Origin of the sequence: Rhizobium sp. BT-226, from assembly GCF_025847085.2 — a bacterium.
GTDB classification, from domain to species: Bacteria; Pseudomonadota; Alphaproteobacteria; order Rhizobiales; family Rhizobiaceae; genus Rhizobium; species Rhizobium sophorae.
In genome coordinates this window covers 168,695-224,814 of record NZ_JAOYTI010000002.1, presented here as the reverse complement: position 1 = coordinate 224,814, position 56,120 = coordinate 168,695, and the positions used below count along the sequence as shown (strand labels likewise).

The following is a 56,120-nucleotide window of genomic DNA, read 5'->3' as shown; positions in this document are numbered from 1 at the left end:
GTCGACCGTTTCCACCGTGCCGTCATCCTTGTAGATGGCGCCTTCAAGCAGGCCGTAGAGCTTGGCGCCGTCCTTCGACATGGCGAGGCCTTCGAAGCCGCCGGAGCGCTTCAGATTGAAGACCGGCATCTTGGCGGCCGGGTTGGCCGGGACCGAGACAAGCGGATTGTCGGGCGAAAGCACCGGCTTGCCGTCGAGCGTCGTCGGGATGACGTCGGTGAGGCGGCCTGATGTGTCGAACTTCAGGATGTAGGGACCGAATTCGTCGCCGAGCCAGAAGCCGTCGGCAACCGGCTGGATCGATTCGATGTCAAAGTCAGCGCCGGTGAGATAACGCGTGTCGGTGCCTTCGAGAACGATCGGGAACGGAGCGATCTTGTTCGGATCGGAGAGGAAGAGGTTCTTGACGACTTCAGCCTTGTTGCCGGCCCAGTCGAACTTCATCTGGTGCAGGAAGAGCATGGAGTCCGACGAGGTGGACTTCGAGCCGAAGCCGTTGTCGGAGAGCGTCCAGAAGGTGCCGTCGGCCATCGTCTTGACGCCGGAGAAGCCTTGGATCGGCTGGCCGTCGAAAGGAAGCTTCAGATCGGTGATGCGGGCGCCGTCCTTGCCGGGAACGGTGCCGAGCGCCTCGGTGCGCTTGCGGTCCGGCGTTGTAAACTTGCCGGAATGCTTGAGGAATTCGGGGGCATCGGCCGGCGCCGGAACCATGGTGTTGGCAGGTAGGATCGCCTGGCCGGCGAGCTTGGCCGGGAACTGCTGCTGGTCGGCCGAAGCGGAGCCCGCGACCAGGATGAAAAGCGATACGGAAGCAAAAAGGACGTTCTTCATAATATCTCCGTGGAACGGATTGCAAAGGCCTTCCGCTTAGCAGGGCTTTCGTGTCAGCGAATTGACGGTTGGGTGAAGCTTTGGTGACGTACTTACAGCGCCGCGCGTCTTTCTCAGACGCGCAAAGGACGCTGCAACATTTTGAATTTACGCATCAGCCGTGCAGAATGACCGCCGGCGTGTTCAGCACGGTGACCGCGCGCGAGGAAAGCGCCATGACGCCGAGTGCCTGGCCGCGTCCCTTCACCGCATGGGTGCCGAGATCCTCGCAGGATATGTCGTCGGGAAAATTCATGCGCCGGGCAAGCTCGGTGGAGATCAAAACCGATCGGTTCAGACTGCGGCAGAGCGTCTCCAGCCGGGCGGTGGTGTTCACCGTATCGCCGAAATAGCTGATCTTGTGATGGTCGACGCCGATTTCGGCGGTGATGATCTCGCCGCCGTGGAGGGCGGCGCGGAGCTTCGGCACCTGCCCGTAATTCTTTCGCCAGCCGGCGGCGTTGGCGTCGATATCGGCGAGGATATCGAAGATGCAGCGCACGCAACGCGCATCCTTGACGCCGCGGGCAAGTGGCCAGGTGATGATCGCAGCATCGCCGACATAGTCGTTGATCATGCCCTTGTGACGCCTGACGGGCTCGGCGAAGGTCGCAAACAGCGAGCTCAGCAGTTGTTGCGCCCTGAGGTCGCCGTGCTTTTCGGCAAAAGCCGTCGAATCGACGAGGTCGATGAACAGGAAGACGCGCTCTTCCCTGACCGGATTGCGATAGCGGCTGATGAGCATGCTGAGGAAAACTTCACGACCAAGCAGTTCCCGCACGCGCAAGACGAAGATCAGCATCGTGCAGACCGCAAGCGCATAGAGGAAGACCTCGAACGGCATGATGACGAGGTCGAGGAGCGACACCGGCTTCACCATGCCGAGCCACCAGAGCAGCAGGCCGGCGCAGGCAAAGCCGATGCTCATCAGGATTTCGTAGATCAGCAGCTCGGTGATGATGAAGGCGAATGTCGGCAGCTTCTGGATGCGCCTGTAGAGTGCTCGAAACAGCACCTTGCGCTCGAAGGCGAGGATCGGCATGCCGATGAAGAGCGCGAAGATCGCCCCGATGATCGGCGTCTGATTAGAGTAGAACATCAGATCATAGATGACGCCGCTGGCCGCAAGGACGATCGTGATCAGGATCCAATTCTGTGTCGGAGATATTTCCCGCATGCCGCCTCTGCGCCGTGATGTTTCTTCCCGCCATTGTTTCAGGCCGGAAAAAACCGTCAAGCGAATTCGAAATTACAGCGCCGCGCGCCTTTTCCAGACACGCGGCGCTGTAGCACTTTGAATGGCTGCATAATTTTGTTCTTAAACCGATGCCGATTTAAGGCGAGATGCAGTCGCCTCAGAGGCTGACGGTTTCGACCTTGCGGTCGACGAAACGCAGGGCGATCGCGCCTTGGATCAGCTGCAGTGCCGGCTCGCCGAAAAGATCGCGCCGCCAGCCGTGCAGGGCAGCGACTTCGGCCTTCTCGCCTTCGGCGGCGATCTTGTCGAGATCTTCGCTATTGGCGATCACCTTCGGCGCCACGCCGTGTTTTTCCGAAATGAGCTTCAGCAGCACCTTCAACAATTCGACGGCAGCAGCAGCCCCTTCGGGCGCCTGCGCCTGGCGTGGCACATGGGGCATATCGGCCTTCGGAAGAGCAAGCGCCGTGTTGACGGCCTCAATGACCGCGGCGCCGGAAGTCGAACGCTCCCAACCCTTCGGAATGGTGCGCAGACGGCCGAGCGCCTCGGTATCCTTAGGCTGCTGCTGGGCGATCTCGTAGATCGCATCATCCTTCAGCACCCGCGAACGCGGCACGTTGCGGGCCCGCGCCTCGCGTTCGCGCCAGGCGGCGACATATTTCAGGATCGCCAGCTCCTGCGGCTTGCGCAGGCGCATCTTCAGCCGCTGCCAGGCATCGTCCGGATGCATGTCGTAGGTTTCGCGCGACTCGAGAATGTCCATTTCCTCGGAGAGCCAGGAGGTGCGGCCTTCGCGTTCCAGTTCCGCCTTCAGCGACAGGTAGACGTCGCGCAGGTGGGTGACGTCGGCCAGCGCATAATCCAGCTGTTTGTCCGAGAGCGGCCGGCGGCTCCAGTCGGTGAAGCGCGAAGACTTGTCGATATGGACGTTCTTGATGCGGCTGACCAGCTGGTCATAGGAGACGCTGTCGCCGAAGCCGCAGACCATGGCGGCGACCTGCGTGTCGAAGATCGGATGCGGAATGAGATTGCCGCGATTGAAGATGATTTCGATGTCCTGGCGGGCCGCATGAAAGACCTTCAGCACCTTCGTATCGGCCATCAGCTCGAAGAAGGGGGCGAGATCGATGCCCTTGGCCAGCGGGTCGACGAGAACTTCCGTCGTTGGGCTTGCCATCTGGATCAGGCAGAGCTCCGGCCAGAAGGTCGTTTCGCGCAGGAATTCGGTGTCGATGGTGATGAAGTCGGACTTGGCCAGCTCTTTGCAGGCGGCCGCCAAATCGGCGGTGGTTTCGATCATATCATTTCATTCGCAAGGAAAAGGTCGGTTAAACCTTCCTTCTCCTTTCGGTTCGATATGTCAATACAACAGCATACGCTTCGAGCATTGCTGGCGAAGAATCACGTCCAAACTGAGGCAAGGCGCGAACGCCGGCGCGAAGCACAGCCGCAACCGCGGCGAAAGCGCACTGTCTCAGCTGACCCTGAGATAGCTCGTCATCCCCGTCTTCTGATGCTCGATGATATGGCAATGCAGCAGCCAGTCGCCTGGATTATCGGCGACGAAGGCAAGCTGCACCTTCTCGTCCGGCTGGATGAGATAGGTATCGGAGGTGAGCGGCATCACCTCCCGCGTCGAGGAGGAGATCACCGTGAAGCTCATCCCGTGCAGATGGATCGGATGCGCATGCGGCGTGGTATTTTCCAGATTGAAGACATAGCTCTTGCCGAGCTTCAATTCCGCAAGCGGCGCCGTCGGATCGGGCGTGTCGCCCGGCCACGGCACCTTGTTGATGGCCCAGAAACTGTAGCCCAGCGAGCCGCAGATGCTTTCGACGGCGGCATTCTCGGCGGTGGCGCTCAGTACCAGCGGGATCTGCTCGGCGGCGGAAAGATCGGCCTTAGGGACGGGGTTGTCGACAAGCGGTCCGAGATCGCCGATGGCGCGCTTCAACGATGATCCGACCGCGCGCAGGCTGGCGATCACCTTCGGCGCCGTGCCGCGAATATCCTCGAGCGTCGCGACGGCGCCTTCACCATCCGGCATGCGCACGGCAAGATCGAGCCGTTGACCCGGTCCGATCTGCAGCAGGTCGAGGGAAAAACGCTTCGGCACCGGATTGCCGTCGATTGCAATCACGGTCGCATCGGCGCCTTCCATCTTCAGCGAGAAGATCCGCGTCACGTCGGTGACCGCGATGCGCAGCCGCACCAGCCCGCCGGTCGGCGCGTCATATCGCGGCTCCTGGTGCCAGTTGGCGGTGCGCACCGTGCCGTAGGTGCCGGTCTTGGCAGCGTCGCGCGGCCGGAAGGGGGCAATGAATTGTCCGTTGCCGCCGAGCCGCCAGTCGCGCAGGTTCAGCACCACCTCGGCATCGAATTCCGGATCGGCCGGATCTTCGACGACGATGACGCCGGTCATGCCGTGCCCCATCTGCGTCAGCGTGTTGCAATGTGGATGATACCAGAAGGTGCCGGCATCCGGCGGTGTGAAGGCATAGTCGAAGCTGTCGCCGGTATAGACGTAGGGCTGCGTCATGAACGGCACGCCGTCCATGCGATTGTCGATGCGAAGCCCGTGCCAGTGGATCGTCGTCGGCTCGTCGAGCCCATTTTTCAGCCGCACCGCATAGGGTCGCCCTTTCCTCATCCGCAGGACCGGCGGCATGCCGTCATGGCCCCAGCTCATGATGTCCTTGGTCGGCCCCGCCTCGGTCAGCATCGCCTCGGTCTTCACCGCCGTCAGCAGCTGCGGCTCGGGAGCCGCCTCGGCAAACCCGAATTTACCGGCAATGCCGATGCCGACGCCATAGGCACCCGCCACAGCGGATGCCTTGAGAAGGTTGCGGCGGCTAAGGAGAGGCATGCGGGCGCTCCATGGGTGAGAATGCCGATCCTTTTAAAGTTGACCGGCATCTTCAGCAATATGGGAAGAGCGGCCAAACTGCCGCAGCATGCGGGTCGCAGCCTCGCCATAAACGCGTGTCAAACGCTCGGCCGCGTGCGCCAAGCCTTGACAAATCGGAACGTCCGTGCGCTTTTCCGCCCGATTTTCTTGTCGGCGCTTGAGGGTCTTGGAACCCTTGCTGCCGTCTTAAGCCACATGCCAGGATTTGAGATCATGCATCGCTACCGCAGCCACACATGCGCCGCCCTCCGCAAGTCGGATGTCGGCTCGACCGTCCGTATCTCCGGCTGGGTTCACCGCGTTCGCGACCATGGCGGCGTTCTCTTCATCGACCTTCGCGACCATTACGGCATCACCCAGGTCGTTGCCGATCCCGACAGCCCGGCCTTCAAGATGGCGGAAACCGTGCGTGGAGAATGGGTCATCCGTATCGATGGCCTCGTCAAGGCCCGCACCGAAGACACCGTCAACAAGAGCATGGCGACCGGCGAGATAGAGCTCTATGCGCAGGAGATCGAAATCCTCTCCGCCGCCAAGGAATTGCCGCTGCCGGTCTTCGGCGAGCCGGATTATCCCGAAGACGTCCGCCTGAAGTATCGCTTCCTCGATCTTCGCCGCGAAACGCTGCACAAGAACATCGTCAAGCGCACCCAGGTCATCTCCGCCATGCGCCGCGAAATGGGCAATGTCGGCTTCACCGAATATACGACGCCGATCCTGACGGCTTCTTCGCCGGAGGGCGCGCGGGACTTCCTGGTGCCGAGCCGCATCCATCCCGGCACTTTCTATGCGCTGCCGCAGGCGCCGCAGCAGTACAAGCAACTGCTGATGGTGGCCGGCTTCGACCGTTATTTCCAGATCGCGCCCTGCTTCCGCGACGAAGACCCGCGTGCCGATCGCCTGCCGGGTGAATTCTACCAGCTCGACCTCGAAATGAGCTTCGTCACCCAGGAGGACGTCTGGGACACGATGGGTCCGCTGATGACCGGCATTTTCGAAGAGTTCGCCGAAGGCAAGCCGGTCACCAAGGAATGGCCGCGCATCCCCTATGACGAGGCGATCCGTAAATATGGTTCGGACAAGCCGGACCTGCGCAACCCCATCGTCATGGAAGCGGTCACCGAACATTTCGCCGGCTCCGGCTTCAAGGTTTTCGCAGGCATGATCGCCTCCAACCCGAAGGTCGAGATCTGGGCTATTCCGGCCAAGACCGGCGGTTCCAGAGCGTTCTGCGATCGCATGAATGCCTGGGCGCAGTCGACCGGTCAGCCTGGCCTTGGCTACATCTTCTGGCGCAAGGAAGGTGACAAGCTCGAGGGTGCCGGCCCGCTTGCAAAGAACATCGGCGAGGAGCGTACCGACGCGATCCGTACCCAACTCGGCCTCGATGACGGTGACGCCTGCTTCTTCGTTGCCGGCGATCCGGCGAAGTTCTACAAGTTTGCCGGTGAAGCCCGCACCAAGGCCGGCGAAGAGCTGAACCTTGTCGATCGCGACCGTTTCGAACTCTGCTGGATCGTCGACTTCCCGTTCTTCGAATGGAGCGAGGAAGAAAAGAAGGTCGATTTCGCGCACAACCCATTCTCGATGCCGCAGGGCGGCCTCGATGCGCTGCAGAACCAGGATCCGTTGTCGATCAAGGCGTTCCAGTACGACGCCGTCTGCAACGGTTTCGAAATCGCGTCGGGCTCGATCCGTAACCAGTCGCCGGAAACCATGGTCGCCGCATTCGAAAAGGTCGGCCTCAGCCAGCAGGATGTCGAAGACCGTTTCGGCGGCCTCTACCGCGCCTTCCAGTACGGCGCGCCCCCGCATGGTGGTGCTGCCTTTGGTATCGACCGTATCGTCATGCTGCTCGTCGGCGCCAAGAACCTGCGCGAAATCTCGCTGTTCCCGATGAATCAGCAGGCCCAGGACTTGCTGATGGGCGCGCCGAGCCCGGCAACGCCGACGCAGCTGCGCGAGCTCTCGATCCGGCCGATCCCGCCGGTCAAGAAAGACTGAAATCATCTGATCCAAAATGCAAAAGCCCGGCAAATCGCCGGGCTTTTCTGTTGGTTCGCTCGCTCACAAAGCCGCGTAGATCGCCTCGCGAAGATCGACTGTGAACTTGCCCCACATGCCTTCCAGCGTCGTGTTGGTCAGCGCAACGACGGTCAGCCCGTTGACCGGGTCGATGAACCAGCTATGGCCGTAGACGCCGCCCCATTTCAACGTGCCCTTGGGGAAGGGGACGCCTGCCTCGGCCGGATTGGTGATAACAGACCAGCCGAAGCCAAAGCCGGAGCCGGGTTCGTGCTGCTGGCGGTGGCCGTCAGCCTGGTCCGTCATCATCATCCCTACGGTTTCGGTCGAGAGCAGCGGTGCGCCACCCCTACGGATGGTTTCGAGTATGGCGAGCACGTCACCCGCCGTTCCCGCCATGCCGGCGCCGCCCGAATGATAGGAGGCGGGGTCGAAGATGCGGTTCGGCGCGAAGCGGATGGGACCCATCAGCGACATCACCAGCGCAGTCTCGCCCATCAGCGCCGGTTCCGGTGAAGCATCCATATAGGCCGCGGCAAGCCGGCTGCGATCGCGAACCGAAAACGCCGTATCGGCAAGGCCAAGCGGTTTTGTCACCAGATCAGTGACGGCCTCGCCCAGCGGCACGCCGGTTTCCGCCTCGATGACGCCGCCCAGAACATCCATGGCGACGGAATATTGCCAGTCGCTACCCGGCGCGAAGCGCAGCGGTGCGCTGGCGATCCGCCGCAGGTTCTCGGCCAGCGGCAGTCCCGGTTCGTCGAGGCCGTCGGAAACGCCGGCGCGGGTATAAGAGCCGTCCTCTTCGAAGAAGCTGTAGCTGAGGCCGGATGTATGGGTCAGCAGGTGGCGAATGCGAATGGTTGCTTCGCTGCCATCAGGCAGCCTCGGTCGGAAGTCCGGCAGCCACCTCGTCACCGGGTCGTCGAGCCCGATTCTTCCCTGCTCGACGAGCCGCATCGCGGCGATGGTGACGATCGGCTTGGTGATGGAGGCAAGTCTGAAAATAGTGTCCTCGCGCATCGGCAGACCGCTTTCGCGGTCGGCAAGGCCGGCGGTGCGGCGATGGACGATCTCTCCGTCGCGGGCGACGAGCACCACCGTTCCTACAAGCCGTTTGTCGTCGAGCGCGCTTGTGATGGCCGCATCGACCGCTGCTGCCAGCGATGAATTCCTGTCGGCGTCTGCCATTTCGAGGGGAAGACTCATCAGATTAAACCTTCTATAATCACAATGACCGTTCCTGAATACAGAAAGCCGCTTCGAATTTCTAGAGTGATCATTGTGAAAAATAGCCGAGACGTGGAAAATCCTACCGTACGCCGCCGCGGCCGACCGCCGGCTTTCGACCGCGAGACCGTGCTGTCGGCGGCGCGCGAGACCTTCTGGGCGCATGGATATGAGGGCGCCTCGATCGCCGATCTCACCGCCGCCATGGGCATCACGCCGCAAAGCCTCTATGCCGCCTTCAACTCGAAGGCCGATCTCTATCGCGCCGCGCTGGAACAATACCGAACGCTGGGCTCCGACACGTTTTCCGCGCTCGGTGAGCCGATCGACACCGTCTCCGCCTTCGAGCGCATATTACGGGGTTCGGCGGCGATTTTCTCGGCTCCAGAGCATCCGAAAGGCTGCATGATCTCGACGGCCGTGCTGAACTGCGCCAGCGAGAACGATGTGATCGCCGACCATGTTGCGGCGCTGCGTCGTCGGTCTCTGGATGCCTTCTCGGCAAGGATCGAGCGCGGCATCCGCGAGGGCGACATGAAGGCCGGGACGAATGCTCGCGCGCTGGCGCGGTTTCTTGGCGCCATCATCCAGGGCATGTCGGTGCAGGCGAGGGACGGTGCATCGCTAGAGGAATTGCTCGATCTCGCAGCCCTCGCCATCGCCGAGGTCGGCCGCCACCGCGCCTGAAAACGAAAAGGCCCGACAGCGTGGGCGGCCGGGCCTTTCATCTGGAGATCGAAGCGATCAGTCGTTGGCGGTAACCTTGACGCCAAGCACTTGCGGCAGGGTGTTCGGAGCACCCATGGCGGCGCCCACGATCGTCGGGAACGGTACCGGCTTTTCAGGAGCGGCCTTGACGGTGAGACTCTTCGGATCGTCGAGGAAGGTATTGACGGCAGCCGAAACGGCGTTCTGCAGTTCCGGGATATTGAGCTGCGCCAGCATGATCGGCGTCATCGCCTTTAGCGAATCCGCCATCTGCTTGCCGGAAATGTTCTGCTGTGCGCCGGCATAATCGAGCGCGCGCTTGGTGATCGAGGCATCTTCGAAACGCACCTGCGCGGCCTCGAAGGACAGCTGCTGCATCAGGCCGAGCATGGCAAGACCGAGCGCCTGCTGCGATTCTTCCTTGTTCGGGTTGGCTTCGGATTGCTTCATCGCATCCTGCAGCGACTTCACGAAGGCCATCGTGTAGCCCGAGATCTTGAAGCCGAGGTTCAGTTTGCCGATGTTGGTGAAGTCGAAGGCGAATTCCGAAATGTCGATCGTGCCGGGGGCGAGTTCCCAGGCGCCCTTCATGGTGATGTCGCCCTGGACGTGCTGCAGGGCCAGCTTCTCGATCGCGTCCTTGCTCTGCGGATCCTCGGCCTTGCTGAGGTCGGCCTTCATGCTTTTGAAGGCGCCGTCGAAATCGAAGCCGGATTCGTCTTCGCGCAGCGTCAGGTTGACGTTGCTTTCGAGCACCGAGAACAATTCCGCCCCATCCTTGACCACCTTCAGTGGGCCGGTATGAGCAGTCTCGTAGAGCATCATGGTATCGAGGGTATCGCCGCCCGGCGTTGCCGGGATCGAGATGCCGCCGAGCGTCAGCTCCTGCGCCGTGACCGTGACGCCGTCTTTCGTGGTGTTGATATCGGGGAAGGCGGCCTCTTCGATGTAATAGCCGCCATCCTCGTCTTCTTCGACGCCGGAAAGGGTGACTTCGCCGACAGCCAGGCTTTCGCCGCCTGCCGATTTGACGCTGACATTCTCCAGCGTCGCGGTCGTGCCGTCGATATCGACGCTGTCAGCCGAAATCGTTCCGCCCTGTGCGGCATAGGCGGCATTCAGCTTCTTCAGCAGATCGGCGCCGTCGAGAGCGAAAGCCGAGCCGGCAAGCGAGAAAAAGGCTGCGCCCGATAGCATCAGCCGCGTTGTCCGGTAAAAGTTCATGGGGTGATTCCTCTGGTGGCGTGGTGGCGGTTGGAAATCTGCAGTGACGCTACTACGGATTGGGCCTGCTTTATATTTGCCGACCTCTAAATTTTTGTTGAGAGGAACGGCAAACGAAGTCCAAATTGGGGCGGAGCGTTTGTCTCATCCTTTGATGTCGGTCCCAAGACTTCATCCACAGCTGCAATGGCCCCGATTCCTTGCCCGCCGGCCTCTTCTGAGCTAGTCAGAACCTATGGGACAAGAGATTTTGCCGCCTTCAGGCGGAGACGACGATCACATCCAGCCGGTCGACCTCAAGGCGGCGCTCGAGCAGCGTTACCTTGCCTATGCGCTTTCGACCATCATGCACCGCGCTTTGCCTGATGTGCGCGACGGGCTGAAGCCTGTCCATCGCCGCATCGTCTATGCGATGAACGAGATGGGGCTGAGGCCGAATACAGCCTTCAGAAAATGCGCCAAGATCGTCGGCGAGGTGATGGGTAACTACCATCCGCACGGCGACCAGTCGATCTACGACGCGCTTGCCCGTCTCGCCCAGGATTTCTCGCAGCGCTACACGCTGGTCAACGGCCAGGGCAATTTCGGCAATATCGACGGCGATAGCCCCGCCGCCATGCGTTACACCGAATCGAAGATGACGGCGGTCTCGGAACTGCTGCTCGAAGGCATCGATCAGGATGCCGTCGATTTCCGTGATACTTACGACGAATCGAATACCGAGCCGGTCGTCCTTCCCGGCGCCTTCCCGAACCTGCTCGCCAACGGCTCTTCCGGCATCGCCGTCGGCATGGCGACCTCGATCCCGTCGCACAATGCCCACGAGCTTTGCGATGCCGCCCTGCATCTGATCAAGCATCCCGATGCGACCGTCGAAAAGCTGGTCGAATTCATCCCCGGCCCGGATTTCCCCACCGGCGGCATCATCATCGACAACCGCGACAGCATCATCGAGAGCTACCGCACCGGCCGCGGCGGTTTCCGCGTGCGGGCGAAATGGCAGACGGAAGATCTTGGCCGCGGCGGTTACCAGATCGTCATCACCGAAATTCCCTTCCAGGTGCAGAAATCGCGGCTGATCGAGAAGATCGCCGAGCTGCTGATCGCCCGCAAGCTGCCGCTGCTGGAAGATATTCGCGACGAATCGGCCGAAGACATCCGTGTCGTGCTGGTGCCGAAGACCCGCAGCGTCGATCCGACGATCCTGATGGAGTCGATGTTCAAGCTGACGGAACTCGAAAGCCGCTTCCCGCTCAACATGAACGTGCTCTCCATGGGCCGCATCCCGCGGGTCATGGCGCTGAACGAGGTGTTGAAGGAGTGGCTGGACCACCGCCGCGAAGTTCTGCAGCGCCGTTCGCGCTTCCGTCTGGCCGCGATCGACAGACGCCTTGAAATCCTCGGCGGCCTGCTGGTCGCCTACCTCAACATCGATGAGGTGATCCGCATCATCCGCGAGGAGGACGAGCCGAAGCCGGTGATGATGGCGCGCTGGGATCTCACCGACAATCAGGTCGAGGCGATCCTCAATATGCGGTTGCGCGCCTTGCGCAAGCTGGAAGAGTTCGAGATCCGCAAGGAATTCGACGAACTCACCAAGGAGAAGGGCGAGATCGAGGCGTTGCTTTCCTCCGACGACAAGCAGTGGCAGACGGTCGCCTGGGAAATCGGCGAAGTGAAGAAGAAATTCGCCAAGGCGACCGAGGTCGGCCGGCGCCGCACCCAGTTCGCCGATGCGCCCGAGACCGACGAGGAAGCAATCCAGCAGGCGATGATCGAGAAGGAGCCGATCACCGTCGTCATTTCCGAGAAGGGCTGGATCCGCGCGTTGAAGGGCCATATCGCCGACACGGCGACGCTGACCTTCAAGGAAGGCGACGGCTTGAAGATCGCCTTCCCGGCGCAGACCACGGACAAGATCCTGATCGTCACCACCGGCGGAAAAGCCTTCACGCTCGGCGGCGACAAGCTGCCGGGCGGCCGCGGTCACGGCGAGCCGCTGCGTATCATCGTCGACATGGATAACGACCAGGCGGTGCTGACCGCTTTCGTCCATGATCCCTCGCGCAAGCAGCTCATTGTCTCGACCGCCGGTAACGGCTTTGTCGTTCCCGAAGCCGAGCTGGTCGCCAATACGCGCAAGGGCAAGCAGATCATGAATGTCGGGCTGCCCGAGGAAACGCAGCTGCTCGTGCCCGTCAGCGGCGACCATGTCGCCGTCGTCGGCGAAAACCGCAAGCTTCTGGTCTTCCCGCTGGTGCAGGTGCCGGAAATGTCGCGCGGCAAGGGCGTGCGTCTGCAGCGTTATAAGGATGGCGGCATTTCCGATGTCCGCTGCTTCGCGATATCAGACGGCCTCGTCTGGGAAGACAGCGCCGGCCGCACCTTCACGAAGAACAAGGACGAGCTCGCCGAATGGCTGGCCGACCGCGCCACCGCCGGCCGGACCGTGCCGAAGGGCTTCCCGCGCAGCGGCAAATTCGCCGGCTGAGGCTTAAAAATTCCGCGGTCGGCTCTTGGCGGGCGCGGGAACTTCTCTATCTCATTCCTGTTACCAAAAATAAGAGAAGGCCGGCTCCGGAGGCGGACGGAATGGCCGCAGGCCGTGCACGGGAGGAGTGTGCGCGCCACTACCGGAGGAAAATCGATGCCCGCCAGCACCATAAAATTGCATGTCAGCCACACCTACAAAGTACCGCCTGCTGTTGTCTACGACGCTTGGCTCAACCCTGAAATCGCGCGCCGCTTTCTGTTTGCGACGGATGACGGTCATGTCATCCGCGCCGATATCGATCCGCGTGTCGGCGGCCGTTTCTTCGTCGTCGACCGCCGCCCGACCGGCGACGCCTTTCACCAAGGCGTCTTCCTGGAATTGAAGCGCCCGCAGCGCATGGTCTTCAGCTTCTCCGTCGAGGAGCATGACCACAATTGCGACCGCGTCGAGATCAACATCGAGCCTCTCGGCGGCGGCAGCCGTCTGACGCTGACCCATGAAATGTGCGCCGAATGGGCCGAACACGAGGAAAAGACCCGGCAAGGCTGGGCGCATGTGGTCGAAGGTCTTGGCAGGGAACTAGAGCAGGAGCAGTTCAAGGCGACGGGCTGAGGGGTATGCTGAAATCCCGCAGGAAGCGGGTCGCGCCTCCTTCGTCGATCTCGCCGGCGGCTACGGCAAGAACGAAAGCGTAGAGATTGGCATCGGTCGTTTCGATCTCGTAGCCGTTTTCCAGAAGGAACACACCGGCGGTTACGATCGCGATGCGCTTGTTGCCGTCAACGAATGCGTGGTTGCGGGCAAGGCCGAAAAGATAGGCGGCGGCGAGTTCGATGACGTCGTCGCAGCCGTAATTTGCCTTGTGCATCGGCCGGCCGAGAGCGGATTCCAGCGCGCCTTCGTCACGCAGTCCTGCGAGACCGCCGAAGCGCTCGATCTGCATTTTCTGCAGGCCCTCCACCAATGGTCTCGTCAGGAATTTGAAAGCCATTATTCGGCCAGCTTTTTCAAGGCGACCTTATACTTGTCCATGAAATATCGTGCCGCCTCGAGCTGACGAGACAAATCCTCATCGGCCGGCTTCAAAGTGATGCCGCCGTTTTCCAACTGCAATTCCAATGAATCGCCGGTCTTCAATCCAAGTCGGTCGAGGGTTTCCTTAGGGATGATAATACCCTCGGAATTGCCGATCTTGCGGATAGTGACGTTCATCGCTTCATCCTCTGTGTGATAACGGAGTTATAACATGAGGCCGAGCAGGCGACAACTTCCTATCCTGCCATTTGCCTGATGCTTTTCCTTCGCGCCATCCAGACGGAATGCGCTGCGATCGCCGCCACCAGGATGCCGCCGCCGACGAGCGTCATGGTCGCCGGCGTTTCCGCAAAGATCAGCCAGACCCAGATCGGTGCAAGCACGGTTTCGAGCAGGTAGAACATGCCCACCTCCGGCGCGGAAAGGTAACGCGGCCCGGTTGCCAGGCACCAGAAGGCAAGCGGCATCATGACCGCGCCGTTGAAGAGGATCCAGGTCGGATGCTCGATCGAAAAACCGCCTGCCGGCATGACCGAGATCAGGCCGACCGCCGCCGGTAACACCGTCGAAAGCAGCGAGACGAAGCCCATCTCCCGGCGGGATGCGCGGCTGATGGTGATGGCGGCGGCAATGATGAAGGCGGTAAGCAGCGCCATGGTATCGCCGAAGAGATGGCCGCCCGAAAGCCCGTCCCGCACGATCAGGCCGACGCCGAAGATCATCGCCGCCATGGCGATCAGCGTTGCCAGCGCCGGCCGCTCCTTGAGGAAAATCCAGGAAAGAAGGGCGGCAAACATCGGATTGAAGGCGACGATGAAAACGACATTGGCCGTCGAGGTGTTGAAAACGGCGAGAAGGAAGATCACCGTCGTCAGGCCGTAAAGCAGACCGGTGACCAGGCCCGGCCAGCCCGGCACCAGCACTGGCCATCGCCCCTTGGCGATCCGGAGCGCCGTGGCGACCAGAAGCGTCACGCCAAGGGTCGCGATGCTTCTCGCGGCCAGGATCGACCACAGCTCGCCGTCAGCGAGCCTCATCAGCGGGATATCCACCGAAAGCGCCAGCCCGCCGATCGCCGTCAGCAGCAGGCCCTTCCGATGGTTGGAAAGAGCGGTCGGAAACATTCAGTCGTGGGTGCTCTCGGGCATGGATGAGGGATCGAAGCGTTCCCAGCCGCGCGGGGTCAGATGCTCCTGCGGCTGGAAGCGCGTCTTGTAGTCCATTTTCCGCGACCCTTGAACCCAGTAGCCGAGGTAGACATGCGGCAGTCCCAGCGCTTTGGTGCGCCGGACATGGTCGAGAATCATGAAGGTGCCGAGCGAACGCCGCTCAAGCGCCGGATTGAAATAGGAATAGACCATCGACAGCCCGTCGCTCATCGTGTCGGTGAGGGCGGCGGCGAGCAGCTCGCCCTTTGGCCGCTGCTCCAGTCCCGAGCCTTCCTCGCGCCGGCGATATTCGATGATTCTCGTATTCACATGCGTGTCTTCCACCATGATTGCATAGTCGAGCACGGTCATGTCGGACATGCCGCCCTGCTGGTGGCGAAAATCGAGATAGCGTCGGAAGAGCGAATATTGCTCGCTGGAAGGCTGGGCTGCGAATTCGGTGGCGATGACGTCGGAATTGGCGCCAAGCACGCGCTTCATCGATTTCGTCGGCTCGAATTCCTGGGCGAGAATTCGCACGGAAACGCAGGCGCGACAGGATTCGCAGGCCGGGCGATAAGCGATGTTCTGCGAGCGGCGGAAACCGCCCTGCGTCAGGATGTCGTTCATCTCGGCGGCGCGCGGGCCGACCAGATGGGTGAACACCTTTCGCTCCATCTCATGCGGCAGGTACGGACACGCAGCCGGAGCCGTCAGATAAAACTGCGGGGATGGCGTCGTCTGCGTATTCATTTGTCGCGGAAATTTCCTTGTCGAGACCGTGCCGTTTCCTGACAGCATGACCTAAGAATAAAAAACGTCAACAGCGGGGCGCTTTTCGCCCTTCATATCAGTCTTCTAATTTTAGATATGGAGCGCTGGCGCCCACCGGCAAAGTGAAGGCGGAGACTTTATTTGGTCTCCGCCCCGAGGTCGCAGATAGGGTGTCAGCCAGAGTCTCAGGCCGTGCGCACCGTCGCCGTGCCGACCAGCAGGTCGTGAACGAGACGGCTGCGTTCGATAAACAGGCCGGCAAGCAGAATGAGCGGCGTCAGCACCGAGTTGAGGATCCAGAACAGCGCCAGATGCACGATCGCCGTCATGAAATCCATCGGCCGTCCATCGACGCGCACGATCGCGATCCCCATGGCGCGCATGCCGAGCGAGGCTTGGCTCGGCCCGCCCACCGTCAGGCCGAAGTAAATGCCGGCGACGATGACGAAGAGGGCAGGGTAGAGCAGGAAGCCGAGCCCGAGCGTGAGGATCGACAGGAAGAACAACACGACCGCGGCTGGAATCCAGAGCAGCGCCACGATGACGTAATCGAGGATGAAGGCGAAGACCCGGCGGCTCAACACGCCGCTATAGGCGCGCCAGTCCTCCGGTGCGGCATAAAGCGGATTGGGGTTGTAGCTCATCTCAATCTCCTGCGGAAAAACGATGCCGCTGATATGGTATCGGCAGGGCAAAATGCAATAATCTGCCCCGAAATCGCCAATCCGCCCCCCAATTACCGTTTCGCGAGAATTTTCGCCACTTCGATCGCGAAATAGGTGAGGACACCGTCGCATCCCGCCCGCTTGAACGACAGCAGCGTTTCGAGCATCGCCCGTTCGCCGTCGATCCAACCATTCATCGCCGCCGCCTTGATCTGCGTATATTCGCCGGAAACCTGGTAGGCGAAGGTCGGCAGGCCAAAAGCCTCCTTCATCCGCCAGCAGATATCGAGATAGGGCAGGCCAGGCTTGACCATCAGCATGTCGGCGCCTTCCTCGACGTCGAGGGCCGCGTCGCGGATCGCCTCGGTGCCGTTGGCGGGGTCGATATAATAGGTCTTCTTGTCGCCTTTCAGCAGCCCGCCCGTCGAGATCGCCTCGCGATAGGGACCGTAGAAGGCGGAGGCGAATTTCGTCGCATAGCTCATGATGCCGACGCTCTGATGGCCGGCCGCATCGAGCGCCATGCGGATCGCGCCGATGCGTCCGTCCATCATCTCCGACGGCGCGATGATGTCGGCGCCGGCATCCGCCTGCATCACGGCGGCGCGCGCCACCTGGTCGACCGTCTCGTCATTGACGATCTCGCCGTCTCTGAGGATGCCGTCATGGCCGTGGCTGGTGAAGGGATCGAGCGCGACATCGGTAATGATGCCGATATCAGGCACCGCCTTCTTGATCGCCACTGTTGCCTGATTGATCAGGTTGTTGGCTTCGAGGCTGTTCGAGCCGGTCTCGTCACGCAGCTCCATCTCGATATTCGGAAAGGTGGCAAGGGCCGGAATGCCGAGGCTGGCCGCTTCGCGCGCGGCTTCGACGGCCCTGTCGATGCTCATCCGGTTGACACCCGGCATGGCCGGGATCGGATCGACGATACCGGAACCCGGCACGATGAAGATCGGCCAGATCAGGTCGTCGACCGTCAGCCGGTTTTCCTGCACCAGCCGGCGTGTCCAATCCGCCTTGCGGTTGCGCCGCATGCGGCGATGGCCGGTGATGTCGTCGACGAGATGCGTCCTGTCCTGCATGATATCTATCCCCAGCCCATTCCATTTGTCGGAGCGCTCATTATCATGGCGCCTGGAAAATCCAAACCGGACGATTGGCCGCGGCGGAAGAACCTCTGGCGCATGACGCCGATAATCGGAATCGATTTTTCGGGGGTATGCGCAAACTCAAAGTGATAAAGCGTTCTCCAGCGCGTCTTGTCAGACACGCGGCGTTCTTTATGAAGATGCAACCCCAAACCGATGTCTGCGCTATGGAAACCGAATCCTCGACGATACCGAAACGCACACTGGCGGATATCCTTTTCATTCTCTTCCTGAGACTGGTTGCCGTATCCTGCTTCTGGTTCGGCCTGCAATATTGGGCGATGCTCGTCGGCTATTCGCTGGTCGGCGCCGGCCGCTTCGATCTTTTGAGCTTGCCGTGGAAGGTGGCGAGCACCAGCCTCGCCGTGCTCTTCCCCGTCGCCTCCCTCGGCCTCTGGCTCACCGTCTCCTGGGGACCGGTCATCTGGGTGCTGGCCGCCGGCGGGCAAATCCTCATGTATGGCCTGCTGCCGGATATTTTCGGCCCCAACCAGCTGATCATCCTGCTGCATGTCATCGTCGCCGTGGTCTACTTGATTTTCCGCCTGCTGCTCTGGCTGGAAAAGCGCCGGCATCGCCGCCAGGTAAGTGTTGATTTACCCTGAGACAACGTGGAGTTACCGGTAAGGCTCCGTTAAGCCTGCGGTTTAAGTCGAATTTTATATGTATTCGATAGGGTCTCACTCAAGGCGGGAAGAAAACACACCGCCAAACAAACAGTGAGGCAGTCAATATGAACACGAAAATCAAGCCGCAGGCGGTATCGACCTTCCGTGACCAGCAGGACCACGACATCCGTGATCTTTACATGGAATCCCTTCATCTCGTTGAACGTCTGCACCGTCGTCTTCTCGACGTCATCAAGGACGAATTCGACCGCCAGGGTCGCAGCGACGTCAACGCCATCCAGGCGCTGCTCCTTTTCAACATCGGCAACTCCGAGCTGACCGCCGGCGAGCTGCGCTCGCGTGGTTACTATCTTGGCTCCAACGTTTCCTACAACGTCAAGAAGCTGGTCGATCTCGGCTTCATCAACCACCAGCGCTCGCGCATCGACCGCCGCTCGGTCCGCATCAGCCTGACCGAAACCGGCCAGGACATCGCCGAAACAGTGGCCAAGCTCTACGAACGCCACATCGCCTCGATCGACAAGGTCGGCGGCATCGGCACCGACGAGTTCACCCAGATGAACAAACTGCTCCAGCGTCTGGACCGTTTCTGGAACGACCAGATTTTGTATCGTCTCTGAGACCCCTGACCTCCTTCGAGGGTTGACCAAAACCGGATGCGTCCCTGCGCGTCCGGTTTTGCCGTTTGCCCTCGCGTGGCATCTTTGCAACGCATGGCAGGCAAGCGCAAAGCCCGGTATTCAAGCCGTTTTTTAGCCGTTATTAACCGGCACGCTTTACCCGTCATATGGTTCGTTGCGTCCTGTTTCCGGCAGTCGGCAAGTCCGTCTTCCGGCCCGGCAACACGAATTGGCCATATTGGTGTGGCAGCGGAAGGCTTAACAACCGGCGCTTTCAATAGACCGATCAGGATGTTCAGGCTGCCGCATCGCAATCTTGTGATGGGGCAAGCGGAATTTTTCGGTGCGCCGGAACAACGAATGGACTGGGATCTGCGTTAAAGCGCAGTGATATCGCAAAAGGCCGCAGATTCTCCTTATAGCGGCATTCAGTGGTTGGGACTATGTCGAAGAAAAACGGAATTGAAGCTCTCTCGCGCCGCGCCTTCCTTGCGTCTGCGGCAACGGTCGGCGCCAGTGCGCTGGCCGCGCCGGCATTCGCGCAATCGGCGCTCGATACGCTGATCAATGCGCCGCGCCGCGGCAACTGGGACGACCAGTTCGACGCCAAGGCGGCGTCGCGCACGGCGACCGCCATGGTTTCCAACACGCCGATCCTCGGCCCCCAATCGGTCGCGAGCGCCCAGCAGGCAATTATGCAGTATCAGCAGATCGCCGCAGCCGGCGGCTGGCCTGAGGTCAACCCCGGTGACCAGCGTCTGCAACTCGGCGTCAGCTCTCCTGCCGTCCAGGCGCTGCGCCAGCGTCTTGCGATCACCGGCGATCTGCCGCGTGAGGCCGGCCTGTCCAACGCCTTCGATTCTTATGTCGACGGCGCCGTCAAGCGCTTCCAGGCGCGTCACGGCCTGCCGGCCGATGGCGTTCTCGGCGAATTCACGCTGAAGGCGATGAACATCCCCGCCGATGTCCGCCTGCAGCAGCTGAACACCAATGTCGTCCGTCTGCAGACCTTCCCGGAAGACCTGGGTCGCCGTCACGTGATGGTCAACATCCCGGCCGCCTATGTGGAGGCTGTCGAAGACGGTAGCGTCGCGACGCGCCACACCGCGGTTGTCGGCCGCTTGAGCCGCCCGACGCATCTCGTCAATTCGAAGATCTACGAGGTCATCCTCAACCCTTACTGGACTTCGCCGCGCTCGATCGTCGAGAAGGACATCATGCCGCTGATGCGCAAGGATCCGACCTATCTCGAAAAGAACGCCATCCGCCTGATCGACGGCAAGGGCAACGAAGTCGCCCCCGAGACTATCGACTGGAACGGCGAGGCGCCGAACCTTATGTTCCGCCAAGACCCCGGCAAGACCAACGCCATGGCGTCGACCAAGATCAACTTCTACAACAAGAACGGCGAGTATATGCACGACACGCCGCAGCAGGGCTTGTTCAACAAGCTGATGCGCTTCGAATCGTCCGGCTGCGTCCGCGTGCAGAACGTGCGCGACCTGACGAACTGGCTGCTGCGCGAAACCCCCGGCTGGAACCGCCAGCAGATGGAGCAAGTGATCGCAACCGGCGTCAACACGCCGATCAAGCTCGCCACGGAGGTTCCGGTTTATTTCGTCTACATCTCTGCCTGGGGCATGCCCGACGGCATCGTCCAGTTCCGCGACGACATCTATCAGATGGACGGCAATGCCGAGCTGGCGCTCGACACCACGGCTGGCATGGAACAGCCGGTCCAGTAAGCGGCGACCTCTGCATTGTTATTTGAGAACCGCGCTTTCCGGCGCGGTTTTTTTGTGCCGGGAAGGGCGCTCCTTGAGATAGTCGCCAGGCATCGGCGTCGTACGACCGCAAAAGAGCGGGCGCGCGCGCTTTGCTCAGCAAATGTCGTTCTCTGTATTGCCCTCGCCACGGCGGAAGGCTAATACCTCAGCGCATTCCAGTTGAGGAGCCCGCCGATGACCAATGCTTCCACCGAATCCTTCTTCAATCGCTCGCTTGCGGACGTCGATCCGGACATTTTCGGCGCGATCGGAAAGGAACTCGGTCGCCAACGGCACGAGATCGAACTGATCGCTTCTGAGAACATCGTCTCCCGCGCCGTGCTGGAAGCCCAAGGCTCCATCATGACCAACAAATATGCCGAGGGTTATCCCGGCAAGCGTTATTACGGCGGCTGCCAGTTCGTCGATATCGCCGAGGAACTGGCGATCGAGCGCGCCAAGAAGCTTTTCGGCGTCAATTTCGCCAACGTCCAGCCGAATTCCGGTTCGCAGATGAACCAGGCCGTATTCCTGGCGCTGCTGCAGCCCGGCGATACTTTCATGGGGCTCGACCTGAATTCGGGCGGCCACCTCACGCATGGTTCGCCGGTCAACATGTCCGGCAAGTGGTTCAACGTCGTCTCCTACGGCGTGCGCGAAGGCGACAACCTGCTCGACATGGATGAAGTCGCCCGCAAGGCTGAGGAAACCAAGCCGAAGCTCATCATCGCCGGCGGCACTGCCTATTCCCGTATCTGGGACTGGAAGCGCTTCCGCGAGATCGCCGACAGCGTCGGCGCCTATCTGATGGTCGACATGGCCCACATTGCCGGCCTTGTCGCCGGTGGCGTTCATCCGTCGCCGTTCCCGCATTGCCATGTCGCGACGACGACGACCCACAAGTCGCTGCGCGGCCCGCGCGGCGGCGTCATCCTCACCAATGACGAGGATCTGGCGAAGAAGTTCAATTCGGCCGTCTTCCCGGGCCTGCAGGGCGGCCCGCTGATGCACATCATCGCCGCCAAGGCTGTGGCCTTCGGCGAGGCGCTGCAGCCGGAATTCAAGGATTATGCCGCCCAGGTGGTGAAGAACGCCCGGGCGCTTGCCGAAACGCTGATATCGGGTGGCCTCGACGTTGTCTCCGGCGGCACCGACAACCACCTGATGCTGGTCGACCTGCGCAAGAAGAATGCCACCGGCAAGCGCGCCGAGGCAGCCCTCGGACGCGCCTACGTCACCTGCAACAAGAACGGCATTCCCTTCGATCCGGAAAAGCCCTTCGTCACCTCGGGTGTGCGTCTCGGCGCGCCGGCCGGCACGACCCGCGGCTTCAAGGAAGCGGAATTCCGCGAGATCGGCAATCTGATCGTCGAGGTTCTCGACGGTCTCAAGGTCGCCAATTCCGATGAAGGCAACGCCGCCGTCGAAGCCGCTGTGCGCGGCAAGGTGGTCAGCCTCACCGACCGCTTCCCCATGTACGGCTACATGGGATAAGGAGTAGGGATGCGCTGCCCCTATTGCGGTTCGGAAGATACACAGGTCAAGGATTCGCGCCCGGCGGAGGACAACACGTCCATCCGCCGGCGGCGCATCTGTCCGGATTGCGGCGGCCGCTTCACCACGTTCGAGCGTGTACAGCTGCGCGAACTGATGGTCATCAAGAAGACCGGCCGCAAGGTGCCCTTCGACCGCGACAAGCTGGTGCGCTCCTTCGAAGTGGCGCTGCGCAAACGCCCGGTCGAGCGGGACCGCATCGAGCGCGCCGTCTCCGGCATCGTCCGCCGGCTTGAAAGCTCCGGCGAGACCGAGATCTCCTCCGAACAGATCGGCCTGCAGGTGCTGGAAGCCATGAAGAGCCTCGATGATGTCGGCTTCGTGCGCTATGCCTCGGTCTATCGGGATTTCTCGCTTGCCGAGGATTTCGAAAAGGTCATTTCCGAAATCAACGCCAAGATCGCCCGCGACCCGCTGGACAGGTGAGCCATGAGCATCACGCCGCATGACGAACGTTTCATGGCGGCGGCGATCCGCCTGTCGCGCTGGCATATCGGACGCACCGCCACCAACCCTTCCGTCGGCTGCCTGATCGTCAGGGATGGTGTCATCGTCGGCCGTGCCGTGACGGCGCTCGGTGGCCGCCCGCATGCCGAGACGCAGGCGCTCGCTGAAGCCGGCGCGCTCGCCCGCGGCGCCACTGCCTATGTGACGCTCGAACCCTGCTCGCATCACGGCAGGACGCCGCCTTGCGCCGAGGCGCTGATCGCCTATGGCGTCGCCCGCGTCGTCATCAGCGTCACCGACCCCGATCCGCGTGTCTCCGGCCGCGGCATCGCCATGCTGCGCGAAGCCGGCATAGAGGTGGATGCCGGCGTGCTGGAGGCCGAGGGCCGGCATTCGCTTGCCGCCTATCTCACCCGCCAGACGAAGAACCGGCCCTATGTGACTCTCAAGCTTGCCGTTTCCGCCGACGGCATGATCGGCCGTCAAGGGGAGGGGCAGGTGTCCATCACCGGCCCGCTCGCCCGCGCCCAGGTGCAGGCGCTGCGCGCCGAAACCGATGCGATCCTCGTCGGCATCGGTACCGCGATTGCGGATGATCCGCTGCTGACTGTGCGTTCGCCAGGCCTTGAATCGCAATCGCCGATCCGCATCGTGCTCGATCCTGCCCTGGCATTGCCGCTGACCAGCAAGCTGGTCGAGACGGCGCGGGAAGTGCCGGTGATCGTGGTGGCGAGTGAGGAAGCATCGCTGTTGGAGGCGGAGGGGTTACCCCCCTCTGCCCTGCCGGGCTACCGGGGTCGAGCCACGGGTCTCGACCCGTCCTTCGACCCCCCCACAAAGGGGGAGATCGGCAAGAGGCGCGATCCGAATTCCCCAGCTTCCGATCAAGATGGTTTCGCCTCGAGGCAAGACGTAGGGCAAGGGGCTAACCCCGATCCGATCTCCCCCCTTGTGGGGGAGATGCCCGGCAGGGCAGAGGGGGGTACCCTACCCGCCGACGCCACTGACATGGACTCCCGCCGCGCAACCCTCGAAGCCGCCGGCGTCGAGGTCGTCCATTGCAATCCCTATCATCCGGAAGTCCTGTTGCCGGCACTCGCGACGCGCGGTATTTCCTCGCTCCTGGTCGAGGGCGGTGCAAAGACGGCGCGGCTTTTCCTCGAGGCTGGCCTCGTCGACCGCATCCAGCTTTATCAGGCGCCTGTTGTGATCGGCGAGGGCGGTATTGAATCCCCGCTTGATGCAACCGACATACCATCGGGTTTTGCCCATACGGGCACGCTGATGTTCGGCGAAGATCGCCTGGACGAATACGAAAGAGGGCTTTGATGTTCACCGGAATAGTCACCGATATCGGCACGATCGAATCCGTTTCGCCGCTGAAGGAGGGCATCAAGCTCCGCGTTGCGACGAGTTACGACCCGGCGACCATCGATATGGGCGCATCCATCTCTCACTCCGGCATCTGCCTCACCGTCACCGGCCTGCCGCAGGAAGGCAGCAACGGCCGCTGGTTCGAGGTCGAGGCCTGGGAAGAGGCGCTGCGGCTGACGACGATTGGTGCCTGGCAGGAAGGCAGCCGCATCAATCTCGAACGGTCGCTGAAGATCGGTGATGAACTCGGCGGCCACATCGTTTCCGGCCATGTCGACGGCAAGGCGGAAATCCTCTCGGTGACAGCAGAAGGCGACGCCACGCGCTACCGCCTGCGCGCGCCCGAACATCTGGCGAAATTCGTCGCCCCCAAGGGTTCGATCGCCCTCGACGGCACCTCGCTGACGGTCAATGCCGTCGATGGCACGGATTTCGACGTGCTGCTCATCCGCCACACGCTCGAGGTCACCACCTGGGGCGATCGCACGGCCGGCGATTTCGTCAATTTCGAAGTCGACACCATGGCGCGTTACGCCGCCCGGTTGGCCGAATTCCCGAGCGCATAAGTGACAGCCGTCCTGTTGGACGCGCGGCGCCTTACCTCGAAAACTGAATGATGTCGCCATTGTATTGCGTGCGCGCCGTCTCGCGGAAGCCGAGCTTGGCTGCGACCCTCAGCGAGGTCTGGTTCTCGGGACTGATGATGCAGCTCATCGGTTTTCCCGGGAAGTGCGTTTCCGCCCAGCCGATCAGGACGGTCAGCGCCTCGGTGGCATAACCGCGGCCTTGCGCCGAAGGCATCAGCGCCCAGCCGACCTCCATCGTCCCCTCGATCGAGGGCTCCATCTCGCGGCGGGCTTCCAGGAAGCCCGCTTCACCGATGAACCGGCCGCTCTCCTTTTCGACGATCGCCAGAAAGCCGAAGCCCATATGGTGCCACATGCCGGCAACGCGCAGCATGCGGCTCCAGCTCTGCTCGCGCGTCGATGGCAGGCCGGTGATGAAGCGCACGACGTCCTCGTCCGCCCACAGCGCTGCATGCGCGTCGAAATCGTCAAGGCGGTGAGGGCGAAGCGTCAGCCGCGCCGTTTCGAGGGTCGGAATGTCGGTCACGATGGGTCCTTATGGAAATCGCACTCTCAGGCGCCGGGCTCGCCGTCCCAATAGTCAAGATCGCCTTGCGGCCGTCCGATGTGGCGGAAGCGCCCGATTTTTGTATCGTCTCTATTCGTCTTGGCAAGGAACTTTCCGGAATCGGGATATTCGACGATCTCAGTCTTCGCCATCGTCGAGATGCCGAGATAGACGAGTGTGGCCGTGCCGGTGTTGATGATCTGGTGCGCTGTTTCGGCCCCGCCGGCTGGCGCACCGAGCACGTCGCCTGCCTTGATCGCATGACGCGCGTCGCCGAAGCGGTATTCGCCGGTACCGGCGATTACATAGAACAGCTCGTCTTCGACGTGGTGGTTGTGGAAGGGGCAGCCGGATTTGCCGGGCGCTACCTCGTTGTAGCTGACGCCGAGGCCGGTCAGGCCAAGTAGCGCGCCGAAAGAGGTGTCGGTACTTTCGAAGAGCTCGCCCTGTGTCCAGTGCTCGAGCTTGAGATCGGCGGTATTGATCACCGCCTTCTGTTCCGTTGCCATGACGTCCTCCTGTTTCCAGGAGAGAAGCCGTCATCCCAGGAAAATTCAATGCTTATCTCTGATATCCCCAGCATGGGCGGAGAGGAGACCGCCGCCCATGCTTTGAGCGCCGTGCGTCGAATAGTACGCGATAAGGACGCTCGATCACTTCAACCCACGCATATCCCCGAAGATCATTCCGATATTCGGGGGTATGCGCTGGAGCGTCAGCGGACGTAGAAGGTCAAGCTTCCGTCAGCTGCCTGCTCGGCGTTGACGATGTTGCGGACGTCGACGCCTTTGTTGTTAAGCCGGTGGGCAAGCGACCGGTTGGCGTCGATCGAGGCCTGGATGCCGTGAACGGCCTGGCCGGAACGTTCCGGTGCCGAGCGCGGACCGGTCGTCTCGTCGTCGCGATTGCGCCAGTTGTAGACCTGCTCGACATTAAAATCATTGCCGTGGAAGGTCCGGAGTGTCTGCTCGATACCCTGAGCAGTGTTCATCCCAAGGCTTCCGGCCTGGCTGACGCCGGCAAAGGCGATGGAGGAGAGGGCGGCAGCGACGGTGATAGCGAGAACGCGGTGCATGATTTGTATCCTTTCATCTGCTTAGACGGTCGGCTGTCATTGCAGGGGATCGTCTGCGTCACGACATGGAATTGGCGTTCTCCCATTCGCGATTCAATAGGTTAAGCCACTGAAAATCCATTAAGAATTGTTCATGAAAACGGCCTTCGAATTGCCGCTTTCATGGCGACCGGGAAAGCTGACTTCAGAGGCTTGCTCAGCTGTGCATACAGGCCGCCCCTATCCCCTTGCAGATATTTCCTCTTTCGCTATGCGGCATCGGGCGAAATTGCTTGCCATTCGGACGAAGGCATGTTTTGACCGCGGGCTGCCGAGTGGGTAAATGTCCCGCCAACCGAAGGTGAACCATGCCGAGAGAGACCGCTCCCCATATTTTGATCGTTGAGGCCCGCTTCTACGACGACATGGCCGACGCCCTGCTCGAAGGCGCGACCTTCGCATTGACAGAGGCCGGCGCCACTTTCGAGGTCGTCACCGTTCCCGGCGCACTGGAAATTCCGGCGGCGATTGCCATGTCGCTCGATGGAGACGACAATGGCGGAACGCATTATGACGGCTATGTCGCCCTCGGCATGGTCATTCGCGGCGAGACCTATCACTTCGATATCGTGTCGAACGAATCCTCGCGCGCCTTGATGGATCTCGCGGTCAGCGAGTCACTTGCCATCGGCAATGGCATCCTGACCGTCGAAAACGACGAACAGGCATGGGCGCGCGCGCGCCGCTCGGACAAGGACAAGGGCGGATTTGCCGCTCGTGCAGCTCTGACCATGATCGAGCTGAAGCAGAAACTGGGTGCATAACGAATGAACGACGACAAGACGGAACGGCCGGTCAAGACTGCAAACCAGCGGGGCGCTGCCCGCCTTGCTGCCGTTCAGGCACTGTATCAGATGGATGTCGGCGGCACGGGCGTTCTGGAAATCGTCGCCGAATACGAGGCGCACCGTCTTGGCCAGGAACTCGACGGCGCGACCTATCTGAAGGCCGATGCCGCCTGGTTCCGTTCCATCGTTTCGGGCGTCGTGCGCGATCAGGTCCGTCTCGATCCGTTGATTGCCGCAGCCCTGCAGGACGATTGGGCCTTGTCGCGCCTCGACAGCACCGTGCGCGCCATCCTGCGCGCCGGCGTTTTCGAGATCACCGATCGCAAGGACGTTCCGGTGGCGGTCATCGTCACCGAATATGTCGAGATTGCCCAGGCCTTCTTTGATGACGACGAGCCGAAGCTCGTCAACGCCGTGCTCGACCGCATCGCAAAGCAGGTCCGCGGCGAGGCGAAGAAGTAGGTCATTCGCCGCCAAACAGCCCCCCGTCTCTTTCTTCGCACCGCAATAGTTTTCCCCCATTTGCGGTCTTGACGCCACGTGATCGACCACGCAATCTCCGCACCGCTTAGCTGTGGCGTTTCTGTGGAGAGGAAGGCGATTCGGCGGCGTTTTTGCCGGAGAAGGAGTGAGTTCCGGCCTATGGGAGGAAAGAGCGAAATGACGATTCTTTTATGCGTAATCGCATGCGGTCTGCTCTCGGTGGTTTATGCCGCCTGGGCAACCCGGTCGGTGCTTGCCGCCGATCAGGGCAACAGCCGCATGCAGGAGATCGCGGGCTATATTCGCGAAGGTGCGCAAGCCTATCTGACGCGCCAGTACAGAACCATTGCCATTGTCGGCGTTGTTGTTTTCATTTTAGCCTGGCTGCTCCTTTCCGGCGAGGCCGCGATCGGCTTCCTGATTGGCGCCGTACTATCAGGTGCTGCCGGTTTCATCGGCATGCACGTCTCCGTCCGCGCCAATGTGCGCACCGCCCAGGCGGCTTCCGTGAGCCTTTCCGCCGGCCTCGACATCGCCTTCAAGTCGGGTGCGATCACCGGCATGCTGGTGGCTGGCCTGGCGCTGCTCGGCGTCTCCATCTACTATACAGTCTTGACCATCGGGCTCGGCCATGAGAGCGGCTCGCGCGAAGTCATCGATGCGCTGGTGGCACTCGGCTTCGGCGCGTCGCTGATCTCGATCTTCGCCCGTCTCGGCGGCGGTATCTTCACCAAGGGCGCCGATGTCGGCGGCGATCTCGTCGGCAAGGTGGAAGCCGGCATTCCCGAAGACGATCCGCGCAACCCGGCAACGATCGCCGATAACGTCGGCGACAATGTCGGCGACTGTGCCGGCATGGCGGCCGACCTTTTCGAGACCTATGCGGTCTCGGTCGTCGCCACCATGGTTCTCGCCGCGATCTTCTTTGCCGGCGCGCCGATCCTCCAGTCTGCGATGGTCTATCCGCTGGCGATCTGCGGCGCCTGCATCATCACCTCGATCATCGGCACCTTCTTCGTCAAGCTCGGCTCGAACGGCTCGATCATGGGCGCGCTCTACAAGGGCCTCATCGTCACCGGCCTGCTGTCGATCGTCGGTCTTGGCGCTGCCACCTCGCTCACCATCGGCTGGGGATCGATCGGCTCCGTCGGAGGCGCCGACATATCAGGCGCGAACCTCTTCTTCTGCGGCATCATCGGCCTCGTCGTCACCGCGCTGATCGTCGTGATCACTGAATATTATACCGGCACGGGCAAGCGCCCGGTCGTCTCGATCGCCCAGGCCTCGGTCACCGGTCACGGCACCAACGTCATCCAGGGCCTGGCCGTCTCGCTGGAATCGACGGCACTGCCGGCGATCGTCATCGTTGGCGGCATTCTCGCCACCTACCAGCTCGGCGGCCTGTTCGGCACCGGCATTGCGGTTACGGCCATGCTCGGCATCGCCGGAATGATCGTCGCGCTCGACGCGTTCGGGCCTGTGACGGACAATGCCGGCGGTATCGCCGAAATGTCGCATCTGCCGCCGGAGGTGCGTAAATCCACCGATGCGCTCGATGCCGTCGGCAATACGACCAAGGCCGTGACCAAGGGTTATGCCATCGGTTCTGCCGGTCTCGGCGCCCTGGTGCTCTTCGCGGCCTACTCCTACGACCTCAAATATTTTGCGGCGAATGGCGACAAGTTCCCTTATTTTGCCGGCATCGGCGAAATTTCCTTCGATCTTTCAAACCCTTACGTGGTGGCCGGATTGATCTTCGGAGGTCTCATTCCCTACCTCTTCGGCGGCATCGCCATGACCGCCGTCGGCCGTGCGGCCGGCGCGATCGTCGAGGAAGTCCGTCGTCAGTTCAAGGAAAAGCCCGGCATCATGCAGGGCACGGAAAAGCCGGATTACGGCAGGGCGGTCGACCTTCTGACCAAGGCCGCCATCCGCGAGATGATCGTGCCGTCGCTGCTGCCGGTGCTGGCGCCGATCGTCGTCTATTTCGGCGTGCTTCTCATCTCCGGTTCCAAGGCCTCCGCCTTTGCCGCCCTCGGTGCATCGCTGCTCGGCGTCATCATCAACGGCCTCTTCGTCGCCATCTCGATGACATCGGGCGGTGGAGCCTGGGACAATGCCAAGAAGAGCTTTGAAGACGGTTTTGTCGACAAGGACGGCGTGCGTCACATGAAAGGTTCGGATGCGCACAAGGCCTCCGTCACCGGCGATACCGTCGGCGATCCCTACAAGGATACTGCCGGCCCAGCCGTCAACCCGGCGATCAAGATCACCAATATCGTGGCACTTCTGCTGCTCGCCGTTCTCGCCGGATAAACAACGCCGCCGGCTTGGCTGGTACATTTCACGCCCAAGCAGCGCCATTAAAAAACCCGCCGGAGCGATCCGGCGGGTTTTTCGTGTGAGGCGTGTCCGTTCAGCGCAGGCTGCTCGGGTTCTGCGGCGTGCCGCCGGCGCCGCCGCCGAACAGGCTGCGGGCAGCACTCGCGGCGCTGCCGCCGGAAAGCATTTGTTGCAGGAAGGTGAGTTCCTTGCCACCGGTCGGCGTGACGCGTCCGATCGTGTCGAACACCTTGCCGTCCTGCAGCGTATAGTTGGCGCGGCGGCTGACGACGCCGTCCTTGTCGAAATAGATCGCCAGAACGCTCTGATCGACGACCTTCAGTTTCTGGAAGGCGACCGCACGCGTGCGCCGCTGCGAGATGTAATAGAAGACTTCGCCGTCGAAGGTCGCCGTCGTCGACGGAGTGCCGAGCGAAAGCAGCACCTGCTCGCGGCTGGAGCCTTCCGGAACGAGGTTCAACGACTGCTGGTCGGCGACGTAGCCGCCGTTGAGCACGGTGCTAGTCTGGCAACCGGAGAGAGCGGTAGTGGAGGCAATTATGAGGGCAATGGCCGCACTGCTGAAGAATTTCATGTCAGACTTGAAATACCGTTTCTTCAACGACATCTACTCCCTGTGAGTGTCGATAGCAGCCATTCGGGGCCTTGCACGCTTTCCTCCTGCAAAACCATTGTGGCCATTCCGGGTCGAATATCCCGAATTCGCTTCGCTGACGCATCGAAGGCGTCGTCCCGAAACAGGCCATGATCGGCATTGCAATTCGCGCCTGCTTCGGTAAACCAGCTTTCGAAATCATGCAACAAGGCCAGACGCCAGCCGGCATGAAGAATGAGGCATTTCCGGAAAAAACAATGATCTTCGGGCTCTTCCGTAAGAAAAACAACAATCAGGCGATCGTCGACAGGCAATATGCGGCGTTGGCGGCGGCCGCGCGTATGCCGGAACTCTACGAGCGGCTCAATGTGCCGGATACGGTCATGGGCCGTTTCGAGATGCTGTCGATCGCCATGATTCTGTTTTTTCGCCGCACGCGTGCTTCCGTCACCAGCGGCCAGGAAATCGCCCAGGAGATCGTCGACGCCTTCTTCCAGGATATCGACTATTCGATCCGCGAACTCGGCATCGGCGACAACAGCGTGCCGAAGCGCATGAAAAAGCTTGCCGGCATGTTTTACGGCCGGCTCGAAGCCTATTCGAAGGCGATGGACACAGGCGATGCCGAGGCCCTCGCTCTCGCCCTTCAGCGCAATATCTACCCCGAAACCGCGGCGCCGGCCGATATGTCCGGTCTCGCCGGATGGATGATGGCTGCAGAATCGCATCTGTCCGCCGTTGCCGAAGAGGTAATCGCCACCGGTTCGGCGACGCTCCCGCCGGTCGCCTGCCCACCGGTCATCTGAAGGAGGAAACGATGCAGAGTGATCGGGACGATGTTCCCTTCTCCTATCAAGTCAAGGTCGGCCACATCTCGGCCAACCCCGTCGAGGTCCATGTCGAGGCCGACGCCAGCGAACTGAAGGCGCTTGCCAAGACCTGGAACGTTGTCTCCGTCGACGATCTCAGCGCCGATCTGCAGATTGCCCGCTGGAAGCGCGACGGCGTGCGCATCAAGGGCCGCGTACGGGCGAAGATCGTCCAGTCCTGCGTCGTGACGCTGGAACCGGTCGAATCCGCCATCGACGAGAGCTTCGAGCAGATCTTCGTGCCGGAGGGCTCCAAGCTTGCCCGCCAGGCCGGCAACGACGCCGGCGAGATGCTGCTCGATCCCGACGGTCCTGATCTGCCCGAAAACTTTGTCGGCGATACGATCGACGCCGGCGAGGTGGTTGCCGAATTCGCCGCTCTGGCGATCGATCCCTATCCGCGCAAGCAGGGTATCGAATTCGCCGGCCATGTCGAAGACAGCGGCGAGGACGATAAAAAACCCTCCGCTTTCGCAGCCCTCAAGGACTGGAAAAAGGACTGAAGCCCCTCTGGCATTTGACACAATTCAGTTGTAAGCGACGCCAAAACCGGTATTTTGGCCGAAATTTCGCCCTCGGCGAAAAGAAGGATCAGGGACGCGTGATCAGAATATCTCTCGACCTCATGGGTGGCGACTTTGGTCCCCAGGTTGTCATCCCCGGCGCCGCCAAGGCGTTGGATCGGCATCCGGATATTTCCTTCGTTCTCTATGGTCTCAAGGAACAGTGCGATCCGGTTCTCGCCAAGTTTCCGAAGCTCAAGGAAAAATCGATCTTTCACGACTGCGAGCTTGCCGTCGCCATGGATGAGAAGCCGAGCCAGGCGCTGCGCCGTGGCCGCTACATCTCCACCATGTGGCGCTCGATCGAGGCAGTGAAGACAGGTGACGCCGATGTCGCGGTCTCGGCCGGCAATACCGGCGCGCTGATGGCGATGGCGAAGTTCTGTCTGCGCACCATGGCCAATATCGAGCGTCCGGCGATCGCCGCGATCTGGCCGACGCTGAAGGGTGAGAGCATCGTGCTCGATGTCGGGGCGACGATCGGCGCCGATGCGCAACAGCTGATGGATTTTGCCCTGATGGGCGGCGCCATGGCGCGCGCGCTGTTCGAAGTCGAACGCCCGACGGTCGGCCTTCTCAACGTCGGCGTCGAGGAGATGAAGGGCCAGGAGGAGGTCAAGGAGGCCGGCCGGCTGTTGCGCGAGGCGAACATCGATTCGCTCGAATATTCCGGCTTCGTCGAGGGCAACGACCTTGGCAAGGGCACGGTCGACGTCGTCGTCACCGAAGGATTTTCCGGCAATATCGCGCTCAAGACCGCCGAAGGCACCGCCAAGCAGATCGGCGAATATCTGCGTGCCGCCATGTCGCGCACGCTGCTCGCCCGCATCGGCTACCTCTTCGCCAAAAGCGCCTTCGACATGCTTCGCGAGAAGCTCGATCCGAGCAAGGTCAATGGCGGCGTGTTTCTCGGCCTGAACGGCATCGTCATCAAGAGCCATGGCGGGGCGAATGCCGAAGGCATCGCAGCCGCCATCGAAGTCGGCTATGACATGGCCAAGAACGGCCTCAATCAGAAAATAGAAAACGATCTTAAGAAATATCATGCCAAGCGGCTGCCCCCGATGGGCCCGGAAGCGGCATGAGCGATGGGGTTCAATCAAAGATGATCCGTTCAGTGGTTCGCGGGTTCGGAGCCGCACTTCCGAAGCGCGTGATGACCAATCGTGATATGGAGGCCATCGTCGACACTTCAGACGAATGGATCGTCCAGCGCACCGGCATCCGCCAGCGTTATGTCGCCGGCGATGACGAGACGACGGCGTCGCTCGGCGAAGCCGCCGCGCGCGCAGCCCTTGCCAATGGCGGCCTGACGCCTGCCGATATCGATCTTGTCATCTGTGCCACCTCGACGCCGGACAACACGTTTCCGGCCACGTCGGTCAACATCCAGAACCGGCTCGGTATGAGCCATGGCTTCGCCTTCGACGTCCAGGCTGTCTGCACCGGTTTCGTCTATGCGGTCACGACGGCGGATGCCTATATCCGCGGCGGGCTTGCCAAGCGCGTTCTCGTTATCGGCGCCGAAACTTTTTCGCGCATTCTCGACTGGAACGACCGCACCACCTGCGTGCTTTTCGGCGACGGCGCCGGCGCGATCATACTCGAAGCGACCGAAGGCGAGGGCACCGTTGCCGATCGCGGCGTGCTGACCGCACATCTGCGTTCCGACGGCTCGCATAAGGAAAAGCTCTATGTCGATGGCGGACCATCGACGACGGGCACTGTCGGCAAGCTGCGCATGGAAGGCCGCGAGGTCTTCAAATATGCCGTCGGCATGATCACCGACGTTATTCAGGCGGCTTTCGATTCGACCGGCACCACCGCCGACGATCTCGACTGGCTGGTGCCGCACCAGGCCAATCGCCGCATCATCGACGGTTCGGCGAAGAAGCTGAACATCGATGCCGCGAAGGTGGTCATCACCGTCGACCTGCACGGCAATACGTCGGCCGCCTCGATCCCGCTCGCACTTGCGACCGCTGCCGGCGACGGCCGCATCAAGAAGGGCGACCTGGTGATGCTCGAAGCGATGGGCGGCGGCTTTACCTGGGGTGCGGTTCTGCTGCGCTGGTAGGCACGAATCCTAAAAAACTGGCGGCGAACAAGAGCTTGACCGTAAGGCGCAAGACAAATACTCTTCGTGCGATTTCACAAAATATTTTGTATGGGCGGGGAAACCATGACCGGAAAAACAGTGACGCGAGCAGACCTGGCGGAATCCGTTTTCCGAAAGGTTGGGCTTTCCCGGACCGAATCTGCCGAACTGGTCGAAACCGTCATCGACGAGATCTGCAACGCCATCGTGCGTGGTGAAACCGTCAAGCTTTCCTCCTTTGCCACCTTCCAGGTGCGCGACAAGAACGAACGAATCGGCCGCAACCCGAAGACCGGCGAGGAGGTTCCGATTTCCCCCCGCCGGGTCATGACCTTCAAGGCGTCGAACGTGCTGAAGACGCGCATCCTCAAGGCGCATGTCGCTCGCAAGATCAAGCTGAAGCCGCAGAATCCGGCTCCCTGATCATCGGCTTCCCGTTTCGGAACGGTGTTTTTTCTCTCTCGCACTCCCCCATCCTTGTGCGCAACGTCGAGACATGACTTGAATTGTCGGCGCCAAACCGTTGAAATATGATGAGTCGCCGTAGGATCGAGCCGCGAGGTCGCGTAGCAGCATGACGTTGGACAAGAGCCCCGATGCCTTTCGCACCATCAGCGAAGTCGCAGACGATCTTGATCTGCCGCAGCATGTGCTGCGCTTCTGGGAGACGCGTTTTCCCCAGATAAAGCCGATGAAGCGCGGCGGCGGCCGTCGCTACTATCGACCGGAGGACGTGGACCTCCTCAAAGGCATCCGGCATTTGCTCTATGATCACGGTTATACGATCAAGGGTGTGCAGAAGCTCCTGAAGACCAACGGCAACAAGTTCGTCATATCGGTCGGTCATGGCGACCTCGCCAGCGTCGAGGCGCTTGCGTCGGGCGTGCAGGACACGGGTGCCGGGGAACCGCGCGTCGGCATGGCTGACGAAGACCAGATTGTCGGCCGCGCCAAGCCGCCGATCACCCGCCGGTTCTTCAATTTCGTCGCTGGCGACGACGAGCAGGAAGTCTCGATCGGCAAGTCGAGCGTCGGCAAGGAAGACAGGGCGCTGCTGCAGGAGGCGCTCTACGACCTCCTGGAATGCAAGCGTCTGCTCGATCAGGTGCGCTGAAGAGGAATCAGGCTTCGGTAAGTTGCTTCATCGCCTGTTCGAGTTCGCTGAGCTGGAAGGGTTTTTGCAGCACGGGCAGCGTGCTTGGGCTGCTGCCGTCAGGTGCGGTACCGTATCCCGTCGCATAGAGATAGGGTTTGCCGCGTTCGTCGAGCAGCTTTGCGACCGGCAGCGAACTCTGCCCGGCAAGCGAGACATCGAGAATGGCCGCGTCAAACTCCGTATCCCTGGCGGCTGCCAGCGCCCGCTCCAGGTCGGGCGCGCTGGCGCAGACCCGGTAGCCCAGATCGGCGAGCATGTCCTCGAGCAGCATGGCAATCAGTGCGTCGTCTTCGACGATGAATATGTCTTTCATGATCCGGTTCACCCATTGCCCCCTTGCTAAAGCATGTCGCGCAAAAGTGTGCCGCGGTTTTGCGATAACGACATGCGTAAAAACAAAGACCTAAAGCGCAAGGAGCGAATCTGAAAGATTGCGACACGCTTTAGGCATGGAGGTTTATGTGGACTGCTTGCACCGCTCGTCAAGACGTTGTGGCCGGCAGTACGAGAAACAGCATATTGCCGGTTGAAATTCGATGTGCAAAAGCTGGAATGCCGTCTCCGCATCGGCTCCTGCGTAGTTCCTTAAATCGGAGCGATTTAAGGATAAAATTATGCAGCAATTCAAAGCGCTACAGCGTCATTTGCCCGTCTGGAAAGACATGGCGGCGCTGGAAGAAGGGGTGTCGAATGGATTTGCTGAGTGCCACGGATTGGCTGCGTCACAGGCCGGGTTATACCTATCCGCTTGCCGTTGCTTTCGTTGGCCTGACGTTTCTTCTGAGGCTTGCCGCCAGCGATACTCTCTCCGGCTTTCCCTTCCTGAGCTTCCTTCCGGCGATATTGCTCGCGAGTTTCATAGGCGGCGCCGGGCCGGGCTTTGTCGCGGCCTTGTTTGCCGGTTTCATTGTCCAGCAGTTTTTCGTCGAGCCGCACAATGTTTTCTGGCCGGCCACCGCCGGCCAATGGGTCGGCCTTACCAGCTACCTCATCAATGCCGTGATCATCGTCGGCCTGATGGAGATGATCCTCATCGCCCATGGCAGGCAGAGCCGCCTTCGCAGCGAGCTGAACAGCTTCAACACGCGCCTCGAACAGACAGTGGTCCAGCGCACTGCCGAGCTCAGGCACGAGATGGAAGAGAATGCCGCCGCTCAGGCGCAGGTCCGCCAGTTGCAGAAGATGGAAACGATCGGCCAACTGACCGGCGGCGTCGCCCATGATTTCAACAATATGCTGGCAATCATCATCGGCAACCTCGATCTCGCCCAGCGGCGCCTGACCGGCAGCGAGGATCCTCGCCTGCTATACTCAATCCAGAATGCCAAAGACGGTGCGCAGAGAGCGGCGGTGCTGACTGCGCGTCTTCTCGCTTTCTCGCGCCAGCAACCGCTCGCGCCGGAGGTGATCGACCTTAACAAGCTGGTCGGCGGTATGTCTGAGCTATTGCGGCGCACGCTCGGCGAGCAGATCCGGATCGAGACCGTGCTTGCCGGCGGTCTCTGGCCGAGCTTTGCCGATTTGAGCCAGCTCGAGAATGCCATCCTGAACCTTGCCGTCAATGCCCGCGATGCCATGCCGGGCGGCGGAAATCTGACGATCGAGACCGCCAATACCGAACTCGACGAGCGATATTCGCGCATGCATTCGGAGGTCGAAGCAGGTCAATATGTAATGATCAGCATGACTGACACCGGCACCGGCATGTCGCCGGAAGTGATCGAGCGTGCCTTCGACCCTTTCTATACGACCAAGGGGCCTGGCAAAGGCACCGGTCTCGGCCTCAGCCAGGTCTACGGCTACATCAAGCAGAGCGGCGGTCACATCAAGATCTATTCAGAGATCGACAGGGGCACGACGTTGAAGATCTATCTTCCCCGTCATGTCGGCACGGCGGACGCCCGGTCGGGCACGGCCGGCGCCAAGCCTATCCCTCAGGGCAGCGTCAATGACACGATCCTGGTGGTGGAGGATGATGAGCACGTCCGCACCATGACCGCCGAAAGCTTGCATGAACTCGGTTACACCGTGTTGCAGGCGGCAAGCGGTATAGAGGCGCTCCTTCTGATCGAAGAAAATCCGGCAGTCGACCTGATCTTCACCGATATCGTCATGCCGCAGATGAGCGGCCGCCAACTTGCCGATGTCGTCCAGGAAAAATGGCCGACGATCCGGATCCTCTACACGACGGGTTATACCCGCAATGCCATCGTCCACAATGGTGTGCTCGATCACGGTGTTTCCCTGCTCGCCAAGCCCTTCAGCCTGGAGCAGCTCGCCCACAAGATCCGTGAGCTTCTGAATGTGCCGATGAGGATGGAAGATGAGCGGACGTGAAGCCGGATTGCCGCCGCACGTCCACAGTTCAAGATCGCATTATTCCAGGACCTGGATGATGCGGTGCGTCTTCGGCTCGACGATCACGCGCCGCTCGTTGACGACGGTGTAGCCGTAGCCGTCGATATTGGGCACGGTATGCACTTCGACGGTATCGGGAAGCGTCGCGCCGACCGCGATATCGCCTTCATAGACGACGGACGGCGTGGTTTGCTCCATCACATAGGTGCGCACCTCACCAGGTAATACGACGGAGCCCGTCGGTGCGGGATCGGTAACGATGACGGTGCTCTGCGCGAAGGCGGCTGAGCTAATGGTCAGCATGGCGGCCGCAGCCAGCATGATCTTGCGCATGGGATGTTCTCCTTTTCTATCAGACATCAAGGCAACGCTGGCCATGCGGCATAGTTCCCCGCGGGCTTTCGCCACAGCGGAAGACAGGCGCAATGAGAGAAATTAAGTTGTTACTAAATTAATTTCTGCATCATACGGTTGAGCCGCCTGAACAGCGTTCGAAAAGAGTCCAGATGGTGATGTTGGAGCTCGCTTGTTTACTTTTCGCTAACCATGTTGGACGTTTATTCTGAACGGACGACCAACCGGTCGTTGATTCGACGATCCGTCGCGTTTCGGCTTGCGAACGGATCTCTAGAAGACGATTGCGGCGGCTCGAGACATGCGCTTGCGGAAGACGATATTGTTGGTGGTCGTAGCAGGCGTGATGGCCGGCTGCACATCGACGGGCGGTGTGCGCCAGCCCTCCGGGCCGGAAACCGTGGCGCCTGAAAAGGCGCTGGTCCTGCCGCCGCCGGGCGGCCCGTCGATCGTTAGCGTTGTCGAGCGCAAGCGTGGAAACGGCGTCGAGCAGACGATCTCGCTGTTTACCTCATCCTCCGTGCCCGGTCAGAATTTTCTGAAGGTCCAGTTCTTCGGCGCTTCCGGGGCCAATCCCGGCGCCGGTAATGCGGGCTTCAGCATGATCAACGAGAGCGGCATTGCCCGCGAGGTGGCGCGTTCGGCCCCCAGCGTGCCGATGGCGACGTCGGCGACCTTCCTGCAGAACGCCTATGGCCCCTTCGGCTACGCCTCCGGCCGCAGCCGTGCCGGCGACACCTGTGTCTATGCCTGGCAGCAGATCCGCTCGAGCACGGCTGCCAATACCCAGGCGCACAATTTCGGCATGATCCAGCTGCGCCTGCGCCTTTGCGATGCGAGAGCGAGCGAGCGCCAGCTCCTCGGCATCGTCTATGGCTACACCGTCACCGGCATCTTCGACGGCGAGGTCTGGAACCCTTACGGCAATCCGCCGCCTGCCGACGTAGCGCTCGGACGCACCGGCGCGCCGATCTATCCCGACGAGGGCGGTTACCGCGCCAGCCCTATGCCGATCGGCTATGAGCCGGCGCCCGCGATTGTCAGCCGGCCGCGGGCAACGCCTGTTCGCAGGGCCTCGACCTCACAACCGGCTCAAGGCGCAGCACCCATGCCCGCGCCCATCGGCCCGCGCGTACCGCTGCCGGGCGAGGCGCCACAGACGAGTGCAAAGCCGGATGCGGCGCCCGCGCCGAACGAACAATCGGTAAGGGCGATCGGCGTCACCGTGCCTTCGCCGGACTGCATAGGCGACTCGGCCATGACGGCCGCCTGCCGACGATAATGAGCATGTCCGTGGGCGCCAGATGGTGCCCCCGGTTGAGCAATTTCGAAGGAACGTCGATGCGCAAAGCCCGCAGTGTCATCATATGGGCCGTGGTTTCGCTCTGCATGATCGTGCTGATCACGCTGCCGGTCAACCTGCAGACCCAGCTCATCACCAGCATCACGGTCGTGACTGTGATGGCGGTGATCAAGATCCTGAAGGGCGAGGGGACGTGGCGCCTGGTGGCACTCGCCTTCGGCACGTCGATCGTGCTGCGTTATGTTTACTGGCGCACCACCAACACGCTGCCGCCTCTGAATCAGTTGGAAAACTTCATTCCCGGCCTACTGCTCTATCTGGCCGAAATGTATAGCGTCGCGATGCTGGCGCTCAGCCTGTTCATCGTTGCTACACCGCTGCCGTCGCGCCCCTCGCGTGCTGCCAATCCCGGGCGCCTTCCTCATGTCGACGTCTTCGTGCCATCCTACAATGAGGATGCCGGCCTGCTCGGAAACACGCTGGCCGCCGCCAAGGCCATGGATTATCCGGCCGAGAAGCTGCATGTCTGGCTGCTCGACGACGGCGGCACCTTGCAGAAGCGCAACTCCGGCAAGCTGCTCGAAGCCCAGGCGGCGGCCGCCCGCCATATCGAGCTGAAGCAGCTCTGCGACGATCTCGACGTCAATTACCTTACGCGCGACCGCAACGAGCATGCCAAGGCCGGCAACCTCAACAACGGCATGAAACATTCGACCGGCGAACTCATCGCCGTCTTCGATGCCGACCACGCACCGGCCCGCGATTTCTTGCTCGAGACCGTCGGTTATTTCGAAGATGACCCGAAGCTTTTCCTCGTCCAGACGCCGCACTTCTTCATCAATCCCGACCCGCTGGAGCGTAACCTGCGCACCTTCGACAAGATGCCGAGCGAGAACGAAATGTTCTACGGCATCATCCAGCGCGGCCTGGATAAATGGAACGCCGCCTTCTTCTGCGGCTCGGCCGCGGTTTTGAGCCGCAAGGCGCTTGAATCCCAGAACGGCTTTTCCGGCATCAGCATCACCGAGGATTGCGAGACGGCGCTGGCGCTGCACGGCAGCGGCTGGAACAGCATCTATGTCGACAAGCCGCTGATCGCCGGCCTGCAGCCGGCCACCTTCGCAAGCTTCATCGGCCAGCGCAGCCGCTGGGCGCAGGGCATGATGCAGATCCTGCGCTTCCGCTTCCCGCTTCTGAAGCGCGGCCTGACGATCCCGCAGCGCCTCTGCTACATGTCCTCCACGCTTTTCTGGCTCTTCCCGTTCCCACGCACGATCTTCCTGTTTGCGCCGCTCTTCTATTTGTTCTTCGACCTGGAAATCTTCACCGCCTCCGGCGGCGAGTTCCTTGCCTATACGCTGGCCTATATGCTCGTGAACCTGATGATGCAGAACTACCTCTACGGGTCGTTCCGCTGGCCCTGGATTTCCGAGCTCTACGAATATGTCCAGACCGTGCATCTGCTGCCGGCTGTCGTCTCCGTCATGCTCAATCCGCGCAAGCCGACCTTCAAGGTCACCGCCAAGGACGAATCGATCGCCGTCAGCCGCCTGTCGGAGATCAGCCGTCCGTTCTTCGTCATTTTCGCGGTGCAGATCATCGCGCTCGTCATCACCATCTACAGGATCTACGCCGAGCCCTATAAGGCCGACGTCACGCTCGTCGTCGGCGGCTGGAACGCCATCAACCTGATCATGGCCGGCTGCGCGCTCGGCGTCGTCTCGGAGCGCGGCGAACGCGCCTTGTCCCGCCGCGTCCGCGTCAACCGGCGCTGTGAATTCGGCGCCAACGGCAAATGGTACGCGGCCTCGATCGAGGACGTCTCCGTCCATGGCGCAAGGCTTCACATCTTCAACAAGCATCTCGACGAGATGCTGGTCGGCGCCGTCGGCGAAATCCGTTTCCGGCCCTATAGCGGCGCGGATCTGGAAACGCTGCCGCTCATCGTCCGCAATATCGAGCCGTCGGGCGACATCTCCAATGTCGGCTGCCAATATGTGCCGAAAAGCGCGCTCGACCATCGCCTGATCGCCGACCTGATGTTTGCCAATTCCGGCCAGTGGACTGAGTTCCAGGCCGCGCGCCGCCGCAATCCGGGCCTGATCCGCGGCACTATCTGGTTCCTCGGCTTGTCGCTCTATCAGACCAGCCGCGGCCTCATTTACTTCTTCCGCAGCATGCGGCCGGAGCGGGAGGCCCAGCAGCAGGCGGCAAAGGTCAACGCCGGATGAGAAGGATCGTTGCCGCCTCGCTTCTTCTGCTGCATGCCTCCGCCTTCGCCCAGGCGCAGACGGCACCCTTCGACATGTCCGGCGAGCGACCGCCCGGGGCATCCGTTACCCCGAGATTGACACCGCCCACGCCGTCGCCAGCTCCTGCGCCGGCTCCCGTCACGCCTCCGGTTTCCGTCATACCCGCACCTGCAACTCCGGCCGCTCCAGCACCCGTTCCTCCGGCGATCGCCGTCCAGTCGCAGCCGACGGCGCTAGCGCTCCAACCGGGCGCGGCGGCAAATACCGCCGCGCCGCCGCGCTCCGGCGATGTCCGCCGCTATGTCGTGCCCTTTTCGAAACTGGGTCTCGGCGGTGAATATGATCGCCGGTCATGGTCGGTCTATCTGACGCCGGAGCAGGCGGCGGCCAAGGCGAGCTTCACCTTCGCATACCAGAATGCGATCGTCGTCGCACCTGAGGCCTCGTCGCTGACCGTCTATCTCAACAACCGCCCGATCGGCCAACAGCGCGTCGGTTCGCCGGATGGCCCGTCGGCCGTCACCTTCGAGGTCCCGCCCGGTCTGCTGCAGCCCGGCGCCAATCTCGTCACCTTTGAAGCCGCCCAGCGCCACCGCACCGATTGCAGCATTCAGTCCACCTATGAATTGTGGTCGAATATCGATCCGTCCGGAACCTATCTGAATTTCGCCGGCACCGACGCCGCACTACTGGCGGGCGCCGATGCCATCCGTGCCATCGGCGTCGATGGCGCCGGCAAGACCGAGTTCGATATCGTCGTCCCGGCGCTGGAGCAGCCGGGAACCACCAGGCCGCTGCTTCGGCTGGCGCAGGGCCTGTCGGTGCTGAGCAGCATGCCGAACCAGATCTTTGCCTTCAGCGCCACTTCGCTTCCGGCTGCCGGGCCTGGTAAGCTCAGCGTGCTCGTTGGTACCGCGGCGGAACTGCGGCCGATCTTTCCCGGCCTGCCGCCCGGCGCCGAAAGTGCGGCACTCGCCACTTTCGTCTCCGATCCGCGCAGCGGCTCGCCGGTGCTTCTGATCAGCGGGCCCACCTGGCAGGCGGTCTCCTCGGCGATCGATACCATCGTCTCGCCGACGGACAGGTCCTCGAATGTCCGCCGCGACGTGCTGACCACCGAGCGCTGGAGCGCGCCGAACGCGCCGCTGGTCTTTTCCGATACGGACATCGCCCTGTCGCAGCTCGGCGTGAAGACCACCGAATTCTCCGGCCGGCGGTTGCGGACCAGCTTCCATATCGCCGTGCCGGCTGACTTTTATGCCAATGCCTATGGCGAGGCGAAGGTGCTGCTTGACGCGGCCTATACCGATAACGTGCTGCCCGGCAGCCACATCGATATCTACGTCAACGACAACATCGCCTCCACCGTGCCGATCACCACGACATCGGGCGGCATTCTCCGTCATCTGCCGATCCGCGTGACGATGCGGCACTTCAAGCCCGGTCTCAATTCGGTGGCGATCGAGGCGATCCTGATGACCAAGGACGATGCGGCTTGCGCGCCGGGCGCGACCGCCGGCGCCACCCCGCGCTTTGCCCTGTTCGATACCTCTGAGCTGCATATCCCGGATTTCGCCCGCGTCGGTCAGCGTCCGAATCTGGCGGCCATGGCCGGCACCGCCTATCCCTATGGTCGGGCCACGGAACCGACACCGCTCTTCATCGACCGCATCGACGCCGACACACTTTCGGCCGCCGCAACCCTGCTTGGTCAGATGGCGATCACCGCCGGCCATCCGATCGCCGTCGAATCCGTCGCCTCGCCGAATATGATCGGCGATCGCGATGCCATCTTCATCGGCTCCATCTCGCAGATGCCGGCAACGGCACTGTCGCAGACCAATATCTCCACGGCGAGCCAGGCCTCGTGGCGTCCCGTGACGGACGCGCAGGCTGCTGTCGTCGATACCGGTACGGCCTTCGAGGAGTGGAATTCCAAGGTCAGCGGCGGTGTGTTGCGCAGCCGCGTCACGGCCTTTCGCGAGTGGCTGTCGCGCAATTTCGACATCTCCCGCAGTTCGCTGCAGTTCGTGCCCGGCGCCGAGGAGATCTTTACGCCACCCAACGCCGCCACGCTGCTGGTTGCCCAGGGCTCCAGCCCTGCGGGAATGGGCTCATGGACGGTGGTAACGGCGCCGTCGGCGAAGGATTTGCGTGAAGGGCTCGAGGTTCTAACCGCGCAGCTGAACTGGCCGCAGATATCGGGCCACATCACCACCTATTCGGGCAAGACGGGCAAGATCGAGGCGGTGCCCGTCACCCGTTTCGATTTTGTGCCGTCCATGCCCTGGTCGATCGCCAACTACCGCCTGATCGCCGCCAACTGGCTATCCACGAACATCCTCTCCTATGCCTTCCTGCTGGTCCTCTTCGTGCTGCTGATCGGCGTCACGACGTCAAGCATGCTCAAAAGGCTGGGCCGGTCGAAATGAGGCGGTGGCGCGCGCTCCTGCTGGCGGCAATGGTCGCGCTTGCCCCGACGGGCGAGCCCGCGGTCGCGCAGCAGGCGATGATCAATGCCGGCGCATGGTCGGCCTACAAGGCGAAGTTTCTCGATGCGACCGGGCGCATCGTCGATAACGGCAACGGCAATATCAGCCACAGCGAAGGGCAGGGCTATGGCCTGCTGCTCGCCTATCTCGCAGCAAGCCCGGCCGATTTCGAGCAGATCTGGTATTTTACCCGCACCGAACTGCTGCTGCGCGACGACGGCCTGGCCGTCTGGAAATGGGATCCGAACGTCAAGCCGCACGTCGCCGATACCAACAATGCCACCGATGGCGACATGTTGATCGCCTATGCTCTGGCGCTTGCCGGTACGGCGTGGAAACGCGACGACTATATCCTCGCCGCCTCCCGCATGGCGCAGGCTCTGCTTGCCGAAACCGTCGCCAGCTCGGAGGGCCGCACCTTGCTGTTGCCGGGGACCGAAGGTTTTACCGGCAGCGACCGTGACGACGGTCCCGTCGTCAACCCGTCCTACTGGATCTACGAGGCGATCCCGGTGATGGCTGCGCTCGCTCCGTCGGATGCCTGGAAAAAACTCTCGGATGACGGCGTGGAGCTGTTGAACAGGATGCAGTTCGGCCCGCGCAAGCTTCCTGCCGAATGGGTGAGCCTGCATGATAAGCCACGGCCGGCAAAGGGGTTCGACGCCGAGTTCGGCTATAACGCCATCCGCATCCCGCTCTATCTCGCGCGTGGCGGCATCACCGACAAGGCGCTGCTCGTCCGCCTGCAAAAGGGGATGTCGCAAGACGGCGTTCCCGCCACCATCGATCTGACCACCGGCCGGCCGAAGACCGTCCTGTCGGACCCCGGTTATCGAATTGTTAACGATGTTGTGGCCTGTGTTGTCGATGGGACCAAGCTGCCGAGCTCGGCCCTGCAATTTGCGCCCGCGCTCTATTATCCGTCTACCCTTCAGCTGCTGGGGCTGGCCTATATCGGGGAGAAGCATCCGGAGTGTCTGTGAAGTCTTCTCTCGTGGCAGTTTCAGCGGCAGTGGTGGTGGCGACCCTCGTCACCGGACTGAAGGACCGCGCCGCTCTGCAGGAAAGGTTCGGCCTTGGGTCTGCCGGCAAGCCGGCGCCGGAACTGATGATGATGGGCCGCATCAAGCCGACCGAGGCTCCCGCCGGCAATTCCGAATTCAATGCGCAGCTCGTCGCCGATAAGATCGAGGCAATCACCTCCTCGCCGCCGTCGGCACCGGATACACCCGAGCCGGATGCCGCAGCACAGCAGCCTGCGGCACCTCCGCCTGTGGCATCGCAACCTGCGGCACCGCAGACGGCCGCCCAGCCGGCGCCGGTCACACCGCCCATCGTTTCAGAGCCGCCGGCTCCGCAGCAGGCGGCCGCGCCGCCGCCCGCCGTCGATGAAAGTGCGCTTCGTTATTTCGCCAGCCGCGGCGACAAGCTGCGCTTGCAGGCCGAAATCTCCCGCCTTCAGGCGCTCTACCCCAACTGGGTTCCACCAGCCGATCCGCTCGCCGTGCCGCAGAATGGCGACAAGCAGCTCGAGGCCATGTGGCAGCTCTATTCCGATGGCCGCTATGCGGAGCTGCGCAAGGCGATCGCCGACCGCCAGGCAGCCGATGCCGGATGGCAGCCGCCGGCCGATCTGCTCGACCGGCTCGACGTCGCCGAGGCCCGCGCCCGCCTCGTCAATGCTTCGGACCTCAAGCAATATGCGACGGTAGTCGATACCGCTGCCGCAACGCCGAGCCTGCTCACCTGCAGCGAGATCGATATTCTCTGGCGCGTCGCCGAAGCCTTCATCCGGACGGAGAGGGTGCAGCGCGGCCAGGACGCCTATACCTATATCCTGAAGAACTGCACCAATCCCGCCGAGCGGCAGGCGACGGTCGAAAAGGCCTCGACGCTGCTTTCCTACCAACCCATGCAGGCGCTGCTCGCGCTGGAGAAGCCTGCCGCCGACGGCAGCAGGGAATTCGATGCGATCCGTGATAACCTCGCCCGGCGCTTCATGGCCGAAGGCAATGACGATCCGAATCTCGCCATCGCGCCCGATTACGTCGCCCACCTCGAAAAGCTCGCCGGGACGGAGGGGCTTGCCTCCGATGCGCTGCTGCTCGGCTGGTATCAGCTTCGCCGCAACAACGATGCCAATGCCGAAAAATGGTTCCGCGCCGCCCGCGCCAAGCAAGATTCGGCGGCCGCTTCGCAGGGGCTGGCGCTGGCGCTGATCGCCCGCAAGGCGCCTGAGGAAGCCGAAGAGGTGATGTTCCGCTGGCGCGCCGATTCCGATGACGCGACATCAACCTATCTCGCCGCTACTGCCAACCTGATGGCGTTGCAGCCGCCGGCCGATCTGGCCGAAGACGTGCTGCACCGCATCGCCACCGAGGTCATCGCCCGCAAATCCGTGCCGACAGCGCAGCAATTCGGCTGGTATGCCCGCTCCCTCAACCAGTTCCAGACCGCCGCGCGCTGGTTCGAGACGGCGCTTGCCTGGAAACCCGATGACGAACCGTCCGCCTATGGCCTTGTCATCACTCGCGACCAATTGAGCGACCGCAAGGGCGTGCTCGACCTCCAGCGCGCCTGGGCCGGCCGGTCGACCCGGATCACCAATCTCGAAGACACGTCCTCCCTGACGCCAAACGTCGTCACGCCGCCGCCGGCGAAGGGGGCGCTTGTCGCACAGCAACCGGCTCAACCGACGCAGCGTCCCCCGGCCGAGCCGCTTCCGGCAGAGCGTCGGGTGACCCTGCAACCGGTTTCGGAAGTGGTCGTTCGTGCGGCGAGACCGGCGATGGACACGGTGACCGTCCCGCGCGGTCCACGCCAGACGCGCGGCTGCTCGACGACGATCGATGCGGGGCAGCTTAAGCCGGCCGACGCGCTGTCGCGCGGCTGGTGCCTGATGGATATCAACCGGCCGATGGAGGCGATCTCGGCCTTCGAGGCCGCATTGCAGAGCCCGTCCCGCAAGGTCCGTGAAGACGCAGCCTACGGCCAGAGCCTTGCCTATCTGCGCGCCGGTCTCTCCGCCAATGCCGCCGTCGCGGCCACCAAGGCGCCGCAGAACCGCCAGCGCGCCGCCGAGCTTCAGGTAGCAATCCTCGCCGACCGTGCGCTTTCAGCCTTCGACGCCGGGCGTTACCGCGAAACCCTCATCTATCTCGATCAGCGTGCCCAGCTGCAGCAGGAGCGCATCGACCTGATGGTTCTGCGCGGCTACAGCTACCTCAATCTCAAAATGTACGGCGATGCTACCCGTATCTTCGAAGCCGCTGCCGCCACCGGCAGCCGCGACGCCGCCCGCGGTCTTGCCGACGTCCGTAACGTCACCCATCCAGACACCAACAACTGACGTTGACGCCGCTTCCGCTCTCCGCTACTCGCCTGCGCAAAGGCCGCGTCGGCCTCATGCTTGCAAGGAAAAGCCCGTGCCCGCTCTCCATGACATCCTCGACAGATCCTATGACGCCTTCCTTTTCGACATGGACGGAACGCTGCTGAATTCCATTGCTGTCGTCGAACGCGTCTGGAGTGAATGGGCAATACGCCACGGCTTCGAGCCGGAGGTCTTCCTGAAGACGATCCACGGCATCCGCGCCTCCGATGTGATCCGCGGGCTTGGCCTGCCCGGCGTCGATCCTGCCCATGAGGCGGATCTGCTGCTCGCCGAAGAAATGGAGGATGTTTCCGGCATCGTCGAGATCCCAGGCGCTGTGCGCTTCCTCGGCGCCATCGCCGATGGCAGATGGGCAATCGTCACCTCGGCGCCGATCGAACTCGCCGGGCGCCGCATGGCCGCCGCCGGCATCCCGATGCCGAAGGTCATCGTCAGCGGCCAAGAGGTCAAATCAGGCAAGCCCAGCCCCGAAGGTTATCTGCTCGGCGCAAGCCGTCTCGGCGTCGATCCGAAAAAATGCCTGGTCTTCGAAGATGCGGTCGCCGGCATCCTCGCCGGCGAGGCTGCCGGCGCCGACGTCACTGTCATCACCGAAACCCACGCCACGCCCTTCGAAACACCGCATTTTTCGATCGCCAACTACCAGGCATGGCAGCCCCGCCAAACAGCCGAAGGCCGGTTGACGCTCGCCGCGATCTGACCATTCGGGCAAACCGACTCCTTTTTGTTGAAGGCAAGGTTTTTCCGCTTGCATTGCACGCGCTGAAAAACTAAACGAAGCAAGCCGTTTCGGCAGGTCGGGGCGTAGCGCAGCCCGGTAGCGCACTTGACTGGGGGTCAAGGGGTCGCTGGTTCGAGTCCAGTCGCCCCGACCATTTTTCCCCTTGAAATCCCAGTCAGAATGTCACTTTCTTCGTCCCGCTAGCGGCGGAAAACGGAACGAGACATAGGCAGAAATGCTGAAGCGGGAGCCGAACGTCCCGAACGAAAATGCCATTTGTTCATGTTGCCGGCGAGCTATAGCGCCGCCATTGCAAAGGGTGGTGGCCTTCGACCGCCTTCAGTGTGGTTTCTGAGCGATCGCGATCATCGATTTCGCCAACAGTGGAATCCTCCCGACATATTCGAAGTCGACGTCTTCGAAGCCTGTTTCGACGAGCAGCGTGCTGAGCGTTTCGGGAGACCAGAATTTGATATGGCCATGGTCCTTGAGCGGCATGAAATGGTCATCCATCTTTCCACTGACGGCCAACGCCAGATTTTTCCAGTAACCGTGAAAAGGCGTCGAGACGACCGCGATGCCGCCGGGCCTCACCAGATCATAAATGGTGGCCGAAAAAGCCTTGGGATCATAAACATGTTCCACCACCTCAAGACTTATCACCGCATCGAAGGTCCCGTACCGGCTGGAAAGATCCTCGTAGCCGGAACCGATTTCCAGCGGAAGATCGGGGTGGGCCGTTCTCGCTTTCGCGATGCCGTCCTGGGAGGGATCGACACCGACGACGTCATATCCTTTTGCCGCAAGCACGGCTGCAGCACCGCCGGTGCCACAACCGAGATCGAAGACTGCAGTTTCGTTTGCCTCCTGGAAACTGTTATCGAGAACATCGACAACGGCCGGCAAAATATAGGAATGGGCGGTTGCCGGTTTGGCGTGTACATAGGTAGTAGCGTCCAGTTCGATAGACATTTTACCTCCTGAAAACATGAAGAAGTGAGCCGCCAATGGTACGGCGGACTTTGACGGGAGTGTGGTGTCGTTGTGGTATTAAGGTGATTAACGCCGAAGGCGTCCGCGGCGACTAAGCGTCACCGCCGATTGGCTGCACCGACTGCGCGAGACATCCTCCGGCACGCCCGACGCTCGCCCAATGCCGGATCCCGAAGCTGATTGACGAAGCTGATTGACAGGGGTGCCCTGAAGATGCTGAAAACGGGCCGCGTTCAGGCTTGCTGCGTTCTCGTGGTTCAACAGGCCCCTGCATCGGCTCCTGCCGCTTTGACCATTTAAACTAAATAACGCGATGAAATACCCTTTGAAGGTGTATCGCAAATAAATCATTTAGTTCTTTTTGGTACTACCTCAATTGGGAGGGGCGGTATTTGTTGCCTTTTGTTAAGGTTATACGCAGTTTGGAAGTTAATAACCATATTTTGAATTTGAAAAAAACCTGAAGCCTCTTCGCATTCTCGTGAATATGTGTAGATTAACATTGTCCTTGTCCCAGATAGCCTGGTCGAGCGCATGGCGGATATGAAGCACAATCTAACTTGCAGGCAAAGCCTCGCCAGCGCGTTCCAGGCTCTGTCGGACGAGGCCGTCAAAGCCGGCTGGTCGGAAGGCGATGTCGCCCTCGCGCTTGCTGAACTCGCCGAGGAGCGGGTGATCGAGGTTACCGCCAAGGTGATCATGGAAGGCTCCGTCCATCCTCAGCTCATCGCTGCCGGCGGTGGACGCAACGGCTAACGATCTTACACCAGCAACCCCGCCGTTTTCGCTGCCGTGATGAAGGAAGCCTGTGCTGCGCGCGGGCTGCGCAGTCCGTCGAGCGCATCCAGGCAATGCTGGCGCGCAACGCGATAATCGCGCCCGCGCTTGCTCGGCCACCGCTTCAGATATTCGACGGCCTCCCAGACGGTGGAAACGATCAGGCTGCTGTTTGGAGAAACGACCCGGACGGGGGAGGGAAAGCGTTTTTCACTCACATCTGCACTCACTGATACCTGCTACCAAACGCGCCCGGAACGCGCGGGATAAAATTTTGTTCCATAATTTTGTTCCATAGAAATTTGCGTAGTTGCTAAAGTTCAGACCCTCGCGCATAATGACTTTATGGTCGGTTGCGGAGGGCGGCCGGCGATGCAAGCGTGAATGCGTTTGCCCTCGGAGGATTGGGGCATGATGTTACGGTCATCAATTCATCCGCATGATTTACCGCTATTTTCGGAAGATCTCGATCTGCTTTCGCAAGTGCTCGACAAGGTCTGCGACGAACGCGGCCTCGCCAGGACGACGCCGGAGGCCGAGCGGATCGGTGCGGTCATCATTCAGCTCTACAGACAGGGCGTGAAGGACGGCGGCAAACTTGCCGACCTTGCAAAAACCTATCTTTAACGATCAGTTCTGCTCGATCGAGACACCGTTCTTACCGATGCTCATCTCGATGCCTTGCGGCTTGCTTTCCTCGTGGAAGACATAGGCGCCGAGGCCGATGACGGCGACGACAAGAACGCCGATGATGACGTATAGACCATTGCTGCGGTTCAAGACACTGCCCCCAATATATCATGGGACAGCGAAACGCCCGGGTGCCCGATTGGTTCCGTCAGTCGTCGTTGGCGGCGTTGAGGTTTTCCGGCCGAATGCCGTCATCGCTCAAGGTGCGTGCGCGCAACCGGATGCCAGGACCGCCTTCATCCTGATTGCCGCTGGACAGGAAGATGATGCCGTGCGCCTCGAGCGTGCTGCGTACATCGAACAGCGCGTGCGGCTCGCCCGCAAATTCGCCGTTTTCCAGCGCCGTCACAGTCTCGACCGGCAGGCCGCTGGCGGCGGCAAGCTCCTCGATGCTCATTCCGATCATGGCGCGGGCGCCGCGTATCTGCGTTGCTGTTATCATGAGGGAAAATCTAGCGCATTTCCAGCGCTTCTCAAGTAGCGGCACCGCACGTTGGCCCTACGGGATGCGCTCTTCAAACTTCCCTCAATTTGACACCAAATAGATCGTCATGCATGCGCTCGACCGCGATCCCCATTCCTCCCATCAGGGCGGCCCGGTTCCCAAAGCGACTGATCTCGATGCGCGGCGGATAAGGCGTACAACGCGGCAGGAAACCGCGAATAGCGTTTACGAGTTCCGGTCTTGCGCCGATGCTGCCGCCGGTGATCACCAGTTCAGGATCGAGAGCCGCTCCGATTGCAGCAATGGCAACCGCGACCAGCCTTGCCGTTTCTTCGATGGCAGCAGCGGCGCTTGTTTCTCCTGCATTAAACGCGGCGAAGAGATCGGCCACGGTGGATGCGTTACGCCCGCCGAAACCGACGTAGCGGCGCAACATCGCGACACTGCCGACCGCACTCTCAAAGGTTCCAAGCGTAAATCCGCCAGGATCAAAAGCATCCCCGCCGATCGGAAGATAGGCGATTTCGCCGGCCGCCCCACGCGCGCCGCGCAACAGAGACCCGTTGGCGATGATGCCCATGCCGACGCCCGTTCCGAGAGCAACGAAAGCAAAATTGCTGGTTTCGATACCGTGTCCCCGCCATCTCTCCCCTTGCGCCGCCAGGTTGACGTCATTTTCAACGATCACCGGTATGGCCATTCTGTCGCTGAAGACTTGCCGCAGATTTATGGCGTCGATGCCGGGGATGCTTGGCGCGACGTTGATATGCCCGGTGGCCGGATCGAGCACACCGGGACTGCCTAGAACGACGAGACGGAGTTTGTCGGCGGTCGTCCCGGCCGCAAACGCGAGTTCTCCGATAAGATCGCTGAACTGATTGACGAGATGCATTCCGCCGCGCGGGTCGGTGGGTACTTTGGTTTCGGCAACCACGTTCCCCAACAGATCGCAAATAGCCGCAGCAATCTTGGTGCTCCCGAGATCGATAGAGACGGCCAGTCCCGCCCTGGCATTGATTTCATAGGTGATCGCATTCCGGCCCGGGCGGCCATCAGTCTGCCCGACTGGTTTCAGCCATCCGTCATCCTCAAGGTCGCGCACGACATCGGAAATCGTCTGCTTTGACAAGCCGGTCAGCTTGGCAATATCGGCGCGAGAGATCGACCCGTTCGCGAACACGGTTCGGATGACGGCATTGGTTGATATTTTTCGTGCGATCGGGGTCTGTGCGACTGAAGATGTCATTGCCATCCGGCTAGCTCAGTCCAATTAGTTCGGAGCGCATACTTAATGGACGCGATATTAGGCCACAACTATCGCGGCTAACTGGAATTCAATACATTGAAGCAGGCAATTTGTCTATGTCCTTGACAAATGGGAGGCCAGCTGTAGGCTTGAATTAACGTGCGATGAAAATGCGCGATGAAATAAAGAGGGTCGAGGAGAAGTATGCGCCATACGTATCGTCTGGTTAGCCGTGCGCCTGCCAAGATCGCCCAAAGAGGAACTGGCCCGGGCTTGCCTGGCTATTTGCTTTTTTGCGTCCCGCGGATTCCTTGAACCTGGCTGGCGAGGATTTGCTCATGATGAAGCCCTCGACTGACGGACAGCTTTTCGCCGAGCAGCCAGTTTTACTGCCGATAGTATCACGCCTTCAGGCGGACGTTCATCCGGATGGTTACTGTGACCTCATCTTATGGGGAGCAGGCAGCTTTGGGCGTGTGAGATTTTCTCCAAGCAAAGGTGCTTATGCCCGGGAGACAGGGCCTTTCCGTGGCTCGGAGGAACCGGGAAATGCTTCAACCCAATCCCTCATCGATCCGCATTGCGAATGCGACGGAGCCATCCTGCTCGAATTCGGAAAAGCCGAGGTGACGGTAGAAACCCCTGGCGCCTTGGTTGTTTGGGTCGACCCCGAGATGCACGGCTCCAACCCCGTGGTTTCGAAGCGCTTGAAGCTCCGTGCCGATCATCCTGCGCCCCCAACCGCTTGCCTGAAGTCCGGGAAGGATGTTGATGTGGAGATGCGCCGGGTACTGGTCTTGAAGCCAAGCCGTTCCGCTGCGCGGATTTTGAATTCGTTCCATCACGTCGGCGTCGCGCGGGCGGCTGGGTGCCAGCCCCGCAATCTGCTGGCGGACGAATGGCCACCAGTTTGTCTGCAAGTCTCTATCGAAGCTGCTGGTGTCCGGCACCCCTACGACATAGCCGACCGGCCGGCCGTCCTGAACGAGAACAAAGGCAAAGTCCTTGGCGAATTTGAGGTAGGGTACCGACCACACGTAGCCGGGCAGGTGCGGGTCGCTATAAAGCGCGCTGGCATCCTCACCGCCATTCGCGGTTTTCAGGCAGATGTCGAAAAGGGCGTCGATATCCGCTTCAATCGCGGGGCGGATGAAGCAGCTGGTGTCCATCACTTTGCCACCTCCTGCGTGGCGCTTTGTCATTTTAGGTCGCGAGAGGAGCCGATGCATTGACGATTACCTCAGATTCGCCAGCCCGGCAAAGCTCTGGGGAAAGAAAACGTTCGGCCGCTGCTTGGCGCAAGGCCTGAACGGGGAGTGGAGAATAAACCAGATAAGGTGGAGCAGATGAAAAGAACCGTGAAATCGATCAGCATACTGCCGGAATACCGATTGAAAGCAGCTGTCGCGCTTGCTGGTGCGGCGCTTATAACCTTGGGCCTTTCGGCAGCCGCGCGCGCTGACGATCTGGCCGTGTGGGATGACCAAACCTATGAAGGTCAGAGTGCGGTCATAGAGCAGCTCAACAAGGAGTTCGAAGCTGCGAATCCCGGCGTCACGATCAAACGCACCGCCCGCACCTTTGATGACATGAAGTTGACGCTGAAGCTTGCGGTTTCGGCAGGTGATGGTCCTGTCATCACGAAAGTCAATCAGGGTGCAGGTGACATGGGGGCGATGGTCAAGGAAGGGTTGCTCCTGCCCGTCGACGACTACATCAAAAAATATGGCTGGGATAAGCGCCAGTCGGATTCGGTGCTTGCGCGAGACCGCTGGGAAGATGGAAAATTTGGGGTCGGTAAAACCTACGGCATATCAGGCCTCGGCGAGATCGTTGGCCTCTACTACAATAAAAAGATCCTCGGCGATGCGGGAGTAGCGCTGCCGCAAACCTTCGAGGAGCTGTTGGCCGGTCTTGATAAGCTGAAGGAAAAGGGCGTCCCACCCTTCATGATGGGCTCGGCAAAGCAGCATCTGGCCCTGCACATGATCGGCGCCATCGAGCAAGCGCATATCGACGCGAGCAATCGTGCCGAGCTTGACGATCTGATTTACGGCCGGGGCGGCTCCTGGAACACCAAGGGGAACATCGAATCCGCCAAACTCGTGCAGCAATGGGCACAGGGCGGTTATTTTTTCCCCGGCTTCGAAGGCATATCGGGTGACGACGCCGTCCAGCTTTTCATTTCCGGGCAGGGCGCGTTCCTGATCTCCGGGACCTGGTATTTCGGTGACATGCAACACAATCCGGATATCGGCTTCATGGCAATTCCCGCCCCGAAGGGTATTTCCAAGCCCATGAGTGTCGGCGGCGTGGATCTTGCCTGGGCGATAACGAGCCTTGCCAAAACGAAGCCGACACAGGACGTCGCCGGCGCATATATCGATTATATGGTCTCGGAAAAGGCTGCTGAAACCTGGGCCAATGCTGGCTATCTTCCGGCAACTTCGCTCGCGGCTGACGCAAAGCCAAAGCTCACGCCGCTCCTCAGCTCCGGCATCGAAATGTGGAAGACACTCAACGCAAACGACGCTCTCGGCCATTACCCCGACTGGTCGAGCCCGACGATGCTGAAGACAATAGACGACAACACGCCACTTCTTCTGTCCGGCAATATCACGCCCGAAGCCTTTGTCGATGCCATGGACAAGGATTATCAGGCGTACCTGAAGGATAAGAAATAAAGATTGCAGGTGCTGGTCACGGCCGTCCCTGCGGTCGTGACCTCAGTCTCGTCGATCCACATAAATGAGCACTGCGATCGGCTTGCTGCGCGATGACCACAGCTTTAGCTTTATGGAGTAATGGATGAAACGCTCCGCACTTGATGGCTCGCAACAGACCAATTTTATCTATTTATTGCCTGGATTGCTGTTCTACGCGGCTTTTGTCTTTGGACCGATCATCGCGGCTTTGGGTTTGAGCCTGACCAGCTGGGACGGCCTGAGCATGCCCAAGTGGGTTGGTCTCGGCAATTACGTCGCTCTCTTTTCTGACAGCCGTTTTTATATTGCCTTGCGCAACAATGCCGAGCTTATGATCTTCTACTGTGTCCTGCCGCTCGTGCTCGGCATAACTCTTGCTGCTTGCGTCTGGAATCTGAAGCAGCGCGAACAACTCGCGCTTCGGACCTTCCTGTTCCTGCCTTATATCATGCCGACCGCCGTGTTGGGCATCATCTGGGCATGGCTCTACAATCCCGCATTTGGCCCGTTCAATCAGTTTCTGAGAGCAGTAGGGTTGGGCGCCTTCGCACTCCCGTGGCTGGGAGATTTCAATTTTGTGCTTCCCGCGGTCGGGATCGTTGCCACATGGTATTTCTTCGGTTTTTGCATGGTCATCTTCCTGACCGGAATTCAGCGCATCGACCCGTCTCTTTTCGACGCTGCCAAGGTCGATGGCGCTTCGGCGCGAAAAACCTTTTTCTGGATAACGCTGCCGCTTCTCTTGCCTGAAATAAGGGTGGTGTTGCTCCTGACGGTCATAGCGTCAATCAAAAGCTTCGACCTGATTTTTACAATGACCCGGGGCGGACCCGCCAACGCCACGCTCGTGCCGAACATCTACATGTATCAGCTCGGCTTCGAGCTCAATCGCTTCGGCGCTGCGGCGGCCATCGCCATTGTCGGCGCAGTACTCACCTTCGTCATCAACTACGCAATTCACCGATTTGTGGGATCGCAGAACAAAGGACGGGCTTGATGAGCCGTTGGTCTAACATCTCCGCCGGTACGCTATTCCTCCGCATTGTCCTCTGGCTTCTTGCTTTTGTAACGATCACGCCGTTCCTGCTTCTGCTTCTGACGTCGATAAAGAGCAAGGCCGACGTTCTGAAGGGTGCGTTCGCGCTGCCGGCATATCCACATTTCGAAAATTACGTCGATGCTTGGAATGCCGGACATTTCAACATTTACTTCTGGAATTCGATCATCGTTGTCATACCCGTCGTTGCTGCAAGCGTCTTTTTAGGCCTGCTGACGGGTTTTGCCTTCGCCTACCTGTCGTTTCCGTTCCGGCGCACGCTATTCGCTATCCTGACGCTCGGCATGATGGTGCCGGCGGAGGCCTTCATCATCCCGCTTTATTATGAAATGCGGTATCTGGGGTTGATCAATACCTATGCGGCTCT

Annotated in this window: 56 protein-coding genes and 1 tRNA gene (2 of these 57 running past the window's edge); 33 read left to right on the top strand and 24 right to left on the bottom strand. The window is 61.1% G+C overall.

Features of this window, described 5'->3' with window-relative positions; translation table 11 throughout:
- The 4 genes from OIU37_RS11220 to OIU37_RS11205 all read right to left on the bottom strand — a co-directional run.
- A protein-coding gene (locus OIU37_RS11220; protein WP_182209709.1) for an esterase-like activity of phytase family protein crosses the window boundary here: on the bottom strand, positions 1-831 show its 5' portion. 528 nt of this gene lie to the left of the window's left edge; 831 of the gene's 1,359 nt are visible here — the first part of the coding sequence; its start codon is at positions 829-831; its stop codon lies beyond the left edge, outside the window.
- 154 nt (positions 832-985) lie between these two features.
- The gene (locus OIU37_RS11215) at positions 986-2,047 is read right to left on the bottom strand and encodes an adenylate/guanylate cyclase domain-containing protein (RefSeq protein ID WP_168309834.1); all 1,062 of its coding nucleotides are present in this window, start codon (positions 2,045-2,047) and stop codon (positions 986-988) included.
- A 178-nt stretch (positions 2,048-2,225) separates the two neighbouring features.
- Entirely contained in the window at positions 2,226-3,371 is a 1,146-nt protein-coding gene (gene rnd, locus OIU37_RS11210; protein ID WP_025394006.1) for a ribonuclease D, read from the bottom strand.
- 174 nt (positions 3,372-3,545) lie between these two features.
- A complete protein-coding gene (locus OIU37_RS11205) occupies positions 3,546-4,937 on the bottom strand; it encodes a multicopper oxidase family protein (protein ID WP_264257533.1) in 1,392 nt (463 codons plus the stop codon).
- Between the two features lie 255 nt (positions 4,938-5,192).
- Between OIU37_RS11205 and aspS the strand changes: the two genes are divergently transcribed.
- Positions 5,193-6,983: an aspartate--tRNA ligase gene (aspS, locus tag OIU37_RS11200; RefSeq protein ID WP_180693266.1), complete on the top strand. Its 1,791-nt coding sequence runs from the start codon at positions 5,193-5,195 to the stop codon at positions 6,981-6,983.
- 63 nt (positions 6,984-7,046) lie between these two features.
- Here the strand turns inward: aspS and OIU37_RS11195 are convergent, their stop codons facing one another.
- Positions 7,047-8,213: a serine hydrolase gene (locus OIU37_RS11195; RefSeq protein WP_264257532.1), complete on the bottom strand. Its 1,167-nt coding sequence runs from the start codon at positions 8,211-8,213 to the stop codon at positions 7,047-7,049.
- Positions 8,214-8,279: 66 nt separating this feature from the next.
- Between OIU37_RS11195 and OIU37_RS11190 the strand changes: the two genes are divergently transcribed.
- Entirely contained in the window at positions 8,280-8,921 is a 642-nt protein-coding gene (locus OIU37_RS11190; RefSeq protein WP_171600935.1) for a TetR/AcrR family transcriptional regulator, read from the top strand.
- Between the two features lie 57 nt (positions 8,922-8,978).
- On the opposite strand, the gene OIU37_RS11185 is transcribed toward OIU37_RS11190, so the two are convergent.
- Complete coding sequence (locus tag OIU37_RS11185; protein WP_264257531.1) at positions 8,979-10,166, bottom strand: YdgA family protein; 1,188 nt, start codon at positions 10,164-10,166, stop codon at positions 8,979-8,981.
- A gap of 235 nt (positions 10,167-10,401) precedes the next feature.
- Here OIU37_RS11185 and parC point away from each other — a divergent pair, with 235 nt between their 5' ends.
- Both parC and OIU37_RS11175 read left to right on the top strand, forming a co-directional pair.
- Positions 10,402-12,657 (top strand): DNA topoisomerase IV subunit A, encoded by a 2,256-nt coding sequence (gene parC, locus OIU37_RS11180; protein WP_171600933.1) that lies wholly within the window; start codon positions 10,402-10,404, stop codon positions 12,655-12,657.
- Between the two features lie 156 nt (positions 12,658-12,813).
- Positions 12,814-13,272, top strand: a complete 459-nt coding sequence (locus OIU37_RS11175) for an SRPBCC domain-containing protein (RefSeq protein WP_129418676.1) — start codon at positions 12,814-12,816, stop codon at positions 13,270-13,272.
- On the opposite strand, the gene OIU37_RS11170 is transcribed toward OIU37_RS11175, so the two are convergent.
- The 6 genes from OIU37_RS11170 to hemB all read right to left on the bottom strand — a co-directional run bounded on the left by OIU37_RS11170 (position 13,256) and on the right by hemB (position 17,367).
- Entirely contained in the window at positions 13,256-13,651 is a 396-nt protein-coding gene (locus OIU37_RS11170) for a type II toxin-antitoxin system death-on-curing family toxin (protein WP_171600932.1), read from the bottom strand. The genes OIU37_RS11175 and OIU37_RS11170 overlap by 17 nt on opposite strands.
- Entirely contained in the window at positions 13,651-13,872 is a 222-nt protein-coding gene (locus tag OIU37_RS11165; RefSeq protein WP_129418678.1) for an AbrB/MazE/SpoVT family DNA-binding domain-containing protein, read from the bottom strand. Before OIU37_RS11165 ends, OIU37_RS11170 begins: the two co-directional genes overlap by 1 nt.
- A gap of 59 nt (positions 13,873-13,931) precedes the next feature.
- Positions 13,932-14,819, bottom strand: a complete 888-nt coding sequence (locus tag OIU37_RS11160) for a DMT family transporter (protein WP_264257530.1) — start codon at positions 14,817-14,819, stop codon at positions 13,932-13,934.
- Positions 14,820-15,596, bottom strand: coding sequence for an arginyltransferase (locus OIU37_RS11155; protein ID WP_018241509.1), 777 nt, complete (start codon positions 15,594-15,596; stop codon positions 14,820-14,822).
- A 206-nt stretch (positions 15,597-15,802) separates the two neighbouring features.
- Complete coding sequence (locus tag OIU37_RS11150; RefSeq protein WP_171600930.1) at positions 15,803-16,261, bottom strand: RDD family protein; 459 nt, start codon at positions 16,259-16,261, stop codon at positions 15,803-15,805.
- A 92-nt stretch (positions 16,262-16,353) separates the two neighbouring features.
- The gene (gene hemB / locus OIU37_RS11145; protein ID WP_264257529.1) at positions 16,354-17,367 is read right to left on the bottom strand and encodes a porphobilinogen synthase; all 1,014 of its coding nucleotides are present in this window, start codon (positions 17,365-17,367) and stop codon (positions 16,354-16,356) included.
- A 233-nt stretch (positions 17,368-17,600) separates the two neighbouring features.
- Between hemB and OIU37_RS11140 the strand changes: the two genes are divergently transcribed.
- The 7 genes from OIU37_RS11140 (at position 17,601) to OIU37_RS11110 (ending at position 24,389) form a co-directional block, all read left to right on the top strand.
- Entirely contained in the window at positions 17,601-18,038 is a 438-nt protein-coding gene (locus OIU37_RS11140; RefSeq protein WP_130694244.1) for a DUF6163 family protein, read from the top strand.
- Between the two features lie 128 nt (positions 18,039-18,166).
- The gene (ldtR, locus tag OIU37_RS11135) at positions 18,167-18,682 is read left to right on the top strand and encodes a transcriptional regulator LdtR (RefSeq protein WP_003547156.1); all 516 of its coding nucleotides are present in this window, start codon (positions 18,167-18,169) and stop codon (positions 18,680-18,682) included.
- A gap of 443 nt (positions 18,683-19,125) precedes the next feature.
- Positions 19,126-20,427 carry a murein L,D-transpeptidase gene (locus OIU37_RS11130; RefSeq protein WP_168309846.1) on the top strand — a complete coding sequence of 434 codons (1,302 nt, stop codon included), beginning with the start codon at positions 19,126-19,128 and terminating at the stop codon, positions 20,425-20,427.
- Positions 20,428-20,643: 216 nt separating this feature from the next.
- The gene (glyA, locus tag OIU37_RS11125; RefSeq protein ID WP_171600928.1) at positions 20,644-21,942 is read left to right on the top strand and encodes a serine hydroxymethyltransferase; all 1,299 of its coding nucleotides are present in this window, start codon (positions 20,644-20,646) and stop codon (positions 21,940-21,942) included.
- A gap of 9 nt (positions 21,943-21,951) precedes the next feature.
- Entirely contained in the window at positions 21,952-22,428 is a 477-nt protein-coding gene (gene nrdR, locus OIU37_RS11120) for a transcriptional regulator NrdR (protein WP_003547190.1), read from the top strand.
- A gap of 3 nt (positions 22,429-22,431) precedes the next feature.
- Positions 22,432-23,778, top strand: a complete 1,347-nt coding sequence (ribD, locus tag OIU37_RS11115) for a bifunctional diaminohydroxyphosphoribosylaminopyrimidine deaminase/5-amino-6-(5-phosphoribosylamino)uracil reductase RibD (protein ID WP_264257528.1) — start codon at positions 22,432-22,434, stop codon at positions 23,776-23,778.
- Positions 23,778-24,389, top strand: a complete 612-nt coding sequence (locus OIU37_RS11110) for a riboflavin synthase (RefSeq protein ID WP_171600926.1) — start codon at positions 23,778-23,780, stop codon at positions 24,387-24,389. Before ribD ends, OIU37_RS11110 begins: the two co-directional genes overlap by 1 nt.
- A 31-nt stretch (positions 24,390-24,420) precedes the next feature.
- On the opposite strand, the gene OIU37_RS11105 is transcribed toward OIU37_RS11110, so the two are convergent.
- The 3 genes from OIU37_RS11105 to OIU37_RS11095 form a co-directional block, all read right to left on the bottom strand.
- Positions 24,421-24,936 carry a GNAT family N-acetyltransferase gene (locus OIU37_RS11105; RefSeq protein WP_264257527.1) on the bottom strand — a complete coding sequence of 172 codons (516 nt, stop codon included), beginning with the start codon at positions 24,934-24,936 and terminating at the stop codon, positions 24,421-24,423.
- Positions 24,937-24,962: 26 nt separating this feature from the next.
- A complete protein-coding gene (locus tag OIU37_RS11100) occupies positions 24,963-25,466 on the bottom strand; it encodes a cupin domain-containing protein (RefSeq protein WP_264257526.1) in 504 nt (167 codons plus the stop codon).
- 206 nt (positions 25,467-25,672) lie between these two features.
- Positions 25,673-26,032: a hypothetical protein gene (locus tag OIU37_RS11095; RefSeq protein WP_171600923.1), complete on the bottom strand. Its 360-nt coding sequence runs from the start codon at positions 26,030-26,032 to the stop codon at positions 25,673-25,675.
- A 347-nt stretch (positions 26,033-26,379) separates the two neighbouring features.
- Between OIU37_RS11095 and ribH the strand changes: the two genes are divergently transcribed.
- From ribH to OIU37_RS11080, 3 genes are all read left to right on the top strand, one after another.
- A complete protein-coding gene (gene ribH, locus OIU37_RS11090; RefSeq protein WP_003558337.1) occupies positions 26,380-26,835 on the top strand; it encodes a 6,7-dimethyl-8-ribityllumazine synthase in 456 nt (151 codons plus the stop codon).
- Between the two features lie 3 nt (positions 26,836-26,838).
- Entirely contained in the window at positions 26,839-27,321 is a 483-nt protein-coding gene (nusB, locus tag OIU37_RS11085; RefSeq protein ID WP_018241520.1) for a transcription antitermination factor NusB, read from the top strand.
- 198 nt (positions 27,322-27,519) lie between these two features.
- A complete protein-coding gene (locus OIU37_RS11080; protein ID WP_131664262.1) occupies positions 27,520-29,658 on the top strand; it encodes a sodium-translocating pyrophosphatase in 2,139 nt (712 codons plus the stop codon).
- Between the two features lie 100 nt (positions 29,659-29,758).
- Here OIU37_RS11080 and OIU37_RS11075 read toward each other — a convergent pair whose 3' ends face one another.
- Complete coding sequence (locus tag OIU37_RS11075; protein WP_171600921.1) at positions 29,759-30,292, bottom strand: outer membrane protein assembly factor BamE; 534 nt, start codon at positions 30,290-30,292, stop codon at positions 29,759-29,761.
- 137 nt (positions 30,293-30,429) lie between these two features.
- Here OIU37_RS11075 and OIU37_RS11070 point away from each other — a divergent pair, with 137 nt between their 5' ends.
- The 6 genes from OIU37_RS11070 (at position 30,430) to OIU37_RS11045 (ending at position 34,924) form a co-directional block, all read left to right on the top strand.
- On the top strand, positions 30,430-31,086 hold the full coding sequence (locus OIU37_RS11070) for a ubiquinol-cytochrome C chaperone family protein (RefSeq protein ID WP_180693252.1): 657 nt from the start codon (positions 30,430-30,432) through the stop codon (positions 31,084-31,086).
- An 11-nt stretch (positions 31,087-31,097) separates the two neighbouring features.
- The gene (locus OIU37_RS11065; RefSeq protein WP_171600919.1) at positions 31,098-31,652 is read left to right on the top strand and encodes a DUF177 domain-containing protein; all 555 of its coding nucleotides are present in this window, start codon (positions 31,098-31,100) and stop codon (positions 31,650-31,652) included.
- A 98-nt stretch (positions 31,653-31,750) separates the two neighbouring features.
- Positions 31,751-32,797, top strand: a complete 1,047-nt coding sequence (gene plsX / locus OIU37_RS11060) for a phosphate acyltransferase PlsX (RefSeq protein ID WP_130743515.1) — start codon at positions 31,751-31,753, stop codon at positions 32,795-32,797.
- Between the two features lie 20 nt (positions 32,798-32,817).
- Positions 32,818-33,789: a beta-ketoacyl-ACP synthase III gene (locus tag OIU37_RS11055; protein ID WP_011651317.1), complete on the top strand. Its 972-nt coding sequence runs from the start codon at positions 32,818-32,820 to the stop codon at positions 33,787-33,789.
- Between the two features lie 105 nt (positions 33,790-33,894).
- A complete protein-coding gene (locus OIU37_RS11050) occupies positions 33,895-34,233 on the top strand; it encodes an integration host factor subunit alpha (RefSeq protein WP_047616420.1) in 339 nt (112 codons plus the stop codon).
- A 151-nt stretch (positions 34,234-34,384) separates the two neighbouring features.
- A complete protein-coding gene (locus OIU37_RS11045) occupies positions 34,385-34,924 on the top strand; it encodes a MerR family transcriptional regulator (protein WP_003558354.1) in 540 nt (179 codons plus the stop codon).
- Between the two features lie 7 nt (positions 34,925-34,931).
- On the opposite strand, the gene OIU37_RS11040 is transcribed toward OIU37_RS11045, so the two are convergent.
- Positions 34,932-35,279 (bottom strand): response regulator, encoded by a 348-nt coding sequence (locus OIU37_RS11040; protein WP_171600918.1) that lies wholly within the window; start codon positions 35,277-35,279, stop codon positions 34,932-34,934.
- A gap of 377 nt (positions 35,280-35,656) precedes the next feature.
- On the opposite strand from OIU37_RS11040, the gene OIU37_RS11035 reads away from it, so the two are divergent.
- Complete coding sequence (locus OIU37_RS11035; protein WP_264257525.1) at positions 35,657-37,303, top strand: ATP-binding protein; 1,647 nt, start codon at positions 35,657-35,659, stop codon at positions 37,301-37,303.
- A 39-nt stretch (positions 37,304-37,342) separates the two neighbouring features.
- Here OIU37_RS11035 and OIU37_RS11030 read toward each other — a convergent pair whose 3' ends face one another.
- A complete protein-coding gene (locus OIU37_RS11030; protein ID WP_171600916.1) occupies positions 37,343-37,657 on the bottom strand; it encodes a DUF1236 domain-containing protein in 315 nt (104 codons plus the stop codon).
- Positions 37,658-37,979: 322 nt separating this feature from the next.
- Here OIU37_RS11030 and bcsN point away from each other — a divergent pair, with 322 nt between their 5' ends.
- From bcsN to OIU37_RS10995, 7 genes are all read left to right on the top strand, one after another.
- Complete coding sequence (bcsN, locus tag OIU37_RS11025; RefSeq protein WP_264257524.1) at positions 37,980-38,960, top strand: cellulose biosynthesis protein BcsN; 981 nt, start codon at positions 37,980-37,982, stop codon at positions 38,958-38,960.
- Between the two features lie 59 nt (positions 38,961-39,019).
- A complete protein-coding gene (bcsA, locus tag OIU37_RS11020) occupies positions 39,020-41,212 on the top strand; it encodes a UDP-forming cellulose synthase catalytic subunit (RefSeq protein ID WP_171600915.1) in 2,193 nt (730 codons plus the stop codon).
- On the top strand, positions 41,209-43,665 hold the full coding sequence (locus tag OIU37_RS11015) for a cellulose biosynthesis cyclic di-GMP-binding regulatory protein BcsB (RefSeq protein WP_264257523.1): 2,457 nt from the start codon (positions 41,209-41,211) through the stop codon (positions 43,663-43,665). The genes bcsA and OIU37_RS11015 overlap by 4 nt, the downstream gene beginning before the upstream one ends.
- Positions 43,662-44,708, top strand: a complete 1,047-nt coding sequence (locus tag OIU37_RS11010; RefSeq protein ID WP_171600913.1) for a glycosyl hydrolase family 8 — start codon at positions 43,662-43,664, stop codon at positions 44,706-44,708. The genes OIU37_RS11015 and OIU37_RS11010 overlap by 4 nt, the downstream gene beginning before the upstream one ends.
- Entirely contained in the window at positions 44,705-47,074 is a 2,370-nt protein-coding gene (locus OIU37_RS11005; RefSeq protein WP_264257522.1) for a cellulose synthase, read from the top strand. Before OIU37_RS11010 ends, OIU37_RS11005 begins: the two co-directional genes overlap by 4 nt.
- 76 nt (positions 47,075-47,150) lie before the next feature.
- Positions 47,151-47,819 (top strand): HAD family hydrolase, encoded by a 669-nt coding sequence (locus OIU37_RS11000; protein ID WP_264257521.1) that lies wholly within the window; start codon positions 47,151-47,153, stop codon positions 47,817-47,819.
- 98 nt (positions 47,820-47,917) lie between these two features.
- Positions 47,918-47,994 (top strand) — tRNA-Pro (locus OIU37_RS10995).
- A gap of 185 nt (positions 47,995-48,179) precedes the next feature.
- Here the strand turns inward: OIU37_RS10995 and OIU37_RS10990 are convergent.
- Complete coding sequence (locus tag OIU37_RS10990) at positions 48,180-48,812, bottom strand: bifunctional 2-polyprenyl-6-hydroxyphenol methylase/3-demethylubiquinol 3-O-methyltransferase UbiG (RefSeq protein WP_168309885.1); 633 nt, start codon at positions 48,810-48,812, stop codon at positions 48,180-48,182.
- A 555-nt stretch (positions 48,813-49,367) separates the two neighbouring features.
- Between OIU37_RS10990 and OIU37_RS10985 the strand changes: the two genes are divergently transcribed.
- A complete protein-coding gene (locus OIU37_RS10985; protein ID WP_171600911.1) occupies positions 49,368-49,589 on the top strand; it encodes a hypothetical protein in 222 nt (73 codons plus the stop codon).
- A gap of 5 nt (positions 49,590-49,594) precedes the next feature.
- Here the strand turns inward: OIU37_RS10985 and OIU37_RS10980 are convergent, their stop codons facing one another.
- Positions 49,595-49,828, bottom strand: coding sequence for a DUF982 domain-containing protein (locus OIU37_RS10980; protein ID WP_017990989.1), 234 nt, complete (start codon positions 49,826-49,828; stop codon positions 49,595-49,597).
- Positions 49,829-50,021: 193 nt separating this feature from the next.
- Here OIU37_RS10980 and OIU37_RS10975 point away from each other — a divergent pair, with 193 nt between their 5' ends.
- Positions 50,022-50,237, top strand: coding sequence for a hypothetical protein (locus OIU37_RS10975; protein WP_003574001.1), 216 nt, complete (start codon positions 50,022-50,024; stop codon positions 50,235-50,237).
- A gap of 3 nt (positions 50,238-50,240) precedes the next feature.
- On the opposite strand, the gene OIU37_RS10970 is transcribed toward OIU37_RS10975, so the two are convergent.
- From OIU37_RS10970 to OIU37_RS10955, 4 genes are all read right to left on the bottom strand, one after another.
- The gene (locus OIU37_RS10970) at positions 50,241-50,390 is read right to left on the bottom strand and encodes a hypothetical protein (protein WP_168316305.1); all 150 of its coding nucleotides are present in this window, start codon (positions 50,388-50,390) and stop codon (positions 50,241-50,243) included.
- Positions 50,391-50,448: 58 nt separating this feature from the next.
- Positions 50,449-50,742 (bottom strand): RodZ family helix-turn-helix domain-containing protein, encoded by a 294-nt coding sequence (locus tag OIU37_RS10965; protein ID WP_171600910.1) that lies wholly within the window; start codon positions 50,740-50,742, stop codon positions 50,449-50,451.
- A gap of 73 nt (positions 50,743-50,815) precedes the next feature.
- Complete coding sequence (locus tag OIU37_RS10960) at positions 50,816-51,997, bottom strand: ROK family transcriptional regulator (protein WP_171600909.1); 1,182 nt, start codon at positions 51,995-51,997, stop codon at positions 50,816-50,818.
- A 548-nt stretch (positions 51,998-52,545) separates the two neighbouring features.
- Entirely contained in the window at positions 52,546-53,160 is a 615-nt protein-coding gene (locus OIU37_RS10955; protein WP_264258462.1) for a GNAT family N-acetyltransferase, read from the bottom strand.
- 177 nt (positions 53,161-53,337) lie between these two features.
- Between OIU37_RS10955 and OIU37_RS10950 the strand changes: the two genes are divergently transcribed.
- From OIU37_RS10950 to OIU37_RS10940, 3 genes are all read left to right on the top strand, one after another.
- Positions 53,338-54,675: an extracellular solute-binding protein gene (locus tag OIU37_RS10950; RefSeq protein ID WP_171602125.1), complete on the top strand. Its 1,338-nt coding sequence runs from the start codon at positions 53,338-53,340 to the stop codon at positions 54,673-54,675.
- 124 nt (positions 54,676-54,799) lie between these two features.
- Positions 54,800-55,693 carry a carbohydrate ABC transporter permease gene (locus tag OIU37_RS10945; RefSeq protein WP_171600908.1) on the top strand — a complete coding sequence of 298 codons (894 nt, stop codon included), beginning with the start codon at positions 54,800-54,802 and terminating at the stop codon, positions 55,691-55,693.
- A protein-coding gene (locus tag OIU37_RS10940; RefSeq protein ID WP_240602503.1) for a carbohydrate ABC transporter permease crosses the window boundary here: on the top strand, positions 55,693-56,120 show its 5' portion. The gene runs 406 nt beyond the window's last position; 428 of the gene's 834 nt are visible here — the first part of the coding sequence; its start codon is at positions 55,693-55,695; its stop codon lies off the right edge, out of view. Before OIU37_RS10945 ends, OIU37_RS10940 begins: the two co-directional genes overlap by 1 nt.

Excerpts from the sequence above, each read along its gene's own strand:
- OIU37_RS11215 (WP_168309834.1), bottom strand. The coding sequence starts at position 2,047 with ATGCGGGAAATATCTCCGACACAGAATTGGATCCTGATCACGATCGTC.
- rnd (WP_025394006.1), bottom strand. The coding sequence starts at position 3,371 with ATGATCGAAACCACCGCCGATTTGGCGGCCGCCTGCAAAGAGCTGGCC.
- OIU37_RS11205 (WP_264257533.1), bottom strand. The coding sequence starts at position 4,937 with ATGCCTCTCCTTAGCCGCCGCAACCTTCTCAAGGCATCCGCTGTGGCG.
- aspS (WP_180693266.1), top strand. The coding sequence starts at position 5,193 with ATGCATCGCTACCGCAGCCACACATGCGCCGCCCTCCGCAAGTCGGAT.
- OIU37_RS11195 (WP_264257532.1), bottom strand. The coding sequence starts at position 8,213 with ATGAGTCTTCCCCTCGAAATGGCAGACGCCGACAGGAATTCATCGCTG.
- OIU37_RS11185 (WP_264257531.1), bottom strand. The coding sequence starts at position 10,166 with ATGAACTTTTACCGGACAACGCGGCTGATGCTATCGGGCGCAGCCTTT.
- parC (WP_171600933.1), top strand. The coding sequence starts at position 10,402 with ATGGGACAAGAGATTTTGCCGCCTTCAGGCGGAGACGACGATCACATC.
- OIU37_RS11175 (WP_129418676.1), top strand. The coding sequence starts at position 12,814 with ATGCCCGCCAGCACCATAAAATTGCATGTCAGCCACACCTACAAAGTA.
- OIU37_RS11170 (WP_171600932.1), bottom strand. The coding sequence starts at position 13,651 with ATGGCTTTCAAATTCCTGACGAGACCATTGGTGGAGGGCCTGCAGAAA.
- OIU37_RS11165 (WP_129418678.1), bottom strand. The coding sequence starts at position 13,872 with ATGAACGTCACTATCCGCAAGATCGGCAATTCCGAGGGTATTATCATC.
- OIU37_RS11160 (WP_264257530.1), bottom strand. The coding sequence starts at position 14,819 with ATGTTTCCGACCGCTCTTTCCAACCATCGGAAGGGCCTGCTGCTGACG.
- OIU37_RS11155 (WP_018241509.1), bottom strand. The coding sequence starts at position 15,596 with ATGAATACGCAGACGACGCCATCCCCGCAGTTTTATCTGACGGCTCCG.
- OIU37_RS11150 (WP_171600930.1), bottom strand. The coding sequence starts at position 16,261 with ATGAGCTACAACCCCAATCCGCTTTATGCCGCACCGGAGGACTGGCGC.
- hemB (WP_264257529.1), bottom strand. The coding sequence starts at position 17,367 with ATGCAGGACAGGACGCATCTCGTCGACGACATCACCGGCCATCGCCGC.
- OIU37_RS11140 (WP_130694244.1), top strand. The coding sequence starts at position 17,601 with ATGGAAACCGAATCCTCGACGATACCGAAACGCACACTGGCGGATATC.
- ldtR (WP_003547156.1), top strand. The coding sequence starts at position 18,167 with ATGAACACGAAAATCAAGCCGCAGGCGGTATCGACCTTCCGTGACCAG.
- OIU37_RS11130 (WP_168309846.1), top strand. The coding sequence starts at position 19,126 with ATGTCGAAGAAAAACGGAATTGAAGCTCTCTCGCGCCGCGCCTTCCTT.
- glyA (WP_171600928.1), top strand. The coding sequence starts at position 20,644 with ATGACCAATGCTTCCACCGAATCCTTCTTCAATCGCTCGCTTGCGGAC.
- nrdR (WP_003547190.1), top strand. The coding sequence starts at position 21,952 with ATGCGCTGCCCCTATTGCGGTTCGGAAGATACACAGGTCAAGGATTCG.
- ribD (WP_264257528.1), top strand. The coding sequence starts at position 22,432 with ATGAGCATCACGCCGCATGACGAACGTTTCATGGCGGCGGCGATCCGC.
- OIU37_RS11110 (WP_171600926.1), top strand. The coding sequence starts at position 23,778 with ATGTTCACCGGAATAGTCACCGATATCGGCACGATCGAATCCGTTTCG.
- OIU37_RS11100 (WP_264257526.1), bottom strand. The coding sequence starts at position 25,466 with ATGGCAACGGAACAGAAGGCGGTGATCAATACCGCCGATCTCAAGCTC.
- OIU37_RS11095 (WP_171600923.1), bottom strand. The coding sequence starts at position 26,032 with ATGCACCGCGTTCTCGCTATCACCGTCGCTGCCGCCCTCTCCTCCATC.
- ribH (WP_003558337.1), top strand. The coding sequence starts at position 26,380 with ATGCCGAGAGAGACCGCTCCCCATATTTTGATCGTTGAGGCCCGCTTC.
- nusB (WP_018241520.1), top strand. The coding sequence starts at position 26,839 with ATGAACGACGACAAGACGGAACGGCCGGTCAAGACTGCAAACCAGCGG.
- OIU37_RS11080 (WP_131664262.1), top strand. The coding sequence starts at position 27,520 with ATGACGATTCTTTTATGCGTAATCGCATGCGGTCTGCTCTCGGTGGTT.
- OIU37_RS11075 (WP_171600921.1), bottom strand. The coding sequence starts at position 30,292 with ATGTCGTTGAAGAAACGGTATTTCAAGTCTGACATGAAATTCTTCAGC.
- OIU37_RS11070 (WP_180693252.1), top strand. The coding sequence starts at position 30,430 with ATGATCGGCATTGCAATTCGCGCCTGCTTCGGTAAACCAGCTTTCGAA.
- OIU37_RS11065 (WP_171600919.1), top strand. The coding sequence starts at position 31,098 with ATGCAGAGTGATCGGGACGATGTTCCCTTCTCCTATCAAGTCAAGGTC.
- OIU37_RS11055 (WP_011651317.1), top strand. The coding sequence starts at position 32,818 with ATGATCCGTTCAGTGGTTCGCGGGTTCGGAGCCGCACTTCCGAAGCGC.
- OIU37_RS11050 (WP_047616420.1), top strand. The coding sequence starts at position 33,895 with ATGACCGGAAAAACAGTGACGCGAGCAGACCTGGCGGAATCCGTTTTC.
- OIU37_RS11045 (WP_003558354.1), top strand. The coding sequence starts at position 34,385 with ATGACGTTGGACAAGAGCCCCGATGCCTTTCGCACCATCAGCGAAGTC.
- OIU37_RS11040 (WP_171600918.1), bottom strand. The coding sequence starts at position 35,279 with ATGAAAGACATATTCATCGTCGAAGACGACGCACTGATTGCCATGCTG.
- OIU37_RS11035 (WP_264257525.1), top strand. The coding sequence starts at position 35,657 with ATGGATTTGCTGAGTGCCACGGATTGGCTGCGTCACAGGCCGGGTTAT.
- OIU37_RS11030 (WP_171600916.1), bottom strand. The coding sequence starts at position 37,657 with ATGCGCAAGATCATGCTGGCTGCGGCCGCCATGCTGACCATTAGCTCA.
- bcsN (WP_264257524.1), top strand. The coding sequence starts at position 37,980 with ATGCGCTTGCGGAAGACGATATTGTTGGTGGTCGTAGCAGGCGTGATG.
- bcsA (WP_171600915.1), top strand. The coding sequence starts at position 39,020 with ATGCGCAAAGCCCGCAGTGTCATCATATGGGCCGTGGTTTCGCTCTGC.
- OIU37_RS11015 (WP_264257523.1), top strand. The coding sequence starts at position 41,209 with ATGAGAAGGATCGTTGCCGCCTCGCTTCTTCTGCTGCATGCCTCCGCC.
- OIU37_RS11010 (WP_171600913.1), top strand. The coding sequence starts at position 43,662 with ATGAGGCGGTGGCGCGCGCTCCTGCTGGCGGCAATGGTCGCGCTTGCC.
- OIU37_RS10990 (WP_168309885.1), bottom strand. The coding sequence starts at position 48,812 with ATGTCTATCGAACTGGACGCTACTACCTATGTACACGCCAAACCGGCA.
- OIU37_RS10985 (WP_171600911.1), top strand. The coding sequence starts at position 49,368 with ATGGCGGATATGAAGCACAATCTAACTTGCAGGCAAAGCCTCGCCAGC.
- OIU37_RS10975 (WP_003574001.1), top strand. The coding sequence starts at position 50,022 with ATGATGTTACGGTCATCAATTCATCCGCATGATTTACCGCTATTTTCG.
- OIU37_RS10965 (WP_171600910.1), bottom strand. The coding sequence starts at position 50,742 with ATGATAACAGCAACGCAGATACGCGGCGCCCGCGCCATGATCGGAATG.
- OIU37_RS10960 (WP_171600909.1), bottom strand. The coding sequence starts at position 51,997 with ATGGCAATGACATCTTCAGTCGCACAGACCCCGATCGCACGAAAAATA.
- OIU37_RS10955 (WP_264258462.1), bottom strand. The coding sequence starts at position 53,160 with ATGGACACCAGCTGCTTCATCCGCCCCGCGATTGAAGCGGATATCGAC.
- OIU37_RS10950 (WP_171602125.1), top strand. The coding sequence starts at position 53,338 with ATGAAAAGAACCGTGAAATCGATCAGCATACTGCCGGAATACCGATTG.
- OIU37_RS10945 (WP_171600908.1), top strand. The coding sequence starts at position 54,800 with ATGAAACGCTCCGCACTTGATGGCTCGCAACAGACCAATTTTATCTAT.